The following is a 56,269-nucleotide window of genomic DNA, read 5'->3' on the forward strand; positions in this document are numbered from 1 at the left end:
TCGATCTCCCGGATCTGACGGGCGAGGTCGTCGGTCTGCGCCCGCAGGTCCGCCACGGGCAGAGCGGCGAGCATCATCAGTTCGGACCGCATCTGCCGGCCGAAGCCGCGTTCCCCTTTCCCGGCGGCGGCGTCCGCGGCGGCCGTGAGAACGGAGTGGCGCAGCCGCAGGACGTCCCGGCGGGCCAGCGCGTCGGTGAGCGTGCCGCCCTCGGCCAGCTCGACTGCGGCGTTGGTCCGGTTGATCCGGCGGATGAGCGACTCCAGCTGGTCGAGGACCTCGCCGGCTTCGCTCAGCAGCTGCGCGGCGTCTTCGGCGGGCGTCTCACCCTCCTGATAGCGGGCGGCGCCCACGATGCGTGAGCGCAGCTGCTCCACTCGCCGGGTCGCGTCCGCGCGCAGCGCCAGTGCTTCGGCCAGCTTCACGATCCCCCTCCTTCAGCTCTACGACCTCCAGGGCAGGTATGGAACGTAGCGCAAGAAGTTGTCGGTGCCTTCCTGCTGGGCGCAGCTCACCGACGTATCGGCCGGTCGTCTACTGCTGTGGTGCGTCGCGTGGTGCCCGGGTGCACGGCGTGGCCGCGTATCCTGCGCGGCATCTTGCACCGGCTGTTCGTGGAGCCCGACCGGGAACCGGACGGGCTCCGCTTCGCGGTCCGGCAGCACGGCCGGCTCCTGCTGCTCGAGACGCTGCGCGGCCATGTCGGCCAGGCCGAGCTGCCCTCGGGACGGCTCCGGCTGCGGCCGGCCCTCGGCCTCATGCACGCCCGGCCGTCACGGCCGTGCCCGGGTCGTGAGCAGATTTGTGACGTCGGTGATGGCCGTCTCAATCCGCCCGTAGACGCGGGGGTTGAGCAGGGTGGTGCCGTCGAAGTCGCCTGATGAGGCGAAGACGGCCACCGGGACGGTGAGCGACTGGAAGAACCCGAACAGGGGTCGCAGGGCGTGCTCCAGGACCAGCGCGTGGTGGTCTCCGCCGCCGGTGGCGGCGAGGAAGACCGGCTTGTTCGCGAGTGCGTACTGGTCGACGAGGTCGAAGAAGTGCTTGAACATGCCGGTGTACGAGCCGCGGAACACCGGTGTGGCCGCGATCAGCAGATCGGCCTGCCGCAGCACGGACTCGATCTGTGGAGCGATCCCCTCACGCTCGACGGCGCCGGTGAATCCGGGGCCGAGCCGGTAGACGTCGATCCGGGTTTCGTCGACCGTGACCGCACGGTCGGCGAGCGCGCTGCTCAGGGTCCGCAGGACGACATCGGCCAGGCCCATGGTCTTGGACTTCGCGCTCGGGCTGCCGTTGACGACGACGACACGCAGCGTGCGGCGGGGCACGCCGTCGCCCGGGGTGACGGAGAGGGCGGGAGGTGCTTCGGGCGAGACGGTCACGCCACCTTCTCCTTCCGTGCGGCCACCTCACGGCGCACCACGGGGGCCACCTCTGTGCCGAGGAGTCCGATGGCCTCGAGCACGTGCTTCTGCGGCATTCCGCCGAAGCCGATCTGGACGAGGGCACGGTCCAGGCCGTAGATCTCGTGGTAGGCCAGCAGCTTGTCGATGACCTCCTGCGGGCTGCCGACCACGAGTCCGGCGTTCGGAGACGTCTGGGCGTCGAACGCGGCCCGGGGCATCCGGAAACCGTGGCCTCGTTGGTGGTTGTTCTCCCTCATGCCCTGTGCGAAGTACGGGTACATCGTGTCGCGGGCGCCCTGGCTGGTGCGGGCGACGTAGCCGTGGAGATTGATGCTGGTCCGCAGGGCTGCCGGGTCGTGCCCAGCCTGCTGGGCGGCGGCACGGTACAGCTCCAGCGTCTGCTCGTGGAAGGTGATGGGTCCGAGCAGCAGGGCCATGGCCATGGGCAATCCGAGCCGTCCGGTGCCGACCGCGGACGCCGGCGTGCCGCCCACGCCGACCCAGATCGGCAGCTCGTCCTGGAGTGCGCGGGGGCCGATGTCAGCGTTCTCCAGTGCCGGGCGGAACCGGCCGTTCCAGGTGAGGGGGTTCTGTGCGCGGATCTTGAGCAGCAGGCCGAGCTTCTCCCGGAACAGGTCGGCGTAGTCCTGCAGGTCGTATCCGAACAGCGGGAACGACTCGGTGTAGGACCCGCGGCCCGCGATGATCTCGGCCCGGCCGCCGGAGAACTGGTCGAGCGTGGCGAACTGTTCCCACACGCGGACCGGGTCTTCGGAGCTGAGCACGGTGACCGAGCTGGTGAGCCGGATGTTCTCGGTTGCCTCGGCGGCCGCTGCCAGGACCATCGCCGGGGCCGACCCGACGAAGTCGGTGCGGTGGTGCTCGCCGACCGCGAACAGGTCGAGACCGGCCTGGTCGGCGAGCCGGGCCTGCTCGATGGTCTCCCGGGCGCGCTGCTGCGGGGAGGGGAGTGCACCTGTGTGCGGGTCCTCGGTGATCTCGACGAATGTCATGAAGCCGATCTCGAACGGCGACCGCTGCTTGAGCCCGGCGGTGCTGTCGGCGGTTGTGCTCATGGTGGTGGGTTCCTTCCGGGGGTCGTGGAGTGTGTGGGCCGGCCCGACGCACGTGGGGTCCGGAGACGGTGTGGCGATCCGGATAACCTGCCTGCGCAGGCAGATATACCCGCGGTGTCGCTGTCTGCGCAGTCATGTTCCGGGAGCGGCGAAACCGGGCGTCGCGGTAGTGTTCGGGGATGGCGACACCGCGTCTGACCGAGCTCGAGGACGAGGCATGGGCGGGCTTTCTCCACGCGCACGACCGCATCTGGCGGGAGGTGGAGGCCGGGCTCCTGCCACTGGACGTGACCATGGCGGAGTACAGCGCCCTGTCCTTGCTCGGCCGGGCCGGTCGCACGGGCATGCGCATGTCGGAGCTGGCCAAGCGCCGCGTGATGTCGACGGGCGGCTTCACCCGGATGGCGGACCGGCTCGAGCGCCGCGGACTCATCGAGCGCCGGCGAGCCGCGGAGGACGGGCGCGGCTATGTCGCCGTCCTGACGAGTGAGGGGCGGACACTCCTGCGCAAGGCGTGGCGGCAGCAGTACAGCGACCTGCGCCGTCTCTTCTTCGACCGGTTGGACGACGACGACCTGCGCGACCTGGCCCGCGTCTGGTCACGGCTCGCCCCGGAGGGCGACGGCGACCGGTGACCGGTGACCCACGGCGCCAGGGCCGGCCAGGACCGCAGGGCGATCTCGGCCACCTGCCGCAGGCCCGGCTGTGCAGCGCCCCCGGCCGCCCGGACCGCGAGGCCGTTTGCGGCCGGCAGGAGGCAGCGGGGGGGCAGCCCGGGCTCCGTGTCCGGGAAGGCCGCCGTCCCGCCGGCGTGCAGCACGACCCGGACCGGGCGTCCGACGAACCCGGCGGAGACGGAAGCCTTGTTGATCCGCATGGCGGTCCGGGCGCACCGGCCGGCCCTGGGGCGGACCGGCGGCCGTCCCGGACTCGCCCGCCGGGTGAGGTTGCCGGCGGCCGACGGCCGTGGCTAGCCTGCCGGGCATGCCGGGCGAGAGCGACCTGCGGAAACTGCTGAGCGGGATGCGCCCGCAGCTGCACCCCGGCCGTTATGTCTTCGCCACCGTTCCCGGCGGCGTGCCGCCCGGCGTCACCCCGGTGGTCACGGTGGCCGAGGAGGAGGGGCTCACCCTGGTCGTGCCGGCGGCTCAGGCGGAGGCGGCGGGGCTGGCCCACGAGTACGACGCCGGATGGATCACGCTGCGGGTGCATTCCGCCCTGGCGGCGGTCGGTCTCACCGCGGCCGTGGCCCGGCGGCTCGCCGACGCCGGCCTGAGCTGCAATGTCGTCGCCGGTTTCCACCACGACCATCTCTTCGTCCCGTACCACCGTGCGGCCGAGGCGGCGGCGCTGCTGGAGGACCTGGCCCGCCGGCCGGTCTGACCGGGCGGAGCCGCCCCGCGGGTCCGCCGGTGCAGCGGCCGGTGTGGCAGATCGTGGCCATCGCGAGAGTCTAGTTCTGTACGTTATTGTGTACGTTATGAAGATGATGAGCGTCACCGAACTGCGCGCTGCACTCGCCGACGCTCTCGACGCGGTCGAGAACGACGCCGAGGAACTCGTGATCACCCGGGCCGGCCACGAGCCCATGGTGGTCGTTTCGCTCGCCGAGTACGAGGCGCTCAAGGAGACCGATTACCTCCTGCGGTCGCCGGCGATGGCGGAGCGGCTGCGCAGGTCGATCGAGCAGGACCGGGCGGGGCGGGGTACGGTCCGCGAGCTGGTGGACCCGGACGATGAGTCGGGGCGGGGCGCTGCGTGAAGGTTCTCTTCGTCGAGGACGGCTGGAGCGACTACCTCTGGTGGCAGGCGAATGACCGCAAGCTGCTGAAGCGGATCAACCAGCTCATCGCCGACATCGACCGCAACGGCCACGAGGGGATTGGCAAGCCCGAACCACTGCGGAACGATCTGGCGGGTTACTGGTCGCGGAGGATCAACTCCGAACACCGGCTGGTGTACCGCATCGACGAGGACGATCTCATTCACGTGGTCGCCTGTCGCTTCCACTACGAACGATGAATCGTCGTACGGTTTCCCGACGACCGGTTCTCATTGGCTGGGGTGCTGCGGCGCGAGTCGCCTTGCGCTTCGCTTGGATGCATGTCGCGACTGGACAATGGTCCCCCCGGCAAGGGGTGGATCGCGGAGCCTGCTCCGGTACCGGACGCAGGCGTCATGGATGACAGTGAACGCCACGGGACCAGATCAGTCGCTTCGCCCGTAGCGGGCAGCAGGAGCCGTCCGGCAACTGTCGGTTGCCGTCGGCTACGGGCGGAGCTGGACCAGGGCGTGGCTGCCGCTGGTGCGCCAGGGTTCGCCGCTTTCCTCCAGCTTGGTCAGGGTGGTGGGGGTCAGGCCGGTGATGACGTCGGATTTCAGGGTGCGCAGTGCCGCGACGGCGGTGGGGAAGTAAGCGGTGAGGCCGGTGAAGGAGGAGGTGGCCGGCCAGAGCCGGTCTTCCACCAGCCTGCGGTAGTTGAGGTCGCCCTTGAGCAGGGTGAGGTCGCAGGCGGCCAGATCCTGCCGCAGGTCCTCGGGCATCTCGCGGAAGGGGAGCGGTGCGCAGAAGAAGTCGTGGGCGCGGACGTCGAGCCTCCCCATGCTCATGGCGTCCCACAGGCGTCGGCCGGTGTCACGGGCCGGGCCGGTGGCTCGGCGGAGGCGGCGCAGGCAGGCGAGGACATCGGCGAGTGTGGCGTCGGAGACGTAGTAGGGATACGGCTTGACGTGCAGGGTCACGTGCCGGGCGAGTTGGTGGTGCAGGAGGTGGTCGATCAGGATCAGGTCGGGCAGCAGCTCGCGTCCGGCGTTGTCGGCGATGACGGCCAGCCTGGCGGGTGCGGTCTCGTCCAGGAGGGACCACAGGGCGGCGCTGTCGTCGGCGACGAGTTGCTCGGAAGCCCCGGTGGAGGGGTCTTCGGCGGTGAGGCGGAAGCTGAGGTCGGCGCGGTTGCCCCACAGGGAGGCGTGCAGCAACGCCTGGGCTGCCTGGTGCTGGGGGAGGCCGTCCAGGTTGTCGAGGGCGGCCAGTTCCTGATCGACGGGGTCGCTGTCCAGCTCGGCCTGCTTGACCGGTGCGAAGGGGTCGATGCCGCGCCAGGGGCCGGGCTCGAAGTAGCCCACAGCCTGGAGGAGCTTGCGGTAGAAGAAGCTTTCGGCCCACAGGAAGGGCACGTCCAGCCAGCGGCGGCCGAGGTGGCCGCGGTCCCAGGCCGCCCACTGTGCGGCGTCGTGGGCGGACTCCGGCAGGGGTTCGATGGTGCCGGTGGTGATCTCCTCCAGCAGCGCGTCGAGAGCGCGACGCTGCCCGGGGGAGTAGGGGTGGGCGTCGCGGACCTGTTCGATCAGCGCCGGGTGGCGCTTCTCCAGCACGCCCCGGGCGAAGCTGCCCGGGACATTGCCGAGGATCACCGGGGCCGGGCCGGCATTACTCACAACTTCCACGCTGGTGTGACTCCTGTTCCGGAGGGCTGGAAGGCGGGCGTTGTCCGCTGCGAGGTTAGAGGGCGCGGATCGTGATCACGCCGGGCAGGGGGGCAGGGGCAGGCGTGGAGGTGCGCGGGGGCCGGCCGGCGGGCGCCCATCGTGCCGGCCGGGTCAGCCGGCCGGCCCTGCGGCGCCGCGGGCGGGAAGCGGGCGGCTTCCGGTGGGTTTTCGGGCGATCTCCGGGAACGCCGGTATGCGCGGCCCGTTCCGGAGCACCATGGGCGGCAGGAGGCGCGGGAACCGGGAGGGAGCTGCCGTGGCGGAGCGGGCCGAGGAGATCCTGGCACGGGCCGGCCGGCTGCTGCCGGCCGAGGAGACCGGGCAGGTTCCGACGACCCGGCAGGAACTGGCACGGCTGATGCCGGATGTGGTCCGGGAGCTGTCGGAGCTGGAGGCGGCGCTGTCGCCGGACGACCCGTCGGGGCCGGTGCTCCGGGCCCGGCTGGGCGGCCTGCACGCGTTGCTGAGTCTCACCGGCCCCGGCACGGAGGAGAACCGCGCCGAGGGGGTGCGGCTGCTGCGCGCGGCTCGCGCCGGGCTGCCGCCGGACACCTGGGAGGCGCGTCGCGCCGCGGTCGCGCTGGCGCTGCTGCTGGTCCCGATGCCCCCGATGACGCAGGACGGAAAACCCCCCGCCTTTCCGGAACTGTTCGCCTGGGCCGCACGCAACGACTTCTCCTCCGAGCCGCTCCAGGCGGACATGAAGGAGGCCGGGGACATCTTCGCGGAACTCTCGGCGGTCCACCTGCCGGGGCCGCTGGCCGTCCAGGTCGCGCAGATCTCGTCGGCGACGGCCTTCTTCCGGCAGGCCGCGGCGGCACGCGACTACAACGGGCTCTTCGACATGGCCGGGCGGATACTGCCCGATGTGGTGGCGGACCCGGCGCAGCGGGAGCAGCTCGGCGCCCTGCTGCACGTCGCGCGTACGCTGCCGCAGCCGGAGCCCGGCACGGCGGCGTCCGCGGAGCCGCCGCCCGGCACCGGCCCGGCCGAGCAGGAGTCCGAGGAACGCGTGGCCGCCATGGTGCGGTTGATGGTGGAGATGGCGGTGCCCGGGGCGCTGGGCGCGGACGGTCTCGCCGAACACCTGCGGCTGCTGGAGGCGCCGCGCCGGCACGCTCCGCCCGGCGCCGGGACGGCGGCCGACGATGCCTTCAAGGCCGGCCTGGCCCATATGGTTCTCGCCCTCCGCACCGGCGATCCCGAACGCGTGGTGGACGCCGCCGAGCGGCTGCGCGTCGCGGTGGCGGGACTGCCGCCCGGGGACGGCACCCGGCAGATGGTGGAACGCATGTCCCCGGCACTCCAGTTGCTCAGCGGACGGTCCCGCGGCAGCCGGGAGGCGGACGAGCGCGCGAGCCGGCTGCTCGCCGAGCTCGACCCCGGCCCGCTCACCGACCCGGAGCGGTTCCGGCAGGGCCCGCTGGAACAGGTCCGGATGCTGCTGCGGCTGCTGCTGCTCCTGGAGCGGCTCGCCGCCCAGGACGCGCCCGGCCGGGAGGAGCTGGAGGCGATCACCGAGGAACTGCTGTTCGTCGTCCAGCGGTCCCGCGAGGACGACGAGTGGTACGGGCTCGCGGTGCTGATCCTCGGCATGGCCCTGCTGGTCGATGCCAGGTCCACCGGCTCGCTGTCCGCGCTGCGCCGCGGGGCCCGGTATCTGTCGCTGGCCGCCGACCACCCGGGCGCTCCCTACTACCGGCGGGTGCTGGCGGTGGTCAGACTGCCCCTGCTGGCCCTGACCGCGACGCTGGAGCGGGACCCGGACCAGATCATGACGGCCGTGCACGAGGCCCGGGCGGCGCTGCCGGAGACCGAGCTGGTGGTGAACGAGCGGGCGCGGACCCGCTGGGCGATCGCCATGCTGCTGGAGGCCGCCCACCGCCTCACCCGCGAGCCGGCCCGGCTGGACGAGGCGATAGCCGAGCTGGAGGCCGGCCGGGCCGAACTGGCGGCCGGTGTGGACCCGGAGACCTCGCGCGGGCTGCTGTGGCAGCTTGCCCGCAGCCGCGGCGAGCGGGCGGCGGCGGGCGGGCCCGGCGCGGCGGCGGACCGGGCGGCGGCCATCGGCACCGGTCTGGACTGCCTGCGGCTCACCGGGGAGGCGGTGCTGCTCCAGCTCGGTGCCGAGCACGGTCTGCGCACCGCCACGGACGGGGCGGGGGACGGTCTGCGGGTCGCCGCCTGGGCCGCGACGCGGGCCGGCACCGGGGACGGTGCCGCGGACCCGGCGGCGGGGGAGACGAGGGACGTGCTGGAGGCGCTGGAGCTGAGCCGGGCGCTGGTGCTGAAGGCCGCCGCCACCTCGGTCGGCGTCCCGGAGCAGCTTGCCGCGCTCGGCCATGCGGAACTGGCCCGGGAGTGGCGGCGGACGGTGCCGGACACCGGGCAGCGGAACGAACCCCTGCTCAGTGACCCGGCGCGGGTCACCGAGATCCCCGGCACTCTCCGGCGACGGGCCCTGGACGTGCTGCGGGGCGCCCCGGGCCCGGACGGCGCGCCCCGCCCGCTGCTGCGGGTACCGGACGCCGCGGAGCTGCTGCGCGGGCTGCGCGACAGCGGCGCGGACGCGCTGGCGTACCTGGTGCCGGGCCCGGAGCCGCAGCATGACGGGGCGGGCGGTGACGGCTTCGCCCTGGTGCTGGACGGCGGGTCCGGGGAGTGCACGGTGCTGCCGCTGCCGGGGCTGTCCCCGGCGGGTCGTGCCCCGCTGGCCCGCTACCTCGACGCGTCGGCGGCCCGCTCGGCGCTGCGGCGGAAGCGGCCGGCCGGTGGCCTCGATGCGCGGGAGGCGGCGCATGCCGTGCGGGCCGTGCAGGCCGTGCAGGCCGCGGAGATGCGGTGGCGTTCGGCACTGGAGGCACTGTGCGACTGGGCCGGGCCGGCCGCGCTGGCGCCGCTGCTGGACCATGTCGGCCGGGAGCGCGGCGACGCCCCGGGCCCGCCGCGGCTGGTGCTGGTGCCCTGCGGCAACCTCGGCGTCGTCCCCTGGCACGCCGCCCGGCTCCCGGCCGGCCCGGCCGCCCGGGCAGCGCGGCGGTACGCCGTCCAGGAGGCGGTGCTCAGCTATGCGGCCTCGGGGGCGGAGTTCCTGCGGGCGGCGGCGCGCGGGCGCATGCCGCTGCGGTCGTGCCCCGTGCTGGTGACCGACCCCCGGCTGAACCTGGTCCGGGCGGAGGACGAGGTGCTGGCGCTGCACCGCCTGTGCTACCCGGACGCGCGGGTGCTGGGCCGTTTCCTGGACGGCCCGCCGCCGGGCATCCGGGTCACCGGCGCCGGCACCCCGGAGGAGCTGCTTGCGGTGCTGCCCGGCGGTGCCGGCCCGCGTGCCTCGATGGTGCACGTCATGTCGCACGGCAGCGCCGGGACCCGGCCGACGCTTTCCGCCCTGGACCTGGCGCCGCCGGACGGGGGGCCCGGTCCGGCGGACGGGGCGCGGGGCCCGGACCCCGGAGGGCTGACCGTCAGCCGGCTCCTGGACCGTCCCGGCGGGCCGGCGTCCGGCGAGCCGGGGCCGCTGGTGGTGCTCAGCGCCTGCGAAACCGATCTCAGCACCCGGGACCACGACGAGGCGCTCACCCTCGCCACGGCGATTGTGGCGCGCGGCGCGACCGATGCCGTGGGTTCCCGCTGGACCGCACTCGACGGCGCCTCGGCGCTGTTCATGGCGGTCTTCCACCATTTCGCGGCACGGCGGTCACTGGCCCCGCCGGACGCGCTGCGCGCCGCCCAGATGTGGATGCTGGACCCGGGACGGCAGGCTCCGGACGGACTCGGCGGCGAACTGCTGCGGGAGGCCGGCAGGCCGTATCTGGCGGACGTGGTCGCCTGGGCGGCCTTCATCCACCAGGGCAGCCCGTGCCCCGCGGGGCCCGGAGTCCCCGCGGCAACGGACCCGGCGAAGGGGAAGGCGAAGGGGAAGGAAACGGGGAAGGGGAAGGTGCGGCGATGAGCGGAGCGGAGCAAGGCGGCGAGGCCACGGGGGCGGACTCGGGCGCGGGCGCGGACGAGTTGCTTGTCCTCATCCGGGAGCATCTGGCGGGCATCCGCGCCGAGCTGAGCGGGGAACAGTTCGCGAGACTGTGCGATGCCGTGCGGCTCATCGCCCTCGGCGGCGGGGGTGACGGCGCGGTGCTGCGCCTCCAGCGTGCCCTGCTGCCGCTGCCCTTCGACAGCCCGCCGCGGCAGGCCGTGGACGCCCTCGTGCGTGCCGCCCCGGCCGCGCCGCTGTCGCCCGGCCTGGCACACGATGTGCTGCGGCTGTTGGCGGTGCCGCCCCCGTCCGCCGCGGGACCGTCCGCCGCGCCGCCGCCCGACTCGCCCGCCGAGGTGCTGGCCGCGGTGCACCGCAGGCTCCTCGCCGCCCCGGCCCGCCCGCCGGACCGGCTGCTGCCGCCCGAGGCGGACGATCCGGTGGGTGCCGGGCTCATCCGGCTGCGCGGCGAGGACGGCACGGCCCATTACCCGGAGTTCCAGTTCGACCCGGAGAGCGGTCACCTGCGGCCGGTGGTCCGGCACATCAACCGGCTGCTGCTGGCGGACCGTGACCCGTGGGGCGCGGCGGACTGGTGGCTCGGCGGCAACCGGTGGCTGGGCGGCACGCCCGCCGAACTGCTGGGCCGGGTTCCCGACGCGCTGCTCGCCGACGCCGTGGAAACCCTGCTGGAGGTGGAGTGATGGCCCGCCAGCACCCGCCCCCCGGGCTCACCCCCCGCTCCCTGGTGCTGCCGGCCGGATCGGAGCTGTGGCGGTGCCACCGCACCCGGCGGCAGCCGGAGGAGTTCAACCCCACGGTGTGGGACACCCCCTTCAAGGGGGCCCGGTTCGACTCCACCCCCGAGGACCCCTACAGCTACCTCTACGCCGGTGCCGAGCCGGCCACCGCGCTGGCCGAGGTCTTCCTGCGGCAGATGGAGTTCGACGCCGCGAGCGGGATGCGGATCATCCCGTGGGCGCAGGCCGCGCCCTACTCGCTGACCAGGCTGCGCACCACCGTGGAGTTGCCGCTGATCCGGCTGCTCACCGAGGAGGACCTGGCGGCCGTGTGCCAGGACTCCTGGCTGCTGGAGACCGACGTCTATGTGCAGACCCGCTACTGGGTGCGGCAGTTGCGTGCCCGGGCACCATGGGCGACGGGGGTGGTGTGGCAGTCGCGGCGGCACCGGCCGCGCCACGCCTGCGTGCTGTTCGGGGACCGGGCGGGGGGCGCCGGGGCGCTCAAGCCGGAGCCGGAGTCGTCGCTCGACCTGGGCACGCCGCAGGGCCTGGCCGGGGCGAACGAGCTGCTGTACCGGCTGCGTGCGGTCATCCAGCCCCCGCAGGACGCCTGAGCCGGGCCGGAGGGCCGGCCGGCGGCGGCGGGCGCGGCTCAGGCCGGGGACGCGGGAGGGGACGTTCCCGGCGTGACCCGCACGGTGGCCACCACCCGGGTGCCCAGGCCCAGCCGGTCGCCGTCGCGCAGCGGGTGACGGCCGCCGCAGGGGACGCGGACGCCGTTGACCCAGGTCCCGTTACGGGTTGCGGAGCCGCCGTCCTCGGCCACCCAGGCGGTGCCGTCCGGCTCCAGGCCCACCGTGGCGTGCCGGCGGGACACCGTGAGTACCGCCGCCAGCGCGGCGGCGGTACCCGCGAGGGCCCACTCCGGGTCGCGTCCGAGCCGCAGGGGGGCAGCGGGGTCGGTGCGCAGCACCGTGCCCAGGCCGGCGAAGTCCAGCGTCAGCAGCAGGCGGGGGCTGAAGCACTGCGGGCACTCGGCGGCGGGCGGGCCGGTGCCGGTGCCGGTGCCGTCCGCGGTGCAGCCGCAGCTCCAGCAGCGGTCACGGCGATCGTCCGGCGACGGCGCCGGCGGGGGCCGGTCCGCCGGGTGGGTGCCCCCGCCGTCCTCGGACGGCGGGGCCGCGCTCTCGTGTGGGCCGGGGGGGTCGGCGGATCGGTCGACCACCTCCCAGTCGTTGCCGGGCGGTACGGTCCGGTTCTCCTGCGGCCCGGGGGGCGGGGTGTCCGGCCCGGCGGGGTTCCCGGCCGGGCGGTCGACCACCTCCCAGCCGTCGTCGGGGTGCGCGGCCATGCTCACGGGCCGTCCCCGGTGCGCAGCTCCAGCCGGACGGTGCCGTCCGGCCGTTCCTCCACGCGGGCCACGGTCACCCGGCTGCCGGCCGCGGCGGGCGTGTCGAACAGCGCGCGGGCGAGCGGGTTGACCAGCCGGGTCTCCAGGGCGTTCCCGATGCCCCGCCCGCCGTCGTCCAGGCCGCGGGTGCACAGTTCGGCCAGCTGCCGGTCCGCGTCCTCGGACAGGCGCAGGTCGATGCGCTGCTCCTTCCACAGCGCCCGGCGGATGTTGTCGGTCTGCTGGCGGTAGATGCGCCGGGCCACTTCCGGGCCGATCCAGTCGAAGACGACGATGTTGCCGCCGAACCGGTTGAGGAGTTCCGGGCGGCCGATGACCTGGACGAAGTGGTGCCGCACATTGGCCTGCACCCGTCCGGCGAACTCCCGGTAGCCGGTGCCGGGTTCCACCGCCCGGACCTTCAGCCCGGTGGCCGGGTCCTCCCGCATCACGCCCAGGTTGGAGGTGAAGATCAGCACGCATTCGCTGAAGTGGGTGGTGATGCCCTGGCCATCGGTCAGCCGACCGTCCTCCAGTACCTGGAGGAACTTGTCCAGGACGCCCTTGTCGGCCTTCTCGATCTCGTCGAACAGCACCACCCGGAAGGGATTGGCCCGTACCGCGCTGGTGAGTTCGCCGCCCGCCTCGTATCCGACGTAGCCCGGGGGCGCCCCGACCAGCCGGTCGGCGGCGTGCGGCGCGGAGAACTCGCTCATGTCGAAGCGCAGGCAGGCGTCCTCGTCGCCGAACAGCACCTTGGCGATGGACTTGGCCAGTTCGGTCTTGCCGGTGCCGGTGGGGCCGGCGAAGAACAGCACGCCGCGCGGCCGGTGCCCGGAGTGGGTGGCGTGGGCGCCGGACAGCCCCATGGCGGCTCGCTTGAGGATGTCCATGGTCTGATCGACGGCCGCGGTCTGGCCCTGCACCCGGCTCCGGATGTACTGCTCGCCGCGGGCGATGTGCGCCCGCATGTCCGGCCGCCGCCACGGGCTGTCCTCGATGCCGAGCCGGTAGATCCGGACCGCGTCCGGCATCGCGGAGAACGGCATCATCCGGTCCACGGCCAGGCGTACGGTCTCCCGCATGGCGCGCAGGGTCAGCCCGGTGGTGGCCCGGGTGAACTCCTCGATCTCCTGGTCGGACGGCGGGGACGGCGGGGACGGCGGGGATGCGGACGGCGGGGGCGGCGCCGGGCCGTCCGGTGCGGCGGTCAGACCCTCGTACTCCAGGGCGAGCAGCCGTGCCATGCGGGCCCGCTCACCCTGCCCGGGAAGCGGCACGCCGATGGTGCGCACCCGGTCGCTGCCGGAGACCAGCCAGACGGGCAGGTCCCGTTCGCCGTCCGCCAGCCAGATCAGCGGATTGAACAGGCGACGGCCGCCGGGGGCCGGCAGCGGCACCGCCTCGTGGGCGGTCTTCAGGCAGTCCAGGAAGAAGTCCCGTTCGGCGTGCTCCAGCCGGCTGACGTCGCCGGGGATCCGGGAGGCGTAGTCCACCAGGATCGCGGCCCGCAGCGGCGGCGCGGCGGCGGCCGGGCCGGGACCGGGGCCGGTGCCGGTGCCGCTTTCGGGGCCGGCACCGCCCGGGGCACCGTTCCCGGGCTCCGCGGGCCGGCCGGTCCCCTCCGGCAGGCCGCGGGCGAGCGCCCGGAGCAGGCCGGACAGGGTTTCCAGGCCGGGCACCGTGACATTGCGGGCCCGCCCGCCGATCCGGCCGCGGCCCAGCACGGCCTCCACCCGGGGCTCGGCGGCGGCCGGGAAGACGGTGAAGCCGTCCAGGCGGTCGAACCGGACCAGGGCCTCGTAGCCCTCCCGGCGCAGCAGGTTCCACAGCAGATTGATCAGCGTGGTGTGCTGGTCCCCGGCGGCACCGCCGCCGGGCACGCGGACCAGATGGATGTCGCGGATGTTGCCGTGCAGCACGTACTGGCAGTGGACGCTGAGGGTGCCGGTCAGCTCCTCGGCGAAGGACGGCAGCTCCCGCACCCCGGCGACCGCGGGCCCGCCGGTGTCCGGGCCGGCGGCCGGCGGGGTCTTGCGGAGGGTGGTCACGCGCCGGCTCCTTCCGTGCCGCGGGCGCGGTGGCGCGGCCCGTCGTGGTGGTGACGGCCGCCGGTCCTGCCGGCCCCGGTGCCCGCGGGGGTGTGCCGGGTACCGGGAACGGTGCCCTGCTCGGTGAACTCCGTGCGGAGCGGCAGCCCGGCCGCGGCGGCCAGCCGCTCCAGCTCCGCCAGCCACTGACGGGCCTCGCGGCAGCGCTCGGCGTCCAGGTCGTTGTCGGGTCCGGTGGCGCGGCTGCGCATGGTGCGGGTCCGGGCGGTGCCGTCCCGGGCGACCACCACCCGCAGCCAGTGCTCGGTGCCCCAGTGCGGCGGTGCCCAGTCGATGTGGTGGACGCCGGGCGCGACCTCGCGCACCACCGGCAGGTCGCCGGCTCCGGCCGGCTCGCCGGGCCGCCCCGCGGTGCCCGGCGCGCCGAGCTGCCGGACGGCCTGCCGCATCAGCTCCGCCGCGTACAGGCGCTCGGTGGCGAGCTGCCGTTCGCGCACCCGGGCGGCGGCCCGGCCGCGCACCGCCGGGTCGAGCGGGCCGCCCTGCTCCAGAAACCGCTCCAGCGCTTCGGCCTCGGCCTCGGCGGACGGCAGCGGCGGTGTGCCCGGCGGCAGCGGCCGGCGCAGCAGTCGCAGCCACAGCGCGGCCTCGGTCTCGGCCTCCGCCCGCTGCTCGGCGGCCCGTTCGGCCTCGCTCAGGATCGTGGCGGCCTCCCACAGCATCAGGTGCGCGGAGCGCGGACGGTCGGCGGCGAGCCGGAGCGCCTCGGCGATGGTCTGCTCCACCAGGTCGGCGTCCCGGGCCGGAACGGCCGGGCCGATCGCGCCGGCCAGTTCCTCGCCCAGCCGGGCGAGTTCCTCCGGGTGCGGGGCGCCGCCCGCCGTGCCGGCGCCGAGACGTTCCCGGACGGCGGCGCTGCCACCGGGTGCCGCGTGCCGCGCCTCCTCCTCGGTGCTCGCGGACGCCCAGGCGTCCAGCAGCTTCTGACGGCGCGCCCGCAGCGCGGTCCGCCGGGCCGCGGTCTCCGGGTCGCGGCCGTAGGAGGAGGCGGCGCGGCGGTCGGCCGCCCCGCGTTCCCAGCGGGCCAGGGCGGCCTCGGCGGCCCGGGTGCGGCGGTCCGCCTCGGCGAGCCAGGTCAGCACCGGCTCCAGGCACATTCCGGCCGGGTCCAGCGCGGGCGGCAGGTCCGGGTCGGGCGGCGGCGGCCCGCCGGGTGCGGCGCCGGCCCGCGCGGCCCTGCGGTACCGGGCGCGCACCACGTCGATCAGGGCGTTGCGCCGGGCCACCGCCAGGGCGGCGGACCGCCACATCCGGCAGGCCTCGTCGGCGCGGCGGCGTTCGTCCAGCCGCTGCCGCTGGAGACCGGCCGCCCGGACGGCGGCGTCGGCCAGCAGCCGGGTGCCGGTGGTGGCGGCCCGGGCCGCGAGCACCGCCCCGCTGAGCGCGCCCAGGCCCAGCAGCGCCGGGACCACCAGGTCCTGGAGCTGTTCCGCCGCCGCCGAGAGCGCCTCGCCCGCGATCTCGTCCACCGCCGGGAACTCCACCGACGGCAACACCACCTCCACCGTGGGGGTGGCAGCTCCGCAGCTCATCCGTGGTCCCTCCGCTCCTGGGACGCCGGTGCGTCCCGGCCGTCCTCCTGCTGGGTGCGCCCGCCGTCCTGCGGCCGGGCGCCGTTGCGGCTGCCGTCCCGGCGCTGCCGCGGCACGAGGAGCCCGCGCAGCTCGCCGCGCCAGGCCAGATCCCGCAGCCGCCGGTGTTCGCCCGTCCAGCGGCGGTGGCGGTGCCAGGTCCACCAGCCGAGGGCCGACACGGTGGCGGCCGGCCACACCCAGGCGGCCCAGCGGAGGGTGAGGACCAGCACGCCCAGGGCGGCGGCCAGCGCCAGGGCGCCGGCCAACGGGCTGCGGCGGGCCCGGCGGGCCGGGCGTTCCGCGCCGCGGATCACCAGGCCGGCCAGTGAACGGTCGGGGTGGTAGCAGGGCGCTCCGATGCGCTGCGCGGTCCACAGCTCCAGGGCGAAGACCGCGGCGGCGCCGGGCACCGCCCAGATCCAGGCCAGGGCCACCGTCTCCTGCGGCGCCCAGTTGAGGGCGTCGGTGATCCCCAGGACGAAGATCCAGACGAAGGTGAGGGCCGCGCCGCCGCCGACCGCCCAGGCCAGCACGGTGCGGTGCTCCAGGCTGCGGATGAAGGCGTCTTCGCGGCGGAAGCCGGCCACCGTCCGGGCCTCCTCCTCCCGGATGCGCTGCCGGAGCGCCGCCTGTTCGGCGTCGTCCCGGGCGTCCAGGGCCAGGGTGTGCGCCAGCAGCAGCCGCAGCGGGTCGCCCTCGTCGCCGAGCAGCCAGGTGTACCAGGGGACCGGCGCGGGCAGCAGTTCGCGCTGCCGGGCGGCCTGGTGGGCGAGGAAGCGGCGCACGGCCTCCGGCGCGGCCACCGTCCACAGCACGGCGGCGCGCAGCCGGGCGTCGGGGCGGCGCACCGCCGGTTCGGTGCGTCGGCGGCGGCGCAGCTCGGGGAACTCGGCGTGCAGGGCGGCGACGAGCCGCGGCCAGCGTTCCAGCTCGGCGGCCCACTGCTGGTGGAGGCGGGACAGCCCGCTGCCGCCGCGCCGGGCGTCGAGCAGCGGCAGGATGCGGTGGTCCAGCAGTTCGTCGGTGATGTCGGCGGCGGCCGGGTCGCCGTCGCCGGTGGTCAGGCCGGCGGCGCGTTCGGCGAGCAGGGCCAGGCCCTCCGCCGGGTCCACGGGCTCCCGGCGGTGCACCGGGGGCAGGGTGGGCGCCAGCCAGTTGAGCAGCCGGACGACATCCGCCGGGCCGGGCGGCCGGCGGGCGGTGAACGCCGGGAGCAGCGCCGTGAGTTCCTCCCGGTCGCCCTCGCCGTAGCGGGGCGAGGCGGCGGCGTTCCGCAGCCAGTCGACCAGCTCGGTGCGGGTGCCGCGCCGGGCCAGGGCGCGGCGGGCGGTCTCCCAGTGTTCCGCCAGCGCCTGGCCGAGCAGCCGGGGCTCGGTGAACTCCCGGCCGGCGAACGGGAAGACGGGCAGGCGGTGGGCGGCCCCCGGACCGTCGGGGCGGCCGTCGGCGAGCGGGTCGTCGGCGAGCGGGTCGTCGGCGAGCGGGTCGCCGGTGAGCCGGTCGGCGGGGCGGCGGGCGGTGGCGGGGGTGCCGCCGGCCAGCCAGGCGGCGACCTCCTCGGCTCCCCACCGGTATTCGAAGTCCTGGGTGAGCAGCCCGCGGCAGAGCAGCTTCAGACGCGGGTCGGTGACGGCGGAGAGGTCGAGATAGCCGCTGACCACCTGGGCGCGGGCCCCGTCGGCCGTGAGATGGCGGACCGGGTGGCGTCCGCCGGCCAGCTCCGCGATGATCATGCCGAGCGACCACCAGTCGGCGGGCGGGTGGATGAGCTGGCGGGCCAGGCCGGCCTCCGGCGCCTGGTAGCGGGCGGTGCCCACCCATTCGGAGGCGGCGCCGAAGCGCGGCCGCGGGGCATGCACGGCGTCGGAGAAGTCGATGACGGTCAGGTCCGGCCCGGGCGGATCGAGAGAGCCGAGCACCAGGTTCGCCGGGCTGAGGTCCCGGTGCACGATGCCCTGCCGGTGCAGGGCGGTGAGCGCGGCGGCGGCCTGGCGGACCACGGCGTGCACAAAGGGGAGCGGGGCGGGGCCCGGCCGGTCCTGGGACCAGGCGGCGAGATGGGTCTCGCCGCAGACGGGCGCGGTGTCGAAGGGATGCCCGTCGCGCACCTCGGCACGGTGCAGCCGCAGCACGTGGGGGAGGGCGTCGGGGCCGTCCGCGGGCCGGTCCCGCAGGATGCGCCACACCTCCGGGTCGGGCCGGTGCCCGGGGTGGTACCACTTCAGGAAGCAGTCGGTGCCGTCCTGGCGGTCGGTGACCCGCAGGACGGCCGCCTCCTGCGGCACCGCGGGCCGTTTGCGCACCTCGCGGCGTTCGTAACGGGCCGCCAGCGCCGGCGGGAGGGCGTCCGCGTCGCCCCGCGGGTCGGGCGCCGGCCCGGTTGCGCCGGCGGCCTCCGCCTCGTGCTCGGTCGGAGCGGCGAAGGGCTCGTGCTCGGTGGGGGGCACCGTGCCGGCGCGGTCCGCCGTGCGGGGCGGCTCGGTCATGGTCTCTCCTCCTCCACTGGCCTCCACCGGCCCGGGCCGTGCGTGGGGTGCGGAGCGCGGGGCCATCCCGTCCGGTGCCCGAGCCGTTCGGGCCGCGGGGGCAGCCCGTCCGGCCACCGCTCTTCCCGCCCCGGATCCCGGCCGTACCGTCACCCTCCCCGTCACCCCGTCACCCCCGGGGTTCCCCGTGCTTTCCCCCGCTCCCCGTATCCCCGATGCACCCCGCTCTTTCCCGGGCCCTCCCGGTCGTTCACGGGCGGCACGGGCCGGCCCTGCTGCGAGTGTATCGAGCGGAAAGTCGTCGCCCGGTGTGTTTTCCGGTGGTTCTCCGGGGAATTCCCGGGCGATTTCCGGGGGTGCGCAGTATTTGTCGACAAAGCCCCTTCCGGGATGCCGGGAGTCTGTCAGAGTAATCCTCATGACGGTCGGGGAGAACGCGGACGCAAGCGGCGCCGCGGCCGAATTGCGTGTCAGCGGCACTCATTTTCCGGTGACCACGCTGGGGCCGGGACGCCGCCTGGTCGTCTGGACCCAGGGCTGCGCCCTGGCCTGCCCCGGATGCATGTCCCGGCATACCTGGGACCCCGACGGCGGGCGCTCCGCGCCGGTGCCCGCGCTGCTCGCGCAGTGGCGGTCCGCACTCGACGCGGGCGCGCAAGGGCTGACGGTCAGCGGCGGCGAACCGCTGGAGCAGCCGGCGGCCCTGGCGGCACTGCTGGCGGGCGCCGCCCGGATGCGCGCCCTGGCCGGCCCGTTCCCGCACGGCGAGCCGGACCTCCTGGTCTACACCGGCTATGCGGAGGCGGAGCTGGACGCGCCCGGGCACGCGGCGCTGCGGCACGCCGACGCCGTGATCACCGGCCGCTACCGGGCCGGGCGGCCGACCCGGCTGGTCTGGCGCGGCTCGGCCAACCAGCGGCTGCTGCCGCGCACCCCGCTGGGCCGGCGGCGGTATGCCCCGCATCTGTCCCGGACCACCGCCGGGCCGTCGCTGGAAACCGTTGCCCAGGGCACCGGTGTCATGGTGCACGGCGTCCCCGGACCGGGTGAACTCGCGGCGCTGGAAAGGGCGTTGCGCATGCGAGGGGTGCGGCTGTCGGAGCCGAGCTGGCGCCCGGCCGCCCGCCGCCACCGGGACGGAACCGGGTGAGCGCGCCGACCGGCCCGCGCCGGCCCCATGGCGCCGGCGCCCGGTACGGGTCCGGCCGCGCCGGTCCCCCGCCGGCGCCCGGGACAGGGGCCGGGACCGGGGCTTGGACCGGGGCTTGGACAGGGGCTTGGACGGGACCTGCCGGGCCCGGCGCGGCGCAGCACCCGCCGCGGCGGGCGCCCTCACCGGCCGGTCAGCGCCTGGGCCACCTCCCGGCGCCGCACCACCAGCTGGACCTGCCACCGCGGGTCCGCCGCCAGCTGTTCCCGGATCGCCCAGGCCAGCCATGCGGCGCTGTCCGCCGGTGCCAGGCCGCCCCGCCCGGCGCCCAGCAGCGGAAAACAGATGGTCCGCAGCGGCGGGCGGAAGTCGTCGCGTTCCGCCCGCGCGCGGGCGAAGACCTCCCCCACCGCCGTGACGATGGTCTCCGGCTCGACCCGGTAGGTGTCGTGCTCGGGCAGCGGCGCGGCCACGGCCGCGTGGTAGATGCGGCGGATGCCCCGCTCCGCGAGGGCGCCGGACGAGGTCGGGGCAACGGTTCCCGGCCGCACCGGCAGGCCCGGCCGGGCGTGGGCGCGCATCCAGCCGGCCAGTTCCCGGGCCAGCACGTCGTCGACCAGCTCGCCGGTCACGTCCCGCACCGCGGCGGCGCGGCGCAGCGAGGCGGACAGCGTGGTGTGGAAGGTCTTGGACATCTCCAGGTAGACGTTCTCCGAGGACACCAGGACATCCACGTCCCGCAGCAGTTCGGCCGGGCAGACGGCCAGCTCGAACGGCAGGCTGCCGTCCGCGGTGGTGGCGGTGACCCGGAACGGGGTGGCCGGTGCCGGGCCCCGCGGGTGCCGGACGCCGGCACTCCGCGACGGCTGCGGCCCCGCCGACGTCCCCGCCGACGGCCCCGGTTCCTGCCCCGGCCCGGATGGCACCGCCGCCGCGCCCGGCGGAGCGGCGGCCCGCTGCCGGCAGAGCATCAGCACCGCTTCGGCCAGCTGCCCGAACACCTCCTCCTCGCGCTGCCGCCGGAAGGTCTCCCCGACGATGCGGTAGACGGAGGCCGCCGCTTCCCGCCGCGCCGCGGCCGAGGCGCCCCGCTGCCCCGGCAGCAGCCCGAAGCTGCGGGCCGCGGCCCGCCCGATCGGGTCCTCCTCGCCGCCGAGCCGCCGCACGGCGTCGCGGATCAGGGCCTCCATCCCGGCGGGGGCGTCGTCCTCGCCGGTGCTGTGGCCGCTGCGCACCGCCGCGGCGCGCAGCGCCGGAAGCGGCAGCCGGCGCAGCCCGGCCAGCCCGGGCCGGCGCAGGGCCGTCAGGTCGGCGGTGAGTCCGGCATGGGTGGGCAGGTCAGGCGCGGTGGTGTCCGGACGCATGAGAAAAAGATAGAGCCCAGTGGCGCCCCGGAGAACGGGATACGGGCCACCGGGCCCACCCCATGACCTCACCCGTCCCAGGAACTCCGTGCGCTCCGGAAAAGGAACAAGGCATTCCGGTTGTTTCCCGCCGCGGAACCGGTTTCCCGCCAGGGCTGGATCAGACCCGTTTCCGCCCCGTGACGGGAATCCCGCAGACGGGCCGCCGGGAGCCGCCCCGGCCCCCTGCCGGGATTCCCTCCGGTCGGCCCCCGGGCAATTGCCGGGGGAATTCCGGTGTTTTCCCGCATTCATGGTCCAGCCGCCCGCGGATCGTGCTAGGAATTCCGGACGAGGGAACGGAACCGCGGAAACGGCAAGGGGTGCCACGGTGGTCTTCGGGGGAATCGGACGGGTGGTGCGCCGGGCCGCGCTGCCCGCCATGACCAGGGCAGGCGCCCGGATACGGGGCCGGGAGGACGGACGGCGGGGGATACCGGCCGGGTCGCACGGGGGGCCGGCCGGCACCGCCCGCCCCGAACTCATCGTCACCGACTACATCGCGGGGCTGCACGCGCTCGGCGCGCAGGCGGCGCTCGATCTGCGGGCCGCGCTGCTGCACCGGGAACGGCGCCTGGTCGCCGCCATCCACCGGGAGGCGGTGCAGGTCGTCACCCAGTACGACATCCGGCAGGACCCGCGTCCGGCCGCGCTTGCCGCGTTCGGCGGCCGGGTCGGCGACTGGCGCACCATGGCGGCCGTCTGCCGCGGCCGGGCGGAGGGCATCACCGGGCGGATCAACCAGCAGATCGCCGCGTACTGGCACGGCCTGCGGCTCGGCAGGCTCGAACAGTTCAACTACCGGCCGCCCGACGACGAGGACTCCGTCTTCCCGCGCCACTGGCGACCCGCCCCGATGACGCTTGACCCGTCCTGGGACGCCCCCGACACCTGGCTCGGCACCGGCACCGGCCCCGGCACCGGCCCCGGCACCGGGACGGCCGGCGGGCCGGCCACCCCGCGCGCCCTGCACATCCTGCGCACCCAGTCCACCCGCGGCCCGATACCCCTGGAAGGCCACTGACATGTCCCGCCACCTCCCGGGCGCCGCGCCGCGCCCCGGCCGCCGCGCCGCCGCCGTCCTGCTCGGCTGCGCGCTGACGGCCGCCGGCACCGGCTGCCAGGCACTCGGCATCACCGGCCCCGAACGCTACGAGGAGTCCTGCGGCGTGCTGGTCGACGGCTCGGGCTCCGCCCAGCCCTACCCCGAGGGATTCGACGGCGAGATCCTGCTCGACGAGACCCTGCCGGACTTCCTGGCCGACCGCACCTGCCGCACCCTGTCCTTCGGGCCCATCACCAACGCCTCCGCCGGATCGACCTGCCGGGCCGAACCCCTGGACCTGGACCCCGACGGCGACGCCCACACCGACCGCGAGGAGCTGCGCGCGTCGCTCCGGGCCGCCGCCCTGGGCCGGGCCCGGGAACTCCTGGCCTGCGCCCGGAGCAGGGAACCGGGCTCCGACGTCCTCGGTGCGCTCGACCGGGTGGCGGGCGACCGCCCGGGCGGCGACGGCACCCTGCACCTGCTGGTGATCAGCGACTTCCGGCAGTACGACACCGAATTCCGGGTCGGGGAGCACGACCTGACCACGCCCGAGTCCCGCGCCGCCGTCCTCGATCTGCTCGCCGAGGACGGCCGGCTGCCCGACCTCTCCGGGGTCCGGGTCTACCCCGTCGGCTACGGCATGCGGATGAGTGACGAGCCAGGCGCCTACGGCGACTTCGACGCCTTCTGGACCGAGCTCCTGGAGGGGAGGTCGGGCGCCGATGTCGACCACGGTTACCGGAACTGACGGCGGCGGACGCGGACGGCGCGGCGGTCGCCGCGGCAGGCGCGGCGCGGCGCCGCACCTGGCGCTGGTGCCGCCCGCCGCCGCCCGGCCCGCGGCGCCCGCCGCGCCCCTGCTGCGGCCGGACACCGGAACAGGACGCCACCGCCTGCTGACCCGGAGCCGCCGGGCCGGCCGCCGGGCCGCCCGCAGCGGCGCCTACGACCCGTGGCTGCTGGCCGACCCGGAGCTGCTGCCGCCCCGCCTGGCGGAGCTCGCCGCGCTGCGCAGGCAGGCCCGGGCGCGGCTGACCGCGGACGCGGTGCGCGAGGGCAGCACCGAACGCGGCGCCCGCGCCCAGGGACAGATCGGTGAACAGGCCGCGCAGGCCGCCCGGGAGGCAGCCGCGGAGGACCGCCGGCGGGCCGAGACCGACCTGGCGACCAGCAGGGCTCAGCTGGACCGGCTGGCCGCCCGCGAGGAACGCCACCACCGGCTGCGCGAGCGGGTCCGCCTGCGGCGGGAACAGCGGGCCGGGGACCGGGCCGCCCGGCTGGACGACGGCCCCGCCGTACCGGGCGACGGCCCCGCCGTACCGGGCGACGGCCCCGCCGTACCGGACGGCGGCCCGGAACCGCCCGGCGCCCGCTGGGAGGGCCTGTCCGCCCGGTCCGGTATGTCCGGCCGCGGACGCCTGCTGCTGCTCCTGCTCCTGGCTCTGGTGGAACTGCCCATCTACTGGGTCGTGTTCCAGCGGATCCACGGCGCGGGCGAGGCACAGGCCAATCTGCTCACCGCCACGTTCACCCTGGCCGTCGGCACCCTGATGATCGTCGGCCCGCACTGGCTGGGCCGGCAGGTCCGCCGGCTGCCCGCCACCGGCACCTCCCGTCTCACCCTGCTCCTCACCACCCCCGCCGTGCTGGCCTGCTGGCTCTTCGCCTGCTACGGGCTGGGCCTGCTGCGGGCCCGGCTGCTGGCCGAGGACACCGGGCTGCCGCCGCTGCCCGAGGACGTCCTGGCGGACATGCCCCCGGAGATGCGGGAGCAGAGCAGCGTCCTGGACCGGCTCGGGGTCGACGAGCAGACCATGAGCTGGATGTTCTTCGCCCTGCTGGTCCTGTCCGGGCTGCTCGGCCTGCTGCTGGCGCTGGCCGAGGACCACCCCTTTGTGGCCGCCTTCCGCACCGCCGACCGGTCACTGGCCGCGGCCCTGGCGCGGGAACAGGCGGCCCTGCTGGCCCTGCACCGGGCGCGGCAGCGGGTGGACGGCCACCCGGAGCGGGACGACGCCCGCCGGGAAGCGCTGCGCGCCGGGCTCCGGGAACTCGACGCCCTCTACGACGCCGCCGCCCACGCCTATCTGGACGGCTTCGCGGCGGGTGCCAGGAGTCCGGCCATGACCGAGGCCGCCATGCATCTCTCCCGCAAGTGGCGCGGACTCGTCGCCGAGGACGCGGCAGCCGGCGGAGAGGGGACCGGCACGGACGCCGGGGCCGCGGCCGGCGGGCCGGCCGCCGGCCCGCCGGGCGGCCCCCATCTGCGGGCGGGCGGCGGGCGCCCCTGACCCGGGCCGGCCTGCCCCGGCCCGTGCCACCCCGGACGGCAACCGCGGAAGGAGCCGGTGCCATGGGAACCGCGTGGACCTCGCTGGTGGTCGCCGTCGTCGGCGTGGCCGGCACCCTGGTCGCGTCCCTGCTCACCCAGCGCCGCGCCGACCGGACCAAACGCCTGGAACTGGCCGCGCTCGCCGAGGAACGCGAACGCGAACGGCACCACGGCGAGCGGCTGCGGCACGCGGACCTCGCGGAGGCCCGCGCCCAGGCCTCCCTGGCGCTGCGCCGCACCTGCTACGTCTCCCTCAACACCGCCTGCCGGCAGTATCTGACCGCCCAGGTCAACTACCTCAAGGCGCTGCGCGCCGGGGACCCGGAGGCGGGCCGCGCCTGCCTGGCCCTGCTGGAGGAGCGGCGCACCGCCCACCGCGACAGCTACGCCGAGGCGCAGATGGTGGTGCCGGGCGAGGTGCTGGACGCGGCGCGGGCCGCCAACCGGCTGCTCAACGACAGCTACGGCGCCCTGCTGCGCAGCGGTGGTGACCTGACCGACGGCGACACGGCCCGGCTCCGCCGGGGCCTGGACAGCGGCTGGAACGCACTCACCGTCCTGCGCCGGCGCATGCGGAACGACCTCGGCCTCGATCCCTAGCCGTACTGTCCCGTGAGGCCGCCGGACGCGGCTGACGCAACCTGGTGACGCTCCCGCGGAGTCAGGCAGGGTGAAGGGGGTGCCGTCGGATGATGCACAGCGTGACCAGCGGTACGAACGCACCGGCGTTCGAGGAGTACGCCGATTCCGTCTGGCCGTCGCTGTACCGCAGCGCGTATCTGCTCACCGCCAATCACGCGGACGCCGAGGACATCGCTCAGCAGACGTTGCTGAAGGCGTACCGCTCCTGGTCGCGGATCATCCGGTCGGACTCGCCGGACGCGTATGTGCGGCGCATGCTCACCAACACGTTCCTGTCGGTGCGCCGTCCGAAGAGGCGGCGGCTGGAGCTGCTGACCGACGCCCCGCCCGAGTACGGCGCCGCGCAGCGACCGCACGGGCCCGAGGACCGGTTGACGCTCTGGCCACATGTGAAGGCACTGCCGCCGCGCCAGCGCGCCGTGATCGTGCTGCGCTACTACGAAGATCTCAGCGAGCAGGAGATCGCCGACATCCTCGGCTGCTCGCGCGGCAATGTGAAGTCCACCGCCCACCGCGCCCTCAAGGTGCTGCGAGCCGCCCTCGACCCGGAACGCACCGACGGGAGGGAGAACCACCATGAGTGGTGACGTCGAAGAGACGCTCAGGCAGGAGTTCCGCGAGGTGGCCTCCGGCGTGCGGGCTCCGCTCCGTCCGCCGCTGCCGCCGGAGCCGGTCCGCGGCGGGCGCCTGTGGCGACCCTTGCTGGTGGCCGCCGTGACCCTCATCGCCCTGGGCGCGGTGGCGGTGGTGTCGTCGTACCGGGACGGCGGAGGGAGCCCGCAGCCGGCCGCGACGCCCACTGAGTCGCCCAGTGAGACGCCCGCGGTCCGTACGCTCACCGCCGACCCGCCGGCGGTGCCCTATGTGGTCGACGGGCGCCTGCACGTCGGGGGCGAGCGGCTGCCCGGGTCCTGGTGGACCGTGCACCGGGCCGGCGGCGCCTGGACCGCGCATCGCGACGACGACACCTGGTGGTGGGGCACCGGTGCCGAGCAACGCCCCCTGTCCGGCACGGTGATACTGCAGCCCCGGTTCTCTCCCGACGGCACACTGCTGGCGGTGGGCACCACCGCGCAGGACGGCGGGCAGGTGCTGCTCGTCGACACGCGGTCCGGTGAGATCGTCAACACGCTGGGGACCGATGCGACCGGGCCGGAAGATCCGGACGCTTTCGGCGTCGTCGCGGTCACCAAGGACGCCAGGGTCTTTCTGCAGAGCGAAAGCCGGCGCCTGATGTGGCTCGCCGCCGGGGACGGAGGTACCGCCGGTACCGCCGACACTGTCGATCTCGACATCACCGCGCCTGGCCAGTGGGTCCAGGGCAGCACCCCCGCCGGCCTGATCGTGTACGACGGGACCAAGGACGGCGCGCCCGACGCGTCCTACCTGGCGGAGGCCTCCGACTCGGGGACGCTGAACCGGCTGCGGACGCTGCCGGGCGAAGACGTCAAGGTCAATCCCTCCGGCACCTGGCTCGGCCGCGGCGGCAGCTGGGGCGGCGAGTCCGAGACGATTCCCGGGATCACGGTGGAATCGGCCGACGGCAGCCGGCAGCTCACCCTGCCGCCCCCCGATGACCGGGAGCTCACCATCCTGACCTGGGAGGACGACGACCTACTGCTCGCCGAGCTGTACACCGACGGAAGCCCGACCGGGCTGGCCCGCTGCAGCATCCGCGAGGAGGAGTGCCTGGTGATCGACACCCCATGAGGGGGGTGCCGGGGCCCGTCACGGACTCTGCGGGGCTCCGGGCCGCGTACTGTCCCGGGTGGGCACCATCGCGTCGCCGGCCAGGAAGAGGTGTGCGGGCGAGTCGACTTCGACGCACTGCGCGGGCTGGTCCGGCACCTTGCGGATATCGGTGATTTGCCCGCCGGGTGTGGCGGGATGCCGACCGCTCCGGGGGCTGCCAGTCGTAGCGGGGCAGGTGGTAGGGGCTGAAGTCGAACCGGGCGATGATGAGCCACCGGCGGCCGGCCCCCCGCCCGTCCGTCCCGCTCCCGCTCTCGTTCTCCCGGACGCGGACGCGGACGGCCAGGCCGCAGGAGCGCAGCAGCTCGGCGACGCCGTCGGCGAGGGACTCGCGGGTGAGGAACATCTGGTCGCAGCCGGCGGCCTGCCGGTGGCCGTTGGCGTCCCACAAGCCACGTGCCGGCTCACGGCGCCGGGCTGCGGAGGCACGCAGGTATGCCATGGGGATGTGTTTGTCCCCGAGGGTGCCGTGCGCGTTCAGCCTGGCGTGCAGGGGGTCTTGGCCCGGGGTGTCTCCCAGCGGGCCGTCGCCGAGGCGTGCAGCAGCAGGTCGCGCAGGGCCCTGGCGGGGGCCGGCGGGTCGGCGGCGGTCAGGACGACCTGGTCGGCGGTGGTGGACGGGCCGGTGAGGGGGATGACGCGCAGACCGGAGGGCTGGTGGTCGAGCGCGGATTCGACGGCGATGCCGATGCCGGTCCCCGCGGCGACATGAGCGGCGATGGCCTGCACGCTGTCGGCGGTCCTGATGATGCGCAGATCGGCCCCGCCGATCCGGAAGGCGGACAGCAGCCGGTCGCACAGGCCGCTGTTGATCTGGTGCGGCCAGGTGAGCAGGCCGGTGGCGGAGAGCTCGGCGGCGCTCAGTTCGGTGTGCCCGGCGAGGGGGTGGGCCGCGGGCACCAGCGCCACGAACCTCTCGGTGGACAGCACCCTGGCGCAGACGCCGCTGACGCCGCCGGTCGCCCAGCCGATGCCCAGCCCGATCGTCTCCGCCCGCAGGGCGGTGAACTGGGCCGTGGTCGGCATGGCCTCCGGCACGATCGTCACCTCGGGGAAGCGCTCGCGCAGTTGCGGCAGGCAGCGCAGCAGCAGCCGGTGGCCGGTGTATTCGGCGTGGCCGACGACCAGGGCGCACCCGGCCCGGTCACCGGCGGCCAGGGCGCGTCCGCGCTGCCGGAAGCGGCGCAACTGGGCCAGGGCGGCCCGGGCATCGGGCAGCAGCGCCTCGCCGAGACCGGTCAGCGACACCCGGCGGCTGGTGCGGTGGAACAGCCGCCCGCCCAGGGTGTTCTCCAGCCGTCTGACGGCTTCGCTGACCGTGGGCTGCCCCCGGTGCAGACGCGCGGCGGCGCGGCCGAAGTGGAGTTCCTCCGCGACCGCGACAAACGCCTCCAGCTCCATTCTGTCCACCGGCCCAGGCTAACGCGAATGATCGGCGCGGCCGATCGCTGCATGCCGGAGTTCGGCGTTGATGCCGTGCCGCGCACGGGTTGTGATGGCCGGGCAAGCAGCGATCTTCCCTACCGGACCCGGAAAGAAGGCAGGAACAGATGACAGTCAAGGACGCCGGCCGTGAGCACGATGCCCCGATGGTCACGGTGACGGTGGTCTACCACTCGGTCCACGGACACACCCGGGTGCTGGCCGAGCACATCGCGGCAGGGGCGCGGCTGGTGCCGGGCGCCGAGGTGCATCTGGTCGGGCTCCGGCCCGAGGACGTCACCGCGGGCCGCTGGCACGACGCGGACGTGCTGGAGCTGCTGGAGCGCTCCGACGCGATGGTCATGGGCTGCCCGACGCTGATGGGCAGCGTGTCGGCGGTGTTCAAGGCGTTCATGGAGGCGGCGTTCACGCCGTTCGCCACCCAGGCGTGGAAGGACAAGCTGGCCGGCGGGTTCACCATGTCCGCCTCGCAGAGCGGCGACAAGCTGCTGGTTCTGGAGCAGTTGGCGGTCTTCGCGACGCAACTGGGCATGCAGTGGATCGGCGTGGGCGACATGCCGGGCAACAACTGGAGCGGCGGCGACCGAGACGATCTGAACCGGCTGGGCTCCTGGCTGGGGCTGATGAGCCAGAGCCATGCCGACCAGGGGCCGGAGCACGCCGGATCGCGCGGCGACCGGATCACCGCCGAGCGGTACGGAGAGCGGATCGCCCGGCTGGCGCAGCGGTGGGTCAACGGCGTGCCGTACCGGACACCCAGGATGACCGAACACCAGGCCCGGGAGCTGTCGGCGTCCCTGCGGCAGAGGGATGACGCGCCGGCGGTGCCGGCGGCGCCGGCCGGCGCCTGACCCCGCCCTCCCGCGACGGTGTACCGGTCCTGTCCTCGCGCAGATGATTATTGACCGATCGTTCTAGATGCGTCTATGGTCTTCCCGTGGCCAGGACCAAGGAGTTCGATCCGGACGCCGCGCTGCAGTCGGCTCTTGAGCTGTTCTGGCGGCGCGGCTACGAAGCGACATCGATGGCGGACCTCGTCGAGCACCTCGGCATCGGGCGCGCCAGCATCTACGCGACCTTCGGCAGCAAGCACGAGCTGTATCTGAAGGCCATGGACCGGTACACCGAGGTGCGCAACCCGCTGCTCCTCGCCGAGTTGTCCCAGCCGGGCCCGGCACTGCCCGCGGTGCGGGCGGTGGTGCGGCGCTTCGCCGCGGAGGCGGCCTCGCCGCGGGGCCGGCAGTACGGCTGCTTCATCACCAACACCGCGGCCGAGCTGGCCCCGCACGACCCCGCGGCGGCCCGCCGGGTGGAGATCAGCTGGGAGCATGTCGAGATCCCGCTGCGCTCCGCGCTGGTACGGGCCCAGGCCCAGGGCGAGCTGCCCGGGGACCGCGACCCGGGCGCGCTGGCCCGCATGCTCTTCGTGCTGCTCCAGGGGCTGCGGATCGTCGGCAAGGCCTCGGACGATCCCGCCCGGGTGCGGGACGCCGCCGAGCAGGCGCTGGCGCTGCTGGACTGAACCGCCCGCGCCGCGACGGACACCAACCCTCGTCCGGCCTTGCGGCGTGCCCAAATTCTGAACCGATCGGTCAAAAAACAGGGGGGAACATGAGCGCCACGGGTGCCGCCCGGGTCAGCACCGTGCGGCAGCGAAGCGGCTTCGTCCTCCTCGGCGGCGTCCAGGCGACGCTGATCTTCACGCTTGCCGCCATCGCCGTGCCGCTGCCCCTCATCGGGCGCGAGTTCGAGCTGGTGCGCGCCGATCTGATCCTGCTCAGCGCCGCCTACGGACTGACCTTCGCCGGCCTGCTCCTCTTCGGCGGACGCCTCGCCGACCGCCACGGCGGGCGGCGCGTCCTCACCGCGGGCCTGGTGCTGTTCGGCGCCGCCTCGGCCGCCGCCATGGCCGCCCCCGGCCCGGGAACACTGCTCGCGGCGCGCTTCGCACAGGGCGCCGGCGCGGCGGCGATCGCGCCCGCCGCCATGACCGTGCTGCGCGCCGTCTTCCCCGCCCCCGCCGCCTACGGCAGGGCGATGGCCACCTGGGGCGGGCTCTCGGTGCTCGGCGCGACCGCGGGCAATCTGCTCTCCGGCGTCATCACGGCGCTGCTGTCCTGGCGCTGGACCCTCGCCGTACCGCTGGCGGTGGCGGTCGCGGCCCTCGCCCTCACCCCCCGGCTGCTGCCCGACACCACACCGAGCCGGGGCAGGGCTCCCGACCTGCCGGGCGCCGTACTGGCCACCGCGGGGATCGTCCTCGCCAGTTACGGGCTCGTCCTCACCGACGCCCGCCCCTGGTCGTCGGCCGGCGTGCTGGTGCCGCTGCTCGCCGGGGCCGCGCTGCTGGCCGCCTTCTGGTACGCCGAGCACCGCGCCCGCGATCCGCTGCTGCCGCCCCGCTTCCTGCTGCACCCGCGGCGGGCCGTCGCGCTCGGGGCCATCGCGCTGAGCGCCTGCGCCACCGCGATGACCTTCATGCTTCTCTCGCTCCACCTCCAGCAGGCGCGCGACTGGTCGCCGCTGGAGACCTCCGCGGCGTTCGTCCCGTTCGCGGTCGCGCTGCTCGCCGCGGGCCGCGCCGCGGCACCCCTCATCGGCCGCCACGGACCCCGGGCGGTCACCGCCGCCGGCCTGCTCACCGGCGCGGCCGGGCTGGCCCTGCTCGCGCTCACCGGGACCGACGCAGACCTCGCCTACGGGTACGGACTGCTGCCGGGCCTGGTGCTGCTGCCGGCCGACACCGCGGCCTCGTTCGCCGGAGCCGCCGTGCTCGCCACGGAAGACGTGCCACCGGGGCAGAGCGGGCTCGCCGGCGGCGTGCTCAACACCGCGATGGAGTTCGGCCCGACCGTCCTGCTCGCGCTGCTGCTCACGCTGGGCGGCGATGCCCCGCCGCTGGCCGCGACGGGGGCCGCGCTGGCCGCCGTCGCCCTGCTGAACCACCGCGTCAACTGATCGATCCACCACGTCAAGGAGTCACCGAAATGAACCGCTTCACCGGCAGGACCGCCCTGGTCACCGGCGCAGGCTCCGGCCTCGGCCGCGCGATCGCGCTCGCCTTCGCCGCCGAGGGCGCGTCCGTGGTCGCCGCCGGCCGCACCGCGGCCACCCTGGAGGAGACGGCCGGCCTCATCGAGTCGGCCGGCGGCACGGCCGCCGCCGTCACCGCCGACGTCACCGACTCCGGCCGGCTCCAGGACCTCGTACGCGCGAGCGTCACCCGCTTCGGCGGACTGGACATCGCGGTCAACAACGCCGGGATTCTCCGCGGCACCGCTCCCGCCGGAGAGGTGAGCGAGGAGGACTGGGAGGCGGTGCTGCGGACCAATGTCACCGGGGTGTGGCTGGCGATGAAGCACGAGATCGCGCACATGAAGGAGAACGGCGGCGGCACCATCGTCAACGTCTCCTCCACCCTGGGCGCCCACCTGCGCATCCCCAACCTCGCCCCGTACATCACCTCCAAGGCGGCGGTCTCGGCGCTGACCCGGACCGCCGCCCTGGACCACATCCACCAGGGCATCCGGATCAACGCGGTCAGCCCCGGCGCCGCCGCCGCTCCCATGTCGCTGCGGCCCGGCGAGACCGAGGCCGACCGTGCCGAGCGGATGAAGACGGAAAACCCGCTGGGCCGGGTCGCGGAGGCCGAAGAAGTCGCCGCCGCGGTGCTCTACCTCGCCTCCCCCGCGGCCGGCGCGGTCGTCGGCACCGACCTGGTCATCGACAGCGGCTCCGCCGCCTGACCATCCGCGGGACTCCCGCGCCCCGCTTCCGTCGGCAAGCCACTGCGCCACGGCGGGTCGGCGTGCGGGTCACCTCCCGACTCGACAGGAGCGGCCGGGCCGGGAGGTGGCGCCGCCGAAGCAAGCAACGGCCCGGCTCCGACCAGTGCAAACGGACCAGCGCGCATGTCGGCGGGGCACCCGCACGGAGCCGCGCAGGGGTACCGGATGCTAGCGGCCCACCGCCGTCGAGCCTTCCTCGACCACCCTCAGCGCCACTTCGACCACAACGGCCGTGGAGCAGTGCTCGGGCGTGTTGTCCGCCCAAGTGACTCCGGTGAACTCCGTCACCACAACTCTGCTCATGTTCCGTTCGATGCCCAGCCGAATCACCCGCGCTTCGCCGCTGCGCGACATGACCCGCGCGCAGTGCTCGTACGTGGTCATGGAAACGTCCCGGCGTGTGCCCAGCGCGGTCGTCAGCCGACGCCACACCGGCCACAGCGCCGAGTCGTCACCCGTCAGGTACAGAAGCGTCCGATCGCTCACAGCGCACCGCCGCTCAGCCGCACGCCGTGAATCCGGCGGGGCGGGAGTTCCACTCCGAAGGAGTTGGCCAGCAGGACCGCGCGGCGATATGCCTTCCGTGCGCGCGCCCGAAGGGTGTCCGGGTGCGGCGGGTGGTGCCCGGGAATCCACGTCGGCTGTTCCAGCGGTCCGCCGTGCCAGTAGTCGCCCCCGGCGTAGGGGCGGGTGCTGCGCGGTTCGTCGTAGACGGGTGCCCCGTGCCTTACGGAGGACAGCCGCACAGTGGGGCAGTCGGCCTCATGCTGCCCGGACTGCCGGGGCTTGCAGGGAGGCTCTACGGGCTCCCCGTGGCCGTTCTGCGGGCGGTTGGCTCCCGGGGCCATGACGGGCCGCTTCCCATGGGCGGGAGACAGCCACTCCAGAAGTCTGCGCATCAATGCCACGCTCCCGCCTCGAAGTGGTATGAGCGCGTGATGTGCTCCCGGTACTCCAGATGCGTCGGGTTCGCCTTGAGGTGCTCAACGGCCCATTCGGTCGCGTGCCCGATGCCGTCCCCGTCCTGGCCGCGCTCCCCGCATGACTTGCATTCCATGCCGGACACGATCGGTTCGGCTTCCGTGCGCTCATCCGGCCGGATCGTGTAGTTGCGGAAGCGGTAGGTGCCCCGGGCGGGGCGCACCGCTGTAGTGTCTTTCACCGCTGGTCTTTCCTCTCATCAGACCGGCCACGCCCCGGGATCGTGTTGCGACGGTTGCCGGGGTCTTCACTTGGCGGCCGTTTCCTCGTTCGCTCTTCGGTCCGCTGCTGTGCGGCCCGTGCCGCATGGGCCGCATAGATCACGGATTCACACGCGCGGCACACACGGTTGCCTTCGGCGTCAGTGTCCAGGTCCCCGGGGTGCAGGCACCCGCCGCTCATGGTTCAGCTCTCCGGCTGGTTCGACGTGTCCGTCAGCACGGTCAGGAGCCGCTGAGCGTCGCGACGGCGGAGTGCAGCGAGCGACAGCGCTCCGGAGAGCAGCGCAGCGCGTTCGTGGGTGAGCGCGGGGACGAAAAGGTGCTCACGAGCGTTTCCATATTCGGGAGTACATGACTCACAGGGTTGCTGCGGGATGACCCGTCCGCTCCGTCAGTGCCGGTCACGTGCGGTACCTCCGTTGGTCGGTTGCTGTCAGCGGGCACATCTCAACCATCGGCGGAGTGGTAGAAGTTGACACGGCGTAGGCTGGTCGTTCCTGCCAAAACGACCGAACAGAAGCACGGGCGAGGGTGGGCAAGCGGAAGGCGTGGGGCGTGGGCAAGCAGCCAGAACAGATCACTGGGCGGGAGCTGATCCGCCGACAGCTCAAGCGGGTACGTGAGGCAGCGGGGATGTCCATGCAACAGTTCGCGGACTACCTCAAATACTCCAAAGGACGGGTTGCCGATCTGGAAAGCGGCCGGAGTCTTCCCACCATGGAATTTGCAATGCTGCTTGACCAACGGTTCAAGCCGATGATCAAGTTCACTGAATTGCTTGCCAACGTCCATGACGCTCTGGTCGCGGAACACATGAAGGAGATGCTTCCCAAGGAACGGGATGCCGTTCGTATCCAGACGTTCACCTCTAGCGTTGTCCCGGGACTCCTCCAGACCGAGCGATACGCGCTGGAGTTGACACGCGAATACATGCTCGGTGCTTCCGACCACGAGATTGCGGCACGGGTGTCGCTCCGTATGGACCGGCAGCTTGTGTTCTTCAGGGAAGATCCGCCGTTCTATCGTGCAGTGATTGACGAATCTGCATTGGCGCGGAGAGTCGGAACGGCAGAAGTAATGGCGGACCAATTGCGTCATTTCGAGGAAATCATCGTCAACCCGCGCAACAGGGTGCAGATCCTTCCGTTCAGTGCGGGCGGCCACGGGATGATGGGCGGTAGCGTGAGCCTGTGGCACCTTGCGGACGGGCACACGGTCGCCCTGGTCGAGTCTTTCGGCCCCGGGGAACCCGTCGAAAGTCCGCCAAGGGTCAGCTTTTACAATGAACTGTTCGACGAAGCGCGGCAAAAAGCTCTGCCGCCGAACGATTCACTAGACATTATCCGCCGATACATCAAGGAATACGACAATGAAGCCGACGCGTGACGGCCTATGGCGCAAGAGCAGCTACAGCGGAGACAACAATGGCGCCTGTCTCGAAGTCCGGGACGACGTTTCCGGAGCCGTGCCCGTGCGGGACAGCAAGATGCCGCATGCGGCACATCTGATTTTCCCTGACATGGCGTGGCAGTCCTTCGTGAACTTCGTGAGCTGACGCCGAAACATTCCCACAGCTCACGTAGCCCTCAGCCCGAACCGCTTGATGCAGTCGGAGCTGAGGGCTTGCTGTTGTCAGAAGAAAGGCGTACCGGCGTGCTGCGGGTTTCCGCTGGGAACTGCTGTTGCACCACGGGGAGGGGCTCCGGACGGCAAGGGGGTGAGCTGGGTGGTCCCTCGGCGAGTGGCTGTTCGAGGGGTGCCGGGGCGGTGCCCGCGGCGGGCTGCGCGCCGTGCGTCGTCGGCGGGCGGGCGGATGATGTTCCCGGCGTCCCGCGACCGGCCGGCGGGCAGGAAATCCTCCATAGAAGAAAGCGGTAGTCACTTGATATTTCCCAGTGCGCTGACCGGGCTGCTTCTCGCACCCGCTATCTCCGCTTGACTGGCCGTCGCCGCAGGGCATAGAGATGGAGCCGCTCAGGGGTCCGGAAACCATGGAAAAGTCATACGAGAAAGGACAATTGGAGAATCGTTCAGTCGCACTGGCTCCGCTTTTCCGGGCCTGTGGCGCCGGGGCAGTCCTTTCCGTCCCGCTCGCGACCGTCTTCCGCTGGAAACACACCATGCACAACACGCAGGAATACGCCCTGCCCTATGGCTTCGCCGTCGGCACGGGGACCGGGATTCATCCGGAGCCCGGTATCGGCCACGGCCCCGGGATCGCCCATGGAGCCGGTATCGGCACCGGTATCGGCACCCCGCTCCCCGATCCGGGGGACGCGATGCTCGGCTACGGCATGCCGGGGCCCATGCCGTTCGACGGCGTGCCGGTGCCGCCGCCCGGCACGGCCGGCACCGTCCCCGTTGCCGACGGCCCGCGGTCGGCGCGCGAGCACCGCAACCGGCACCGCAGGACCCGCCGGGCGGAACCGCGCGCCGCCAAGCTGCCCCCGGTGGAGGGCGTCGGCCGGGTGCTGGCCGCGGTGGCGGCCACCGTCGCCGCCGCCGTCAGCCTGCTGAGCGCCATGGCCGCCCACGGCCCGCTGCGCGCCATCGCCGAGTCCGGTGACGCCACCGGACTGGTGAACTGGTGGCCGGCGCTGATCTACGGGCCCTGGCTGGTGGCCTCGCTGTCCATCGTCCGGGCCGCCCTGCACCACCGGCGGGCCCCGCACGCCTGGGGCATCGTGGTGCTCTTCTCGGCGCTGGCGGCCGTCTTCTGCGTGGCCGAGGCGCCCCGCACGCTGATCGGCGCGGCCATGGCCGGGCTTCCGGTGGCCGCCGCGCTCTCCTGCTTCCACCAGCTCGTCCGGCAGATCACCCTGACCCGCCCGCCCCGCCGTGCCGTCTCCGGCAGCCGGCCGCCCGGCGCCGCCCCTCGCTGACCCCCGCCGGCGTTTCCGCGCGGGCGGGCCGCGTCCCGGCTCCCCCTCAGGCCCTCGGCGGTGAGGTGATGCACGGTGCTGCCGGAGCAGCTGCGGGCCCCGGCCCGGGCCGCGCTGTGGACCGGCAGCGCCGCGCCCCCTTGCGGCCTCGGGCCGGCGGACGCCCTACCCCGCCCGGTCCTCTCCGACAACCGCGGTGGCCTCGATCTCCACCAGATGCTCGGGCACGTCGAGCGCCGCGACCCCCAGCAGGGTGGCCGGGGGGACCGGCGTCCCGCCCAGCTTTGCCGCCGCCCGGCCGATGCCCTCCATCAGCAGGGGCATCTTGCCCGGCGTCCAGTCGACGACATACACGGTCAGCTTCACCACATCGTCGAAGGAACCGTTTGCCCCGGCCAGCGCGGTCGCGATGTTGAGGTAGCACTGCTCGACCTGAGCGGCGAGATCCCCCTCGCCGACATTGACCCCGTTCTCGTCCCAGGCGACCTGCCCGGCGACGAAAACCAGCTTCCCCCCGGTCGCGACCGACACCTGCCGATAGGCGTCGATCCGGGGAAGTCCGCTCGGGTTCATCAGGGTGACGGTCATGGTCCCCGTCCTGCCTCTCCTCGCCCGAAGGCCGGCCCACGCCCGCCCTCGCTCTCTTGTGGTTACTCGGGAACCGTAGGAGAGTGTGCGTTGACATGGAAGAACGCACTTTTCGGTGACGGGGGAACCTCATGGTGACCAAGCAGTTCACAGGCTCACCCGAGGACGCGGACCTGGCCCGCGCGGACTCCCTGGCGCGGGAGATCTTCGCCGACCTCGCCAACAAGTGGGCGCTGCTGATCGTCGAGGCGCTCGGCGACGACACGCTGCGCTTCAGCGATCTGCGCAGGGGCATCGACGGCATCAGCCACAAGATGCTCACCCAGAACCTGCGCATGCTGGAACGCAACGGCCTGGTGGAGCGCGCCGTCCACCCCACCGTCCCGCCCCGTGTCGAGTACACCCTCACCGAACCCGGCCGCGCCCTGCGGGAAACCGTCGCCGGCATGTGCGACTGGACCAGCCGCTACCTCCCCCACATCGAGACCGCCCGCCGCCGGTTCGACACCTGACATCCGCCGTCCGCAGGCGCGTCCGTCGCACCCCGGTGGCCACCGGATCATTCCGGGCGCCTCGGCCCCGGGCCGGACCACTGCGACGTCATCTGGCGGGAGGTCACATTATGGTCACTGCTCCCCGGTTCCGCCCCGGGCCCGCGGGCCCCCGCCGCCAGCGTGGGCGCCCCGCATCCGCGGGGACTCAGGAGGGGAACAGTGAAACCACAGCTCATCAGCGTCGCAAGAGGCGTCGCGGTGCTCGTCGGGCTGGGCCTGGCCATGGCTCCGGCCGCGGCGTTCGCCCACGGCGAGGCGTTCGAGAACTGCACGGCCGCATACGAAGCGGGCTACGCGAACATAGCCGAGGGCGACCCGCACTACGGGGAGCACCTGGACGCCGACTCCGACGGGGTCGGCTGCGAGAGCCCGCCCGGTGACTTCGTCGCGGCCGAGGGGGACCACGACAGCGGCGAGGAGGAGAACACCGGGCCCGCGGGCACGTCCGAGGAGACCGGCCCCGAGGACAGCGGCGAGGACGCGGACCCGACGCTGGCCGAGACCGGCGGCGGCAGCACCGCGCCGCTGCTGGGCGCCGGCGCCGTCGGTCTGCTCGCGGCCGGCGGCGCGCCGGCCCTGCGCCGCCGCCGGGCCGGCACCGCGGGGACCGCCGCCGGCTGACCCGCCGCGGCACGGAGGACCCGCTCCCCGGTCTCCCCCGGCGACGGAGACCGGGGAGCAGGCAGGCTCCGGCCGGCGGGCGGGGCGCCGGCCTCGCCTCAGGCCGGGCGCGGGCGCATCCGGAGCGGGACGCTGTACAGGTTCAGGGCGTTGATCAGGGAGACCTGGGCGATGAGGTGGGCGCGCTCGGCCTCGTCCGGGAAGTGCTCGCACACGCGCTGCCACAGCGCGTCGTCCACCGGGCGGCGGCCGGTCACGGCGTCGGTGTAGGCCAGGGCGGCCCGCTCCCGCTCCTCGAACCGCTCGGACTCCTCCCACACCGGGAGCTGGTGCAGCCGGTCCGGGTGCTCGCCCTCCTTCAGGGCCTCCCTGCTGTGCAGGTCCACGCAGAACACACAGCCGTTGAGCTGCGACGCGCGCAGCTTGACCAGTTCGCGCACGGTGGCGTCCAGCGGGCCGCGGCGGATCTCCGCGTCGATGCGCAGAAAGCCCTGGTGCAGTTCGGGCGCGCTCTCGCTCAGCAGCATGCGGGGCATGGTGTGGTCTCCCTCGGTCGTCTTCCGGCGGTGCCGTACGTCAGGCAGACGGGGCGGCGGGCCCGGATGTGACACAGGAGGATCGGGCGGGGGAGAGGTGGGCGAGCTTCGACGGGGCCAGCAGCCTGCGGTAGGCGGTGATCAGCCCGTCCGCCCCGATCGCCGCGGTGTCCACGGCGTACACCCGGCCCCGCCGCACCACCAGCAGCGCCGGTTCGCCGCCGACCTCGATCAGCTCGATCCGCGGCGGCGGCAGCCTGCCGGCCACCCGCAGCATCACCATGGCCACCCGCTCGCCGCCCACGATCGGCTTGCGGGCCGCGAGCACCTCGCCGCCGCCGTCGGTGAGATAGACCGCGTCCGGATGCAGCAGCCGCACCAGGGCCGCCAGATCACCGGCCAGACAGGCGGCACGGAACCCGGCCAGCACCCGCTCCCGCTCGGCCCGCGACGCCCGCGGCGCCTGCGCCGCCTCCTCCCGGGCACCCGCCACCCGCCGCCGGGCCCGCGCGGCATGCTGACGGGCCGCGGCCACCGAGCCGCCCAGCACCTCGGCGATCCGGGCGAACTCCACCCCGAACACATCGTGCAGCACCAGCGCCACCCGCTCCGGCGGGCGCAGCTCCTCCATCACCAGCATCATCGCGGTGGAGACCGACTCGTCCACCAGCACCGTCTCGGCCGCGTCCGGCCCGGTCAGCAGCGGCTCCGGCAGCCATGGGCCGACATAGGTCTCGCGCCGGGCGCGCGCCGAGCGCAGCAGGTCCAGGGCACGCCGGGCGGCGACCGTGACCAGCCAGGCCCGCAGATCGTCCACCCGCTCCAGATCGGCCCCGGCCGCCCGCAGCCACACATCCTGGGTCACGTCCTCGGCATCCGCCACACTGCCCAGCAGCCGGTACGCCGCCCCGAACACCGCCGCCCGGTGCACCCCCCACTCCGCCACCAGCCGCCCCCCGGCCCGCGCCTCACCGCTCACGCCGCCGTACCTCCCCGGCCGTGCCCGCCGTTCCGTGCCCCGCAGTTCCGTGCCCGCCCGCCGCACGATAGGCGATGCCCGGCCAGCACCGGCGGCGGGCCGATCAGGGACCCGCCTCAAGTACGGCCAGGTACCGGGCAGCGGTGGTGGTCCCGGCGGCGCCGATACGGCGGTACAGGTCCACGGCCTCGCGCAGACCGGCGAGCGCCGCCTGCCGCCTGCCGGTCCCCGCCCGGCAGCGGGCCGCCCCCTCCAGGGCACGTGCCTCCTCCAGCGGGCTGTGCGTCTGCCGGGCCAGGCACAGCGCCTGCTCGTACGCCGCGAGGCTGTCGTGCGGCTTGCCCGAGGAGCGCAGCAGATCCCCGATGCTGTTGAGGACCTCCGCCTGTCCGTGGGCGTAGCGCACCCTCTGGAACAGAGCCAGCGAGCGCTGGAGCAGATCGGCGGCCGTGTGGTGGTCCCCGGTCATGGTCCGGGCACGGCCCAGGTCGTGCAGGGCGTGCGCCTGGCCGTGGCGGTGGCCGGTCAGCAGGCAGATGTCGAGCGCCTGCTGAGCGGCGTCCAGTGCCGCCCAGTAGTCGCCCGTCAGGTGCCGTACCCGGCCCAGCACCTGAAGGGCCTGGGCCTGGCCGTGGCGGTGACCGATGGCGAAACAGATGTCCAGCGCCTGCTGTGTCAGCCCGGCCGCCTCGGTGTGGTTTCCGGTCAGGCACTGGACGCGCCCCAGCTCCCACAGTGCGAACGCCTCGCCGGGAAGGTGGCCGAGGTCGCGGCAGATGCCGAGGGTTTCCCGCAGCAGTTCCGCCGCTTCCGGGTACTCCCCGGCCATGTACCGTGCCTGGCCCAGCGCCCACAGCGCTCCCGCCTCCCCGAGGCGGTGACCGCAGTCCCGGCAGACGCTCAGTGTCTCTTCGGCCAGTCCGGCTGCCGCCGGGTAGTCGCCGGTACCGGCCACCGCCCAGCTCAGCACCCACAGGGCGCCGGCCTCCCCGAGCCGGTTGTCCAGGGCGCGGTAGAGCCTGAGCGTCTGCTGCGCCAGGTCCGCCGTCTCCGTGTAGTCACCGGTCAGGTACCAGGCCCAGCTCAGGGCCCAGAGCGAGTTCGCCTCACCCAGCCGGTTGTCCAGGGCGCGGTAGAGCCGCAAAGTCTGCTTCGCCAGGTCGGCCGCCACGGCGTAGTTGCCGGTCAGGTAGTGCACCCGGCTCAGCTCCCACAGCGCGTTGGCCTCGCTCAGACCGTCCCCGGTGCGGTGCGCGGCTGCGGCGGCGTTCCGCAGCAGCGTGATGCCCGCGTCCCACGGGCCCTGCTGGAGCAGAAAGGCGGCCAGTGACGCGGTCAGGCCGAGCGCCCGCGCCTGCCGGCCGGTGGTGTAGGCGTGATGGATGCAGGCGATCAGGTTGGCGCGCTCGGCGCCGACCCAGATCAGCGCCTCCTGGTGGGTGGCCAGGGCCGGTGCGTCGGCCGGGGCGGCGCCGGGGGCCGGGGCGGCCGGACGGAGCGCGTCGGCCAGATGCCCGTCGGCCCGGCGCGCCGTGTGCTGGTAGAAGTCCAGCAGCCGCGCCAGGGCCCGGTCGTGATCGTGGGCCGGCTCCTGTTCGGCACTCAGGGCCTGGGCGTAGGAGCGGACGAGGTCATGCAGGCGGTAGCGGCCCGGTGAGGGGGAATCGATGAGGTGGTCGTTGTACAGCGCTTCGAGTTCGGTCCGGGCCGGGCGCAGGGGGAGATCCGCCAGCGCGGCGGCGGCATAGGCGTCGAGATCAGGCCCGGGATGCAGGCCGAGTCGGCGGAAGAGGAGCTGCCGACCGTCCGTGAGGGCCTGGTAGGACATGTCGAAGGCGGCACGGACCGCCCGGTCACCCGCGGTGAGTTCGCCGAGCCGGTCCCGGGCCGCGGCGAATTCCCTGGCGTATTCGGTGAGGTTCCAGTGCGGGTGATGGGCGAAGCGTCCCGCCAGCAGCGCGATGGCCAGGGGAAGCCGCCCGCACAGCTCCACGATCCAGGCCACTGCCGCGGCGTCCGCCGGTGATCCGGGGGTGCGGCGGGCGAGCCGGGAGAAGAGGAGTGCCGCGTCCCCGGGCGGCAGGGTGCCCAGCGACAGCGGAACCGCGCCGTCCAGGGCGACCAGCCGACGGCGGCTGGTGATCAGCACCAGACAGCCCTCGCCGCCCGGCAGCAGCGGCTCCACCTGGGTGTGATCGGCGGCATCGTCCAGCACCAGCAGCATCCGCTTGCCGGCGAGCCGGTCCCGCCACAGAGCGGCACGGGCGTCCATGTCCTCCGGTATCTGCCCGGGTTCGATGCCGATGCCCAGCAGCAGTGCGGCCAGCACCTCGGCCGGGTCGGCGCGGCGCTGGCCCGGGGTGTGGGCGTGCAGCCGCAGAATGATCTGCCCGTCGGGGTAGTGGTCGGCCAGCCGGCGGGCGACATGGATCACCAGGGCGGTCTTGCCCACGCCGGGCATGCCGTCCACGGTGTGGATGGTCACCGCCCCCGACTGGCCGCCGGCCGTCAGCAGCCGGTCGACCTCCGTCTGGCGTCCGGTGAACGCGGCCGCGTCCCTCGGCAGCGTGCGCAGCGCCGTCACCGGGGCGGGGGCGCGGCCCGGCCGGCTGACGATGTGCATGTCACCGGCAGCCGCGTAGATTTCCCCGGAGTCCCGGGCCTGCCCGCAGATGCGGACCGCTGCCGGGGAATCTCCTGTGCCTCTGTCCTCGCCGTTCGGGCCGCTCATGAGTCAGTGAAGTGCTGGTCCCGGCCCGCGAGGTAGACCCGTGCCTGGTCCCGCGCCTCCGCGCGCAGCACCACGGAGCCGGCCGTCTGCCTCGGCTCCGCCGCCTCGGCCGCGGGCCGCAGATGCTCCTCCAGCAGCGCGCGCAGACCGGCCGCGGCCTCCGGGTCGCCGTCCAGGAACTGCTGGAGACGGTGCCGCCAGGCGTCGGCCACGTCCCGGTGGGTGCCCTGGTCGCCGCACTCATGCGCCGCCAGCACCCGGCGCCGGTCCGTGTCCAGGTCGGCCGCCACCTCCTCGGCCCGCTCCGGGCGGCCTCGCCGCCACCAGCCCACCGTTGCCGTACGGGCCTGCTGCCAGGCATCGGAGGCCATCGCCCCCACCAGCGCCGTCCCCACCGCCAGAGCCAACGAGTCCATCGCATTCCCTTGTGTGTAAATTGCATAAAGAGACCGGCTTTGGCCGGTTACCGCCCCACCGACGCCACCGTATGAGGGGGCAAGCGCCCCTCACAGTCCTTTCCGCCCAATCCACGCTTTGGTGACCGGTAATAGGCCCACAGCAAGTGCCAGTCCCGGCGCGGCGCGGCGGCCGGCACCCTGGTTCTGCCCCCCACCCGGCCGGGTGGGGCGGGAGAAACGGGGAACCGGGGAGGGGAGCGAGGTGAGGGAGGTCGGCATGGGTGCGACGGCCGCTGCGGCGGCGGCGGAGTACACGGAGGAGAGCCCCTACCGGTTCCGGATCGCGCGGCGCGACCCGATGCGGGTGGACGGGGTCGTCTTCGCCTCCCGCGAACTGCTGCGGGACGCGGAGAGATCGCTCCAGCAGGTGGTCAATGTGGCCACCCTGCCCGGCATCGTGGGCGCCTCCTACGCCATGCCGGACATCCACTGGGGCTACGGCTTCCCCATCGGCGGGGTGGCGGCCACGGACGTGGAGGCGGGCGGGGTGGTCTCGCCGGGCGGCGTGGGGTTCGACATCTCCTGCGGGGTGCGGCTGCTGGCCGCCGATCTCGACCGGCGCGGGCTGGCGCCGGAGCTGGGCGCGGTGATGGACGGCCTGGGCGAGGTCATCCCGCGCGGCGCCGGGCCCGGCGGGGTCTGGCAGGTGCGCGGCCCGGCGGAGCTGGAGAAGATCATGGCGGGCGGCTCCCGCTACGCGGTGGAGCAGGGCCACGGCGACGAGCGGGACCTGCGCCGCTGCGAGGACGGCGGCGCGGTGGCCGGCGCCGACCCGGAGCAGGTGAGCGGGCGGGCCCGGGAACGCGGTCTCGGCCAGGTCGGCAGCCTGGGCTCGGGCAATCACTTCCTGGAGGTGCAGCAGGTCGCCGAGGTCTACGACGACGCGGTGGCGCGGGCCTTCGGGCTGGCCGCCGGCCAGGTCTGTGTGATGATCCACTGCGGCTCGCGCGGCCTGGGCCACCAGATCTGTTCCGACCATGTGCGGGCCATGGACCGGGCCATGGCCAGGTACGGCATCACCGTGCCGGACCGGCAGCTCGCCTGCGCGCCGGTGGACTTCCCGGAGGGCCGGGCCTATCTCGGTGCGATGGCCGCCGCCGCCAACTACGGGCGGGCCAACCGCCAGCTGCTGGCCGAGGCGGCGCGCCGGATCTTCCGCCGCGAGACCGGCGCCCGGCTCAGCCTGGTCTACGACGTGTCGCACAATCTGGCCAAGACCGAGGAACATCCGGTGGACGGGGAGCGGCGGCGGCTGTGCGTGCACCGCAAGGGCGCCACCCGGGCCTTTCCGCCCGGCCATCCGGAGCTGCCGGAGGAGCTGCGCGACGCCGGGCAGCCGGTGCTGATCCCCGGCACCATGGGCACCTCCTCCCATGTGCTGACCGGCGTGCCGGGCGGCGCGGCCTTCCACTCCACCTGTCATGGCGCGGGCCGGGTGATGAGCCGCCACCAGGCCGCCCGCGCCATCGGCGGCCGGGAGCTGCGGGCCCGGCTGGAATCGGACGGCGTCGCGGTGCGGTCCGCCTCCTGGCGCGGCCTGGCCGAGGAGACCCCGGAGGCGTACAAGGACGTCACCGAGGTGGTCGCGGCGAGCGAGGGCGCCGGCCTGTGCCGCCGGGTGGCCCGGCTGATCCCGCTGGGCGTGGTCAAGGGCTGAGCACGCGGCGCGACGGCGCGGAGGAGGGCGTGGACCGTGGACGATGCCACGCCGGCCGCGCGTCGTGGTCAGACGTCGACGGTGGCGGCGCAGGACCAGCCGGAAGGGGCGGGGGAGAGGTGGAGCTCGTTCCAGGAGACGGCCTTGGGGACGGCGCCGGTGATCTCCACGGAGTCCAGGCCGGTGACGGAGAGGCGGACCTCCAGGCCGCCTTCCGTGCGCTCCGCCGCCGCCTCCACCGGCACCTCGCCGTGCACATCCAGCCGGAACAGCACGTCCTCCAGCAGCGCGGCCAGCAGCTCGTCATCGCTCCGCCCGGTCGGCCGCAGCCGCCGCACGGCCCGCGGCCGGGCCCCGGAGAGGTCGGCGAAACAGCCCACCAGGCCCGCCACCGCCTGGGCCAGGCACTCCTCCCGGGTGGCGCCCCACGCCTCGATCCGCACATCCGCGGTATGCGGCACCGCCCGGTGCCCGCCGCTGCCGTCCATGCCATCGCCGCCCCGGTCCGCCCCGGTCCGCTCCGGTCCGCTCCGGCCCGGCGGGTACCGCACGGCCCGCTGTCCGAAACGGGAGCGCCGAGGGGTGGCCGGTGCGCGCCGCGGGAACCCTGGACGAACGGTATGCGTCGGAGCCGGGTGAGGCGCCGTCCCGGCGGCGCACGGCGGTCCGGCGGTCGGCGAAGGGGGAACCGCTATGAACCTCAGCCAGGTACGGAATCCGTTCGACTACGCCAACCCGGTCAGCGAACCCCACCTGTTCGCGGGCCGGGGCAGGGAACTCGGCCAGATCGACTATCTGCTGGAGCAGACCGACCGGGACCGCCCGGTCGGCTACATCGCGCTGCACGGGGAACGCGCCGCCGGCAAGACCAGCCTGCTCAATATGACGGAGTTACTGGCCCGGCGGCGCTCCCGGCTCACGGTGCGCATCCAGCTCTCCCCCGGCGACGACGACCCGGCGGCCTTCTTCCGCAAGTTCTACGAGGAACTGATCGGCGCGGTGGCCGGGGAGGCCGGCCTGACCGCGCCGGACGGCCGGCCCGTCACCTCCCGCCTGGTCCGGCGCCTCTTCGACGGCGCCGAGCGGGACCCGGACTTCCCGCTGGAGTTCCCGGAGAGCCTGGCGCAGTCCGGGCGCGTCTCCGAAATGGCGCTGCGCGCCGATCTGGAACTGCTCACCGCCCGCCTCGGCCGCTCCGTGGCGGTGCTGATCGACGAGGCCCAGATCCTGGCCGGCCGCGAGGACGTGCTCTCCGTGCTGCGTTCCCTGGGCATGCGGCTGCGCGGCTATCTCTTCGTGCTGGCCGGCACCTCCGAGCTGCTGCCCGGTATCCAGCGGGTCTTCGCCCCGATCCTGCGGCAGTTCGTGATGGTGAAGGTGGAGCGGTTCTCGGAGGGCGCCGAGGTGCAGCACTGCCTGGCCAAGCCGCTGGCCGCGCTCGGTCTCGAACTGCACGACTGCTTCGCCCATCCGCACACCGCCGTCGCCGATCTGCTCCGGCTCACCGACGGCAACCCCTACGAGATCCAGCTCTACGGCTATGTGATGTTCAGCCGCTGGCAGACGGGCGTGACCGGGCAGATGGAGCTGACCACCGAGACCCTGGAGGAGGTGCGCTCGCTGCTGGAGGCGGGTTCCGAGGCGGGCCGGCACAGCCCGGTGGTGGCGGCGCTGCGCGGCATGTCCGCGAAGCGGCTGTGGGTCTTCAACGCCCTGTGCTCCTCGCTGGACGGCGCGGGCGTGGACGAGCTCTGGCTCGCCCACTCGCTGGCCGCGCCGCCGCCGGTCACCCGGGACGAATTCGACCGCTTTCACCAGGAGTTTCTGGCCGAGGGGCTGCTGGAGACGCGGGACGGCGCGGTCCGGCTCGGCGGCGGCGCCGGCATGTTCGAGGAGATCTACACCCGGCTGTGGACGCTGAGCCGCCCGGACCGGCCCGCCCATCCGCCCCTGCTCAGCCGGCTGAGCGCCGAGCTCCAGCTCTCCCGCCAGTTGGAGAACCTGCTGCGCGACATCCTCCCTCCGGACGCCCGCCTGCTGCGGACCTGCTGTCTGGGCATGGCCCCCGAGCATCTGGAGGAGGGCCTGTCCGCGCTGGACAGCCTGGCGGTGGAGGACGGCCGGCCGCCGAGCTTCACCGTGGCCTTCCTGCATGCCGCGATCCTGCGCTGCGGCATGCCGTCGGCGCTCGATCTGACCACGTTGACCTGCACCTTCGGCGGTGTCACGGCGGTGCGCTGGGCGGTGGCGGCGGACAGCGCGGAGTTCGAGGCCGGAGCTCACCCGGGGTTCCTCGCCGCGCAGCGGCGGGTGCGGGCGCTGGGCGGCGAACTGCTGGCCGAACGCACCCGGCAGCCGCTCAAGCCCTGGCGGCGGATCATCGACTGGCTGGTGGCGGTGGCCACCGACGACATGCGCAAGGAGATGGCCCAGGCGCACGACTCGGCGGTCTACACCGCCTACGCCGCCGGCGATCTGCCGGCCGCCGAGGAGCATCTGCGCACCGCCTTCCAGCTCGCGCCCGCGTGGCACAGCGCCAACAACCTCGGCTATGTGATGCTGCGGGACGGCCGGGCCGGTGAGGCGCTGGAATGGGCGGAGCGGGCCCTGGACCAGGCCGGGATGCCCGTGGACCGGGCGCTGAGCCGGTTCAACGCGGCCATGGCCGAGGTGCTCGGGGGCGATCTGGCCGCCGCCCGGGAGCGGCTTGCCCTGGCCCGGGAGGAACTGTCGGCCGTCCCGGACATCGGCCACCACTGCGCCTATCTCCTGGTGCCCCGGTTCCGGGACGGTGAGCTGACGCTGCACGAGGTGGCGGACCCGGATCTGGGCGAGAAGATCGCCGAGGCCGCCGAACTGGTGGAGCTGGCCGAGCGCTACCGCAGGCTTCAGGGCGCGGGGCCGGGCCCGGACCGCTCCTGAACCGGGTCCGTGGCCGGGCGTACCACCAGGCCGTGCTCGCCGGGGGCGAAGCCCTCCGGCCAGCGGGTGGCGTCGTCGGCCCGGCCGCCGGAGAGCAGCGCCCCGCGCAGATCCGCGCCGCGCAGCACCGCCCCCGACAGATCCGCGCGGCGCAGATCGGCACCGTCCAGCCGGGCGCCGGTGAGCACCGCGCAGGTCAGGTCGGCGCCGCGCAGATCGGCACCGTCCAGCCGGGCCCGGACCAGACGGGCGCCGCGCAGCCGGACATCGGCCAGCCGGGCACCGGCCAGATCGGCGCCGTCCGGCCAGTCCTGCCGGGTCAGCACCGCCAGGGCCGCCGCCACATCCCTGGGCAGCGGTGCGCTCTCCCCGGCGGCGCCCTCCCGGACGAAGGCGGCCAGGATCTCCGCCACCCGGGCACGTTCCGCCGGGTCGTCCTCGGCGATCCGGTCCAGGGAGTAGACGCCGCCGAGCCGTGGCGCCACCGCCTTGTCGTCCGCCAGCTGCTCCACGGCGCGGGCGAAGGCGTCGGTGACGGCCACCCGGCGGCTGAGCGTGTGCTGCTCCCGGCCGATCAGCATCTGCCGCCAGGCCGTCACCGCGCCCGCCACCAGCAGCAGCCCGCCGACCGCCTGGAGCAGCGCGCCCCGCAGGTCGGACTCGGCGGAGATCCGCTCGCCGGGCTCCAGCTCCGCGGCGCCCGCCGTCCGGTCCAGCAGCAGGCCCGGCAGCGGCCCGAAGGCCAGCACCACCGTGGCCACCAGCAGCACCACCCCGGCCCCGAGCGCCACCCGGCGTATCGTCATCGCGTCCCCTCGCTTCCGCACACCGGCCATCCTGCCCGGTCCGGGGCGTCCCGGGCCCCGGGGACGGCCCGCGGTCACCGTCCGGTGCCGGTGTTACGTTTCTTCGCGTCGACCGCGGCACTACGGCCACCGAGGGAGGGAGCGACCATGAAGCCGCCGACCGCTCTGGTGGTGATGGGGGTCTCCGGGTCCGGCAAGAGCACCCTGGCCTCGCTGCTGGCCCAGCGGCTGGGCTGGGAGCTGGTGGAGGCCGACGAGCTGCACCCGAGGGCCAGCGTGGCCAAGATGGCCGCCGGGATTCCGCTGACCGACGCCGACCGGCTGCCCTGGCTGGCGCTGATCCGGGACCGGATCGGCGAGCGGGCCGCCGCCGGGCTGCCCCTGGTGGTGGCCTGTTCGGCGCTCAAGCGGTCCTACCGGGATCTGCTGCGGCAGGCCACCGGGGCCAGGGTCCGCTTCGTGCATCTGGCCGGCTCCCGGGAGCTGATCGACTCCCGGATGCGGCTGCGGACCGGGCACTTCATGCCGCCGTCCCTGCTCGACTCGCAGTTCCGCGATCTGGAGCCGCTGGGCGCGGACGAGGACGGCGTCACCGTTCCGCTCGACGGGTCCCCGGAGCGGATGGCGGACACCGCCCTGGACGCTCTCGCCCTGCCCTGACGTCCCGCGGCCCGTGTCCCGCGGGCCCGTGTCCCGCGGCGGGACGGCAGCACGGCGCCCCCGGTCTCTTCCCCCGGGGACGCCGCTCGCTGTCCACGCCCTCATCACACCGGCACCGGCTCGCGCTCCGCCACAGTCCCGCTCGCGCCGGGCGGCCCGCCGCCGCGCGGCCGGCGGCGGTGGAGTGGGCGCAGGCCGCGGGGGCACTCGGCGGGGGAAGGCACGGCGACGGAACGCGAGCGAGGAGGACGCCGTGGCGGCAACGATGGTGGACAGGTACAGCGGGTTCGACACCATGCCGATCGCGGGCGAATGGCGGGGCGGCACATCGGGGAAGACCCGGGCGGACACCGATCCCTACACCGGGGACGTGCTCACCGAGATCCCGCAGGCCGGCAAGGACGACCTCGACCGGGCCTACCGGGCGGCGGAGCGCGCCCAGCCCGGCTGGGCGGCCCGGCCCGCGGCCGAGCGCGCCGCGGTGATCGCCCGGGCGGCGGAGATCCTGGCCGCGCGGCGGGAGGAGCTGGCGGACTGGCTGCGCCGGGAGGCCGGGGCGACCCGCGGCCGGGCGGCCATGGAGCTGGAGCTGGCCGGGGCCGTCACCGCGCTGGCGGCCCGGCAGGCGGACCGGACCGAGGGCTGGACGCGCACCGGATCGGATCTGCCGGGCAAGGAGAACCGGGTCTACCGGCGCCCGGCCGGGGTGGTGGCGGTGATCAGCCCCTGGAACTTCCCGGTGCAGCTCTCGAACCGTTCGGTGGCCCCCGCGCTGGCGCTGGGCAATGCCGTGGTGCTCAAGCCCGCCGGGGACACCCCGGTGACCGGCGGGCTGTTTCTGGCCAAGGTGTACGAGGAGGCGGGCCTGCCGCCCGGGCTGCTCAGCGTGGTGATCGGCGGCGGCGGGGAGATCGGCGACGCGATGGTGGCGCATCCCGTGCCGCGGGTGGTGTCCTTCACCGGATCGACCCCGGTCGGCAAGGGCATCGCGGCCAGGGCGGGGCTGAAGCGGCTGGCGCTGGAGCTGGGCGGCAACGGGCCGCTGGTGGTGCTGGACGACGCCGACCCGGACCGGGCGGTGGACGCCGCGCTGTTCGGCAGCTACCTCCACCAGGGGCAGGTGTGCATGGCGACCAACCGCGTGATCGTGGACGCGGCGCTGTACGACGCCTTTGTCAAGCGCTTCACCGCGGCGGCTGCCGGGCTGCGCGACGGCGACCCGGCCGACCCGGAGACGCGGATCGGCCCGCTGATCAACTCCGGCCAGCTCGAATCGGTGCGGGAGAAGATCGGGCGGGCGGTGGCCGAGGGCGCCGAACTCGTCCTCGGCGGCGAGCCCACCGGCCCGACCGGGCAGGTGCTGCCGCCGCATGTGCTGCTGGGCGACAACACCGTGGCCACCGCGGCCGAGGAGGTCTTCGGCCCGGTGGCCACCCTGATCCGCGCGGCGGACGAGGAGGAGGCGCTGCGGATCGCCAACGACACCGAGTACGGCCTCTCCAGCGCGGTGTGCACCCGGGACGAGGAACGCGGCCTGCGGTTCGCCCACCGGGTGCGGGCCGGGATGACCCACCTCAACGACACCACCGTGCACGATGACGCACATATCGCCTTCGGCGGCGAGAAGGACTCCGGCATCGGCCGGTTCGGCGGCGACTGGGTGGTGGACGAGTTCACCACCCACCACTGGGTGAGCATCCAGCACGGACCGCGCGAGTACCCCTACTGAGCGAAAGGGGAAGGACGGCGGGACGTCGGCCCGGTGAACGGCCGTATGCTGTGCGGTGTCCTGGCGGGGAACGCGGGTCGGCCCCGCCGTGTCCGGTCCGAGAATCCGCAGGGTGCGCATGAGTCAGCCGAGCCGGCCGAGCACGTCGCTTCCGCCGCTGTCGCCGAACTACGCCCTGAAGCACAAGTGGGCCTTCACCGAAGGGGTGGAGACGCACGGCAGATGGTCCGTCGAGTACCAGTTCCGGCCCGCCCGCGGACATCACCCGCATCTGCTGGTGGTCTTCGCCTCGGTCGGCACCGTCTGGGGCTTCGGCAACCAGCTCGACCAGGTGCAGTGCAACATCCTGCGGATCAAGGACCGCTTCGACGGCGGCACCTCCTACTACATCGCCCGGGACATGGACTGCTCCCTCCAGGAGGCGGTGCAGGCGGTCATCCGGGGCTTTGCGGAGCGGCTCGGGCTGAACAGCAGGGAGCAGGTGACGCTGCTGGGCCACTCCAAGGGCGGCTCGGCGGCCCTGTACTACGGGGTGAAGTACGACTACCGCAACATCGTGATGTCCACCCCGCAGTATTTTCTGGGCAGTTACTCGCACAACCACGGCAATCTGGGCGCCTCCGTCCTCGGCAAGGGCCAGCCGGCGGAGAGCGTGGCCGCGCTGGACCGGGTGCTGCCGGAGCTGCTGGAGGCGGAGAAGAACTTCGACCGCAACGTCTATCTGCTCTCCTCGCCCGCCGATTACCAGTACGAGCAGGAGGTGAAGCACATGCTTCCCGCCCTGCGCAGATACGACAACTTCAGCTTCCTCTTCCTGCGGTCGCCCACCATCCGCCGGCACGAGGAGGTGGTCCGGCAGGGCATGCCGCTGGTCTGGAGCGTGCTGCACGCGCTCACCGAGGGCATGGTGCCGCGCCTGGGCGAGCTGGAGCTCGGCAGCGACACCGAGGACCCGCGGGCCGCCGCCGCACATCTGGCGGCGCTGCGCGCCGGTGACACCGCGCTGGCGGTGCTGCGGCAGGCCGCCTTCGACGGCGGCACGGCCCGGCTCGCCGGCCACGCCTTCCTCCCGGGCCGCCCCGGCGGCCCGGAGCCGCGGGAGACCAAGCGGCTGGTGCTGGAACGGGACGGCCGCTGCTGGGTGTTCCCGCTGGAGACCACCAAGGCGGCCAAGCTCTACCGCGAATACTGGGACTCGTTCTTCTGCGAATACGCCGACGGCGGCTTCGCCGGGCAGGGCCTCGGATTCGACGGACTGCCCCTGGGCCGCTTCCAGGTGTCGGTCTGCATCACCGGCGACAGCGACAGCGGCAGCGGCAGCGGCAGCGGTGACGGCAGCGCGGGCGGAGGCATCGAGCGGCGCACCCGGCTGGTCGCCCGGCAGCCGGTGGACCGGCGCACCGCCGCGGGCGGCACCGAGACCGTGCTGCGCGGCGGGCAGGGCGGCATCGAGATCGTCCGGCGCAGCGTCATCGGCACCGATTCCCCCGCGCTGGTCGTGGAGGTGAAGAAGTGCCGGGAACAGGACCGGACGATCGACGTCGAAGGGGTCTTCTTCCTGCCCGGCCGGAACGCCGACCGGGCCGCCCACGCCACCTACTACCTCGTTCTGGACGGAAAGCCGGGCCGCTTCTCCTTTCCGCTCCAGGCCGGCCGGAACCCGGCGGCGGTGCGCCGCCATGTGCCGCCGGAGGATTTCGGCTCCTACGACTTCGGATACTTCACCACCCCGGGCGGCAGGGGCATCGACGCCGGAGAGGTCCCGGCCGGGCGTTACCGGGTGCTGGTGTCGATGAGCGCCGGCGGCGCGCTCTACACCAGGAAGGCCGGAAGGATCTCCCTCTCCCGTCCCCGGAACGGCAACCGGGAGCGGAGCCGCTGAGCCGGGGCCCTGGGGCGGCGGCGCGGACCGGCGGTCCGGCGCGCCGCGCTGTGATGCGAGGCGACGCGCGACAAAGTAGTTGCGCGGGCAACCTTCCGTGGCCGGGAGCGAGTCGCTACGGTCGCCCGCGGGAGCGCGCACTGAACCGTCGAACGTCCCTTGGGAACGCCCCCCACATTCCTGGAGCCGACATGTTACGACGCCGCCTGAGCGGCCCCCTGCTGCTCGCCGCCGCGGTCGCCCTGCCGCTCGCGGTGACCGTCCCCTCCTCCGCCACCGCGGAAGAGACCACCGCCGAGACCACCGCCACCGAGACCACCACCGCCGAGACCACCGCCACCGAGGCGACGGCGCCGCTGGAGGAGGTGACCGCCACCACCACACAGGTCGCCTCCGGCCTGCAACGCCCCACCGCCCTCGTCGCGCCCGACGACGGCACCGGCCGGCTGTTCATCACCGAGAAGCCCGGCACCGTCAGCGTCTACCACCCGGACACCGGCCTGGCCGAGGACCCCCTGATCGACCTCACCGACGTGGTCGACGAGTCCGGCAACGAGCGCGGCCTGCTCGGCATCGCCCTCGCGCCCGACTTCCCGCAGAGCCAGGAGCTGTACCTGGCCTACACCGCGCTGCCGGACGGGGCCGTCACCCTGGCCCGCTACACGCTCACCGACAGCAGCCTGGAGGTGCTGCTCCAGCAGGAGCACGCCGAATACAACAACCACAACGGCGGCCAGATCGCCTTCGGACCCGACGGCTACCTCTACCTCGGCATCGGTGACGGCGGCGGCTCCGGCGACCCCTTCCTCAGCGGGCAGCGGCTGGACACCCTGCTGGGCAAGATCCTGCGCATCGACGTGAACGCCGCCTGCGCCCCGCTGGCCTACTGCATCCCGGACGACAACCCGTTCGTGGGCACCCCCGGCGCCCGCGAGGAGATCTGGCTCTACGGGCTGCGCAACCCGTGGCGCTTCTCCTTCGACCCGGTGGACGGCTCGCTGTGGATCGGCGACGTCGGGCAGGGAAGCTGGGAGGAGTTCAACCACCTCCCGGCCGGGCAGGGCGGGGCCAACCTCGGCTGGTCCTGCTACGAGGGCCTGGAGATCTTCGACGAGACGCACTGCGTGGACGGCGAGGAGTACACCGACCCCATCTACACCTACTCCCCCTACACCGGCGGCTGCGCGGTGATCGGCGGACTGGTCTACCGGGGCGAGGAGTACGCCGATCTGGTCGGCGGCACCTATATCGCCACCGACTACTGCTCCTCGGTGGTCTACGCGATCCGCGAGGACGGCGCCGGCGGCTACCAGGTGGCCGAGATCGGTGAGACACCCACCCAGATCACCGCCTTCGGCGCCACCCCGGAGGGCGAGTTCTACCTGGTCAACGACCTGCCCGGCGGCCTGCACCGGATGGCCTTCGACGGGCCGGACGACCCGGTGGGCGGCACCTGCGAGGTCGGGTACAAAGTCAACGCCTGGGGCAACGGGCTGACCGCCGAGGTCACCATCACCAACACCGGCACCGAGCCGATCACGCCCTGGACGCTGGAGTTCACCCTGCCGGCCGGGCAGCAGGTCTCCTTCGGCTGGAACGCCGAGATCACCCAGACCGGCTCCGTGGTGACCGCCGACAACGCCTCCTACAACGCCACCATCCCGCCGGGCGGCTCGGTCTCCATGGGCTTCCTGGCCGGCCACAGCGGAGACGCCTCCGCACCGACCGCGTTCACCCTCAACGACGCCGCCTGCACGACGGCGGACTGACCGCGCACACAGAGGGGTGCCCGCCGGCCCGGCGCACAGGGCCGGCGGGCACCCGCGCTCAGCCGCAGACGCTGTCGAACCTGGGGGTGTCCCCGGGCAGCTCATCCTGCACCCGCTGGATGTCCGCCAGCTTCGCCGGCAGCGGGTCCTGCTGCTCCGGCCCCGGCCCGGGCGTCTCCGCGGGCGGGGGCCAGGGCCAGGCCAGGGACTCCAGTGCCGCCTCGTGGAACACCCGCCGGATGACCGGCGGCATCACATCGGAGGCGTCCAGACACAGCGCGTCCGCGCCGTCCAGCTCCCGCACGATCCGCGCCCCCACCGGGTCGTCGTTCCGCGTGTACAGCTCGTCGGTGACCCGCCGGTCGGCCGAGAAGCTCGGCGGCAGCAACCCCGCCTCGTCGCCGTCCTCCTCGGACGTGGCTTCGAACGTGGCGGCGCGGAGCCTCTGGATCTCCTCCGAGGCCAGGAACTCCAGCAGCAGCTCCGCCTCGTCGCTCTCGCGCAGCATCACCGCGAAGTCCCCGGAGACCACGTGGTAATCCCCCCGCGGCGGGTTTGCCGGCAGCAGCCCGGCGGACGGTGTGAAGTCCAGGCCGAACCACCGGTCCGGATAGAAGGTGCGCGCGAAACTGCCCTGGTGCTCCAGCGCGCAGGCGGCCTTGTCGTCGAACAGCAGCCGGTCCCGGGCGTCCGTGGTCAGGGCCTCCTCGGCGTACTTCCCGGCCCCGCCGTCCCCGCCGTGCATGAAGTCCAGCCAGGTCCGCCAGGCGGTCGCGACCGCCTCGTTCTCCTCGTCGTCCCAGGCCAGCTCCCGGGAGGCCCAGTCCTCATAGACCTGTGGCCCGGCCTGCTGGAGCAGGATGTCCTCGATCCAGTCGCTGCCGGGCCAGCCCGAGGTGGCGTCGGACAGCATGCCGATGCACCACTCGGACACGTCCGCCCGGTCCGGCGGTGCGTCGCCCCGGTGCCAGACGATGCTTTTCAGATCGGCCTTGACCGGTACCCAGTAGCGGGAGGGCATCCCGGAGGGCTGGGAGAGCCAGGCCGCACGCTGGTTCGCCTCGTCCACGATCCCCGGAGGCAGTTCCTGGAGCAGGCCGCGCCGGTGGTAGTCGGCCAGTTCACCGAGCCCGGACTGAATGGCGATGTCCGGCGGGTCGCCCGCCAGGGTGCTGGACAGGATCAGCTCGTGGATGGCAGTGGTGCCCTCGTAATGGACCGTGATGCCGTGCTCCTCCTCGAAGACGTCCAGCACCTGTTCCCGGAACGCCTTCTCCTCGACGCCGGTCCACGGGCCGATGACGGTGAGCTGGTCCCCCTCGGCCGGGAAGTCGGGTGCGCAGGCGGCGGTGCCGGACAGCCCGAGCAGCAGCAGCCCGGTCAGCACGGCCCGGATACGGAACCGGACGCCTGCCCGGGCCCGGGCCCGGTGCGCGGCGGCCCTCACTGGCGGATCCGGTACTGGACGAGGTGCCGTTGCAGGCCGGCCAGGATCAGCACGGCCGCCACGCCGCCGCCGGCCGGAATCGCGGCCACGGCACGGGAACGGGTGTCGGTGTCGTGCATCGTGGTCTCGACCTCCTCTCGCGTGGTGGTCATCTTCTTCTGCACCCGGTCCAGCCGGTCGAACAGCTCGGTTCGCTGCTCGTCCGACATGGGCGCGGCTGCTCTCCCGGCGGCATCCAGATCCTCCACCGGCTTCTGCTGCTCGCTGACCACATCCAGCAGCAGCGCGCGGGCGCCCGCCAGGTCGTCGCGGGTCTGCTCGGCCGTCGGCAGTGCGTACCAGGAGGCCGCGACGAGTGCGCTCGCCACCAGCAGCCCCGGATTCAGCCGCTGCGGGAAGCGGCGGGAAAGCTGCCACTGGACCGCCAGCAGGCAGCCGGCCAGCGCCACCAGGGCCGCCACCGGCGGCGACCGCCACGGGTCCCGCTGGGGTCCTGCGAAGCCGGAGAAGGTGGTGCGCGCCTCCAGCTCCTCCTGCTGCTGCTCCTGGAGTGTGGCCAGCCGGTGCAGAATGCCGCTGCCCTCCCGGTAGAGCAGCGTGTGGGCGCTGAGGTAGTGCGCACGGCCGAGCGGTCCCTTGTGCGCCACCGCCTGGGTGATGGCCTGGATATAGGCGAGCAGCTGGGCATTGACGGTGCTGAGCTGCTGCTCGCCCTCCTCGCCCGCGAGCTGGAGATCCGCCACCCGGGACAGGTTCTGGGTGGCCGCGGCGATCTGCGCCCAGTACTCCTCGCCGGAGCCCGCCACATCGCCTTCCTCGGAGTCCAGGCTCAGCCTGACCCCCAGATGGGCGTTCATCAGCGCGGCACGGGTGCCGGCCACGTCGAGCATGGCGGGTGCGATCCGGTCCCGGATCTCCGGCGGCCGGCTGTGCACCTCCCGGTAGGAGTCGTGGAGCAGGGCGGTGGCGACCGCGGTGAGCAGCATCAGCACAGTGGACTGGATGACCAGCAGCCGGCGGGTGCCCGGCCGGGGCAG

Annotated in this window: 51 protein-coding genes (1 of these 51 cut by a window edge); 29 read left to right on the top strand and 22 right to left on the bottom strand. The window is 74.0% G+C overall.

The features are described 5' to 3' along the window. From BM242_RS20210 to BM242_RS20225, 3 genes are all read right to left on the bottom strand, one after another. Nucleotides 1-425, bottom strand: a 425-nt coding sequence (locus BM242_RS20210) for a DIP1984 family protein (protein ID WP_093840302.1), incomplete at its 3' end; no start/stop codon positions are given. A 348-nt stretch (nt 426-773) separates the two neighbouring features. Next, the gene (locus BM242_RS20220) at nt 774-1,385 is read right to left on the bottom strand and encodes an NAD(P)H-dependent oxidoreductase (protein WP_245834315.1); all 612 of its coding nucleotides are present in this window, start codon (nt 1,383-1,385) and stop codon (nt 774-776) included. Then, the gene (locus BM242_RS20225; protein WP_093840304.1) at nt 1,382-2,485 is read right to left on the bottom strand and encodes an LLM class flavin-dependent oxidoreductase; all 1,104 of its coding nucleotides are present in this window, start codon (nt 2,483-2,485) and stop codon (nt 1,382-1,384) included. Before BM242_RS20225 ends, BM242_RS20220 begins: the two co-directional genes overlap by 4 nt. A gap of 179 nt (nt 2,486-2,664) precedes the next feature. Here BM242_RS20225 and BM242_RS20230 point away from each other — a divergent pair, with 179 nt between their 5' ends. From BM242_RS20230 to BM242_RS20250, 4 genes are all read left to right on the top strand, one after another. Beyond that, the gene (locus tag BM242_RS20230) at nt 2,665-3,120 is read left to right on the top strand and encodes a MarR family winged helix-turn-helix transcriptional regulator (protein ID WP_093840305.1); all 456 of its coding nucleotides are present in this window, start codon (nt 2,665-2,667) and stop codon (nt 3,118-3,120) included. Between the two features lie 349 nt (nt 3,121-3,469). Beyond that, nucleotides 3,470-3,868, top strand: a complete 399-nt coding sequence (locus BM242_RS20240) for an ACT domain-containing protein (protein WP_093840307.1) — start codon at nt 3,470-3,472, stop codon at nt 3,866-3,868. A gap of 88 nt (nt 3,869-3,956) precedes the next feature. Beyond that, complete coding sequence (locus BM242_RS20245) at nt 3,957-4,247, top strand: type II toxin-antitoxin system Phd/YefM family antitoxin (RefSeq protein ID WP_093840456.1); 291 nt, start codon at nt 3,957-3,959, stop codon at nt 4,245-4,247. Further along, entirely contained in the window at nt 4,244-4,507 is a 264-nt protein-coding gene (locus BM242_RS20250; protein ID WP_093840308.1) for a Txe/YoeB family addiction module toxin, read from the top strand. The genes BM242_RS20245 and BM242_RS20250 overlap by 4 nt, the downstream gene beginning before the upstream one ends. A 246-nt stretch (nt 4,508-4,753) precedes the next feature. On the opposite strand, the gene BM242_RS20255 is transcribed toward BM242_RS20250, so the two are convergent. Beyond that, on the bottom strand, nt 4,754-5,923 hold the full coding sequence (locus tag BM242_RS20255; protein WP_425443898.1) for a damage-control phosphatase ARMT1 family protein: 1,170 nt from the start codon (nt 5,921-5,923) through the stop codon (nt 4,754-4,756). Between the two features lie 307 nt (nt 5,924-6,230). Here BM242_RS20255 and BM242_RS20260 point away from each other — a divergent pair, with 307 nt between their 5' ends. The 3 genes from BM242_RS20260 to BM242_RS20270 are packed head-to-tail and all read left to right on the top strand — an operon-like array spanning nt 6,231 to nt 11,304. Then, nucleotides 6,231-9,926, top strand: coding sequence for a CHAT domain-containing protein (locus BM242_RS20260; RefSeq protein ID WP_093840310.1), 3,696 nt, complete (start codon nt 6,231-6,233; stop codon nt 9,924-9,926). Then, a complete protein-coding gene (locus BM242_RS20265) occupies nt 9,923-10,651 on the top strand; it encodes a hypothetical protein (RefSeq protein WP_093840311.1) in 729 nt (242 codons plus the stop codon). Before BM242_RS20260 ends, BM242_RS20265 begins: the two co-directional genes overlap by 4 nt. After that, entirely contained in the window at nt 10,651-11,304 is a 654-nt protein-coding gene (locus BM242_RS20270; RefSeq protein WP_093840312.1) for an RES family NAD+ phosphorylase, read from the top strand. The genes BM242_RS20265 and BM242_RS20270 overlap by 1 nt, the downstream gene beginning before the upstream one ends. Before the next feature lie 38 nt (nt 11,305-11,342). Here the strand turns inward: BM242_RS20270 and BM242_RS20275 are convergent, their stop codons facing one another. Genes BM242_RS20275 through BM242_RS20290 form a run of 4 tightly spaced genes read right to left on the bottom strand, consistent with a single transcriptional unit; the run spans nt 11,343 to nt 18,251 of the window. Next, entirely contained in the window at nt 11,343-12,041 is a 699-nt protein-coding gene (locus BM242_RS20275) for an FHA domain-containing protein (RefSeq protein ID WP_093840313.1), read from the bottom strand. Between the two features lie 2 nt (nt 12,042-12,043). Next, nucleotides 12,044-14,131 carry an AAA family ATPase gene (locus tag BM242_RS20280; RefSeq protein WP_245834317.1) on the bottom strand — a complete coding sequence of 696 codons (2,088 nt, stop codon included), beginning with the start codon at nt 14,129-14,131 and terminating at the stop codon, nt 12,044-12,046. Then, nucleotides 14,128-15,723 (bottom strand): hypothetical protein, encoded by a 1,596-nt coding sequence (locus tag BM242_RS20285; RefSeq protein ID WP_093840314.1) that lies wholly within the window; start codon nt 15,721-15,723, stop codon nt 14,128-14,130. Before BM242_RS20285 ends, BM242_RS20280 begins: the two co-directional genes overlap by 4 nt. Continuing rightward, nucleotides 15,720-18,251: a protein kinase domain-containing protein gene (locus BM242_RS20290; protein ID WP_107365154.1), complete on the bottom strand. Its 2,532-nt coding sequence runs from the start codon at nt 18,249-18,251 to the stop codon at nt 15,720-15,722. Before BM242_RS20290 ends, BM242_RS20285 begins: the two co-directional genes overlap by 4 nt. A gap of 418 nt (nt 18,252-18,669) precedes the next feature. On the opposite strand from BM242_RS20290, the gene BM242_RS20295 reads away from it, so the two are divergent. Then, nucleotides 18,670-19,401, top strand: a complete 732-nt coding sequence (locus tag BM242_RS20295) for a 4Fe-4S single cluster domain-containing protein (RefSeq protein ID WP_093840316.1) — start codon at nt 18,670-18,672, stop codon at nt 19,399-19,401. Nucleotides 19,402-19,583: 182 nt separating this feature from the next. Here BM242_RS20295 and BM242_RS20300 read toward each other — a convergent pair whose 3' ends face one another. Continuing rightward, nucleotides 19,584-20,765 (bottom strand): macro domain-containing protein, encoded by a 1,182-nt coding sequence (locus BM242_RS20300; RefSeq protein ID WP_093840317.1) that lies wholly within the window; start codon nt 20,763-20,765, stop codon nt 19,584-19,586. Between the two features lie 370 nt (nt 20,766-21,135). Here BM242_RS20300 and BM242_RS20305 point away from each other — a divergent pair, with 370 nt between their 5' ends. From BM242_RS20305 to BM242_RS20330, 6 genes are all read left to right on the top strand, one after another. Beyond that, nucleotides 21,136-21,828 carry a hypothetical protein gene (locus BM242_RS20305; protein ID WP_093840318.1) on the top strand — a complete coding sequence of 231 codons (693 nt, stop codon included), beginning with the start codon at nt 21,136-21,138 and terminating at the stop codon, nt 21,826-21,828. A gap of 1 nt (nt 21,829) precedes the next feature. Further along, entirely contained in the window at nt 21,830-22,600 is a 771-nt protein-coding gene (locus BM242_RS20310) for a hypothetical protein (protein WP_093840319.1), read from the top strand. Further along, complete coding sequence (locus BM242_RS29565) at nt 22,575-24,143, top strand: hypothetical protein (RefSeq protein ID WP_175541501.1); 1,569 nt, start codon at nt 22,575-22,577, stop codon at nt 24,141-24,143. The genes BM242_RS20310 and BM242_RS29565 overlap by 26 nt, the downstream gene beginning before the upstream one ends. Nucleotides 24,144-24,205: 62 nt before the next feature. Then, nucleotides 24,206-24,784 (top strand): hypothetical protein, encoded by a 579-nt coding sequence (locus BM242_RS29570; protein WP_093840321.1) that lies wholly within the window; start codon nt 24,206-24,208, stop codon nt 24,782-24,784. A 101-nt stretch (nt 24,785-24,885) separates the two neighbouring features. After that, the gene (locus BM242_RS20325) at nt 24,886-25,413 is read left to right on the top strand and encodes a SigE family RNA polymerase sigma factor (protein ID WP_245834319.1); all 528 of its coding nucleotides are present in this window, start codon (nt 24,886-24,888) and stop codon (nt 25,411-25,413) included. Further along, a complete protein-coding gene (locus BM242_RS20330) occupies nt 25,403-26,536 on the top strand; it encodes a WD40 repeat domain-containing protein (RefSeq protein ID WP_093840322.1) in 1,134 nt (377 codons plus the stop codon). Before BM242_RS20325 ends, BM242_RS20330 begins: the two co-directional genes overlap by 11 nt. Before the next feature lie 519 nt (nt 26,537-27,055). Here BM242_RS20330 and BM242_RS20335 read toward each other — a convergent pair. Next, entirely contained in the window at nt 27,056-27,979 is a 924-nt protein-coding gene (locus BM242_RS20335) for a LysR family transcriptional regulator (RefSeq protein WP_093840323.1), read from the bottom strand. Nucleotides 27,980-28,128: 149 nt separating this feature from the next. Between BM242_RS20335 and BM242_RS20340 the strand changes: the two genes are divergently transcribed. The 4 genes from BM242_RS20340 to BM242_RS20355 all read left to right on the top strand — a co-directional run bounded on the left by BM242_RS20340 (nt 28,129) and on the right by BM242_RS20355 (nt 31,767). Then, nucleotides 28,129-28,872, top strand: a complete 744-nt coding sequence (locus BM242_RS20340; RefSeq protein ID WP_245834321.1) for a flavodoxin family protein — start codon at nt 28,129-28,131, stop codon at nt 28,870-28,872. An 86-nt stretch (nt 28,873-28,958) separates the two neighbouring features. Continuing rightward, a complete protein-coding gene (locus BM242_RS20345; protein ID WP_093840324.1) occupies nt 28,959-29,543 on the top strand; it encodes a TetR/AcrR family transcriptional regulator in 585 nt (194 codons plus the stop codon). Between the two features lie 89 nt (nt 29,544-29,632). Then, the gene (locus BM242_RS20350) at nt 29,633-30,979 is read left to right on the top strand and encodes an MFS transporter (RefSeq protein ID WP_093840325.1); all 1,347 of its coding nucleotides are present in this window, start codon (nt 29,633-29,635) and stop codon (nt 30,977-30,979) included. 29 nt (nt 30,980-31,008) lie between these two features. Then, nucleotides 31,009-31,767: an SDR family NAD(P)-dependent oxidoreductase gene (locus tag BM242_RS20355; RefSeq protein ID WP_093840326.1), complete on the top strand. Its 759-nt coding sequence runs from the start codon at nt 31,009-31,011 to the stop codon at nt 31,765-31,767. Between the two features lie 210 nt (nt 31,768-31,977). On the opposite strand, the gene BM242_RS20360 is transcribed toward BM242_RS20355, so the two are convergent. From BM242_RS20360 to BM242_RS20370, 3 genes are all read right to left on the bottom strand, one after another. After that, complete coding sequence (locus tag BM242_RS20360; protein ID WP_139238386.1) at nt 31,978-32,193, bottom strand: hypothetical protein; 216 nt, start codon at nt 32,191-32,193, stop codon at nt 31,978-31,980. 98 nt (nt 32,194-32,291) lie between these two features. Beyond that, nucleotides 32,292-32,708 (bottom strand): hypothetical protein, encoded by a 417-nt coding sequence (locus BM242_RS28970; protein WP_139238387.1) that lies wholly within the window; start codon nt 32,706-32,708, stop codon nt 32,292-32,294. Continuing rightward, nucleotides 32,708-32,971: a DUF7848 domain-containing protein gene (locus BM242_RS20370; RefSeq protein WP_245834324.1), complete on the bottom strand. Its 264-nt coding sequence runs from the start codon at nt 32,969-32,971 to the stop codon at nt 32,708-32,710. The genes BM242_RS28970 and BM242_RS20370 overlap by 1 nt, the downstream gene beginning before the upstream one ends. Before the next feature lie 595 nt (nt 32,972-33,566). Between BM242_RS20370 and BM242_RS20375 the strand changes: the two genes are divergently transcribed. From BM242_RS20375 to BM242_RS20385, 3 genes are all read left to right on the top strand, one after another. Beyond that, complete coding sequence (locus tag BM242_RS20375; protein ID WP_093840330.1) at nt 33,567-34,397, top strand: helix-turn-helix domain-containing protein; 831 nt, start codon at nt 33,567-33,569, stop codon at nt 34,395-34,397. Then, on the top strand, nt 34,381-34,566 hold the full coding sequence (locus BM242_RS20380; RefSeq protein WP_093840331.1) for a DUF397 domain-containing protein: 186 nt from the start codon (nt 34,381-34,383) through the stop codon (nt 34,564-34,566). The genes BM242_RS20375 and BM242_RS20380 overlap by 17 nt, the downstream gene beginning before the upstream one ends. Before the next feature lie 565 nt (nt 34,567-35,131). Next, nucleotides 35,132-35,893, top strand: a complete 762-nt coding sequence (locus BM242_RS20385; RefSeq protein ID WP_093840332.1) for a hypothetical protein — start codon at nt 35,132-35,134, stop codon at nt 35,891-35,893. Nucleotides 35,894-36,058: 165 nt separating this feature from the next. On the opposite strand, the gene BM242_RS20390 is transcribed toward BM242_RS20385, so the two are convergent. Next, nucleotides 36,059-36,481 carry a RidA family protein gene (locus tag BM242_RS20390; RefSeq protein WP_093840333.1) on the bottom strand — a complete coding sequence of 141 codons (423 nt, stop codon included), beginning with the start codon at nt 36,479-36,481 and terminating at the stop codon, nt 36,059-36,061. A 131-nt stretch (nt 36,482-36,612) separates the two neighbouring features. Here BM242_RS20390 and BM242_RS20395 point away from each other — a divergent pair, with 131 nt between their 5' ends. Together BM242_RS20395 and BM242_RS20400 are read left to right on the top strand one after the other, a co-directional pair. Further along, a complete protein-coding gene (locus BM242_RS20395; protein ID WP_093840334.1) occupies nt 36,613-36,993 on the top strand; it encodes a winged helix-turn-helix transcriptional regulator in 381 nt (126 codons plus the stop codon). Nucleotides 36,994-37,194: 201 nt separating this feature from the next. Beyond that, the gene (locus BM242_RS20400; RefSeq protein WP_342746987.1) at nt 37,195-37,656 is read left to right on the top strand and encodes an excalibur calcium-binding domain-containing protein; all 462 of its coding nucleotides are present in this window, start codon (nt 37,195-37,197) and stop codon (nt 37,654-37,656) included. A gap of 98 nt (nt 37,657-37,754) precedes the next feature. Here the strand turns inward: BM242_RS20400 and BM242_RS20405 are convergent, their stop codons facing one another. From BM242_RS20405 to BM242_RS20420, 4 genes are all read right to left on the bottom strand, one after another. Next, a complete protein-coding gene (locus tag BM242_RS20405; RefSeq protein WP_093840335.1) occupies nt 37,755-38,192 on the bottom strand; it encodes a carboxymuconolactone decarboxylase family protein in 438 nt (145 codons plus the stop codon). Nucleotides 38,193-38,232: 40 nt separating this feature from the next. Then, the gene (sigJ, locus tag BM242_RS20410; RefSeq protein WP_093840336.1) at nt 38,233-39,171 is read right to left on the bottom strand and encodes an RNA polymerase sigma factor SigJ; all 939 of its coding nucleotides are present in this window, start codon (nt 39,169-39,171) and stop codon (nt 38,233-38,235) included. Nucleotides 39,172-39,274: 103 nt separating this feature from the next. Continuing rightward, complete coding sequence (locus BM242_RS20415; RefSeq protein WP_175541502.1) at nt 39,275-41,794, bottom strand: ATP-binding protein; 2,520 nt, start codon at nt 41,792-41,794, stop codon at nt 39,275-39,277. A gap of 104 nt (nt 41,795-41,898) precedes the next feature. Continuing rightward, nucleotides 41,899-42,318, bottom strand: a complete 420-nt coding sequence (locus BM242_RS20420) for a hypothetical protein (protein WP_093840338.1) — start codon at nt 42,316-42,318, stop codon at nt 41,899-41,901. Between the two features lie 259 nt (nt 42,319-42,577). Between BM242_RS20420 and BM242_RS20425 the strand changes: the two genes are divergently transcribed. Then, nucleotides 42,578-44,017 carry an RtcB family protein gene (locus BM242_RS20425; RefSeq protein WP_093840339.1) on the top strand — a complete coding sequence of 480 codons (1,440 nt, stop codon included), beginning with the start codon at nt 42,578-42,580 and terminating at the stop codon, nt 44,015-44,017. Nucleotides 44,018-44,085: 68 nt separating this feature from the next. Here the strand turns inward: BM242_RS20425 and BM242_RS20430 are convergent, their stop codons facing one another. Continuing rightward, nucleotides 44,086-44,505: an archease gene (locus BM242_RS20430; protein WP_093840340.1), complete on the bottom strand. Its 420-nt coding sequence runs from the start codon at nt 44,503-44,505 to the stop codon at nt 44,086-44,088. 205 nt (nt 44,506-44,710) lie between these two features. Here BM242_RS20430 and BM242_RS20435 point away from each other — a divergent pair, with 205 nt between their 5' ends. Next, nucleotides 44,711-46,939, top strand: a complete 2,229-nt coding sequence (locus BM242_RS20435; protein ID WP_093840341.1) for an ATP-binding protein — start codon at nt 44,711-44,713, stop codon at nt 46,937-46,939. Here the strand turns inward: BM242_RS20435 and BM242_RS20440 are convergent. Further along, nucleotides 46,906-47,745, bottom strand: a complete 840-nt coding sequence (locus BM242_RS20440; protein ID WP_245834326.1) for a pentapeptide repeat-containing protein — start codon at nt 47,743-47,745, stop codon at nt 46,906-46,908. The two genes, BM242_RS20435 and BM242_RS20440, sit on opposite strands and share 34 nt — an antisense overlap. A 147-nt stretch (nt 47,746-47,892) precedes the next feature. Here BM242_RS20440 and BM242_RS20445 point away from each other — a divergent pair, with 147 nt between their 5' ends. From BM242_RS20445 to BM242_RS20460, 4 genes are all read left to right on the top strand, one after another. Then, nucleotides 47,893-48,405 carry a gluconokinase gene (locus BM242_RS20445; protein ID WP_093840343.1) on the top strand — a complete coding sequence of 171 codons (513 nt, stop codon included), beginning with the start codon at nt 47,893-47,895 and terminating at the stop codon, nt 48,403-48,405. 265 nt (nt 48,406-48,670) lie between these two features. Beyond that, entirely contained in the window at nt 48,671-50,134 is a 1,464-nt protein-coding gene (locus tag BM242_RS20450; protein ID WP_093840344.1) for an aldehyde dehydrogenase family protein, read from the top strand. 118 nt (nt 50,135-50,252) lie between these two features. Continuing rightward, nucleotides 50,253-52,016, top strand: a complete 1,764-nt coding sequence (locus BM242_RS20455; RefSeq protein WP_093840345.1) for a hypothetical protein — start codon at nt 50,253-50,255, stop codon at nt 52,014-52,016. A gap of 191 nt (nt 52,017-52,207) precedes the next feature. Further along, the gene (locus tag BM242_RS20460) at nt 52,208-53,785 is read left to right on the top strand and encodes a PQQ-dependent sugar dehydrogenase (protein ID WP_093840346.1); all 1,578 of its coding nucleotides are present in this window, start codon (nt 52,208-52,210) and stop codon (nt 53,783-53,785) included. A gap of 58 nt (nt 53,786-53,843) precedes the next feature. Here the strand turns inward: BM242_RS20460 and BM242_RS20465 are convergent, their stop codons facing one another. Next, complete coding sequence (locus BM242_RS20465; RefSeq protein ID WP_093840347.1) at nt 53,844-55,232, bottom strand: ABC transporter substrate-binding protein; 1,389 nt, start codon at nt 55,230-55,232, stop codon at nt 53,844-53,846. After that, on the bottom strand, nt 55,229-56,269 hold the 3' portion of the coding sequence (locus BM242_RS29575; RefSeq protein ID WP_093840348.1) for a hypothetical protein. The gene runs 81 nt beyond the window's last position; 1,041 of the gene's 1,122 nt are visible here — the last part of the coding sequence; its start codon lies off the right edge, out of view — the gene reads right to left on this strand; it ends in the stop codon at nt 55,229-55,231. The genes BM242_RS20465 and BM242_RS29575 overlap by 4 nt, the downstream gene beginning before the upstream one ends.

This window comes from Streptomyces aidingensis, assembly GCF_900112355.1.
Classification (GTDB): domain Bacteria; phylum Actinomycetota; class Actinomycetes; order Streptomycetales; family Streptomycetaceae; genus Streptomyces; species Streptomyces aidingensis.

What these genes read in the sequence shown, in the direction of transcription:
- BM242_RS20385 (WP_093840332.1), top strand. Translation starts at nt 35,132, where the DNA reads ATGCACAACACGCAGGAATACGCCCTGCCCTATGGCTTCGCCGTCGGC.
- BM242_RS20380 (WP_093840331.1), top strand. Translation starts at nt 34,381, where the DNA reads ATGAAGCCGACGCGTGACGGCCTATGGCGCAAGAGCAGCTACAGCGGA.
- BM242_RS20390 (WP_093840333.1), bottom strand. Translation starts at nt 36,481, where the DNA reads ATGACCGTCACCCTGATGAACCCGAGCGGACTTCCCCGGATCGACGCC.
- BM242_RS20270 (WP_093840312.1), top strand. Translation starts at nt 10,651, where the DNA reads ATGGCCCGCCAGCACCCGCCCCCCGGGCTCACCCCCCGCTCCCTGGTG.
- BM242_RS28970 (WP_139238387.1), bottom strand. Translation starts at nt 32,708, where the DNA reads ATGCGCAGACTTCTGGAGTGGCTGTCTCCCGCCCATGGGAAGCGGCCC.
- BM242_RS20395 (WP_093840334.1), top strand. Translation starts at nt 36,613, where the DNA reads ATGGTGACCAAGCAGTTCACAGGCTCACCCGAGGACGCGGACCTGGCC.
- BM242_RS20275 (WP_093840313.1), bottom strand. Translation starts at nt 12,041, where the DNA reads ATGGCCGCGCACCCCGACGACGGCTGGGAGGTGGTCGACCGCCCGGCC.
- BM242_RS20440 (WP_245834326.1), bottom strand. Translation starts at nt 47,745, where the DNA reads ATGACGATACGCCGGGTGGCGCTCGGGGCCGGGGTGGTGCTGCTGGTG.
- BM242_RS20240 (WP_093840307.1), top strand. Translation starts at nt 3,470, where the DNA reads ATGCCGGGCGAGAGCGACCTGCGGAAACTGCTGAGCGGGATGCGCCCG.
- BM242_RS20430 (WP_093840340.1), bottom strand. Translation starts at nt 44,505, where the DNA reads ATGGACGGCAGCGGCGGGCACCGGGCGGTGCCGCATACCGCGGATGTG.
- BM242_RS20225 (WP_093840304.1), bottom strand. Translation starts at nt 2,485, where the DNA reads ATGAGCACAACCGCCGACAGCACCGCCGGGCTCAAGCAGCGGTCGCCG.
- BM242_RS20355 (WP_093840326.1), top strand. Translation starts at nt 31,009, where the DNA reads ATGAACCGCTTCACCGGCAGGACCGCCCTGGTCACCGGCGCAGGCTCC.
- BM242_RS20350 (WP_093840325.1), top strand. Translation starts at nt 29,633, where the DNA reads ATGAGCGCCACGGGTGCCGCCCGGGTCAGCACCGTGCGGCAGCGAAGC.
- BM242_RS29565 (WP_175541501.1), top strand. Translation starts at nt 22,575, where the DNA reads ATGTCGACCACGGTTACCGGAACTGACGGCGGCGGACGCGGACGGCGC.
- BM242_RS20290 (WP_107365154.1), bottom strand. Translation starts at nt 18,251, where the DNA reads ATGACCGAGCCGCCCCGCACGGCGGACCGCGCCGGCACGGTGCCCCCC.
- BM242_RS20415 (WP_175541502.1), bottom strand. Translation starts at nt 41,794, where the DNA reads ATGCACATCGTCAGCCGGCCGGGCCGCGCCCCCGCCCCGGTGACGGCG.
- BM242_RS20460 (WP_093840346.1), top strand. Translation starts at nt 52,208, where the DNA reads ATGTTACGACGCCGCCTGAGCGGCCCCCTGCTGCTCGCCGCCGCGGTC.
- BM242_RS20295 (WP_093840316.1), top strand. Translation starts at nt 18,670, where the DNA reads ATGACGGTCGGGGAGAACGCGGACGCAAGCGGCGCCGCGGCCGAATTG.
- BM242_RS20420 (WP_093840338.1), bottom strand. Translation starts at nt 42,318, where the DNA reads ATGGACTCGTTGGCTCTGGCGGTGGGGACGGCGCTGGTGGGGGCGATG.
- BM242_RS20450 (WP_093840344.1), top strand. Translation starts at nt 48,671, where the DNA reads ATGGTGGACAGGTACAGCGGGTTCGACACCATGCCGATCGCGGGCGAA.
- BM242_RS20360 (WP_139238386.1), bottom strand. Translation starts at nt 32,193, where the DNA reads ATGACCACGTACGAGCACTGCGCGCGGGTCATGTCGCGCAGCGGCGAA.
- BM242_RS20445 (WP_093840343.1), top strand. Translation starts at nt 47,893, where the DNA reads ATGAAGCCGCCGACCGCTCTGGTGGTGATGGGGGTCTCCGGGTCCGGC.
- BM242_RS20435 (WP_093840341.1), top strand. Translation starts at nt 44,711, where the DNA reads ATGAACCTCAGCCAGGTACGGAATCCGTTCGACTACGCCAACCCGGTC.
- BM242_RS20265 (WP_093840311.1), top strand. Translation starts at nt 9,923, where the DNA reads ATGAGCGGAGCGGAGCAAGGCGGCGAGGCCACGGGGGCGGACTCGGGC.
- BM242_RS20455 (WP_093840345.1), top strand. Translation starts at nt 50,253, where the DNA reads ATGAGTCAGCCGAGCCGGCCGAGCACGTCGCTTCCGCCGCTGTCGCCG.
- BM242_RS20405 (WP_093840335.1), bottom strand. Translation starts at nt 38,192, where the DNA reads ATGCCCCGCATGCTGCTGAGCGAGAGCGCGCCCGAACTGCACCAGGGC.
- BM242_RS20300 (WP_093840317.1), bottom strand. Translation starts at nt 20,765, where the DNA reads ATGCGTCCGGACACCACCGCGCCTGACCTGCCCACCCATGCCGGACTC.
- BM242_RS20330 (WP_093840322.1), top strand. Translation starts at nt 25,403, where the DNA reads ATGAGTGGTGACGTCGAAGAGACGCTCAGGCAGGAGTTCCGCGAGGTG.
- BM242_RS20335 (WP_093840323.1), bottom strand. Translation starts at nt 27,979, where the DNA reads ATGGAGCTGGAGGCGTTTGTCGCGGTCGCGGAGGAACTCCACTTCGGC.
- BM242_RS20285 (WP_093840314.1), bottom strand. Translation starts at nt 15,723, where the DNA reads ATGAGCTGCGGAGCTGCCACCCCCACGGTGGAGGTGGTGTTGCCGTCG.
- BM242_RS20425 (WP_093840339.1), top strand. Translation starts at nt 42,578, where the DNA reads ATGGGTGCGACGGCCGCTGCGGCGGCGGCGGAGTACACGGAGGAGAGC.
- BM242_RS29570 (WP_093840321.1), top strand. Translation starts at nt 24,206, where the DNA reads ATGGGAACCGCGTGGACCTCGCTGGTGGTCGCCGTCGTCGGCGTGGCC.
- BM242_RS20230 (WP_093840305.1), top strand. Translation starts at nt 2,665, where the DNA reads ATGGCGACACCGCGTCTGACCGAGCTCGAGGACGAGGCATGGGCGGGC.
- BM242_RS20340 (WP_245834321.1), top strand. Translation starts at nt 28,129, where the DNA reads ATGACAGTCAAGGACGCCGGCCGTGAGCACGATGCCCCGATGGTCACG.
- BM242_RS20310 (WP_093840319.1), top strand. Translation starts at nt 21,830, where the DNA reads ATGTCCCGCCACCTCCCGGGCGCCGCGCCGCGCCCCGGCCGCCGCGCC.